This window comes from Ligilactobacillus araffinosus DSM 20653 (assembly GCF_001435375.1).
GTDB lineage: Bacteria > Bacillota > Bacilli > Lactobacillales > Lactobacillaceae > Ligilactobacillus > Ligilactobacillus araffinosus.
Genome location: NZ_AYYZ01000029.1, coordinates 331,574 through 389,244 on the forward strand (window position 1 = coordinate 331,574; position 57,671 = coordinate 389,244).

Genomic DNA, 57,671 nt, shown 5'->3' on the forward strand with positions numbered 1-57,671 from the left:
CTTACGAAGTTTCACGATCACTCGCTGCTTGTGAAGGAGCGGTGTTAGTTGTTGATGCTACGCAAGGGGTTGAAGCCCAAACGTTAGCGAACGTTTACTTAGCGCTTGATGACGACTTGGAAATTTTACCAGTCATTAATAAGATCGATTTGCCTTCAGCTCAACCTGATAAGGTCAAAGAACAAATTGAAAATGACATTGGTTTAGATGCTTCAGATGCTGATTTGATTTCTGCCAAAACAGGTCTTGGTGTTGATAAAGTTCTTGAAGATATTGTTAATAAAATTCCGGCACCAGACGGCGATCTTGAAAAGCCGCTGAAAGCGTTGATTTTTGATTCGGTTTACGATGATTATCGCGGAGTAGTTTTAAGTGTTCGGATTAAAGAAGGGACGGTTAAACCAGGCGACAAAATTTTATTGATGAATAGCGGTGCAAAATATGAGGTTACCGAAGTTGGGGTGAACTCACCGAAACCGTTAAAGCGTGATATGCTGATTGCCGGGGACGTTGGTTATATCACGGCTTCAATCAAGGATATTCAAGATACTCGAGTGGGGGACACTGTGACGAACGCGGATAATCCAACTGATGAACCGCTAGCTGGTTACCGTGAAATGAGCCCGATGGTTTATTCTGGACTTTATCCAACCGACAACGCTAAATATAATGATTTACGCGAAGCACTTGAAAAATTAAAACTCAATGATGCGGCCCTCGAATTTGAACCCGAAACATCGCAAGCTCTTGGGTTTGGTTTCCGATGCGGTTTCTTAGGATTGCTTCACATGGACGTCATTCAGGAACGGCTTGAGCGCGAGTTTAATCTGGAGCTGATCACAACGGCGCCATCAGTAACATATGATGTTGAATTGACTGATGGCAGTCACGTAGCGGTTACGAACCCAGCTGAAATGCCTGAAACAACGATGATCAAGCAGATTAACGAACCATATGTCCGGGCGGAAATTATGGTTCCAAATGACTATGTCGGGGCCGTAATGGAACTTTGTCAACGTAAACGGGGACAATTCGTCACCATGGAATACCTTGATGACAACCGGGTAAATGTTATTTATCAAATGCCGCTTGCCGAAATCATCTTTGATTTCTTTGATAAGTTGAAGTCAAGCACGCGTGGTTATGCTTCGCTTGATTATGAATTAGACGGGACCCAGCCAAGTGAATTAGCAAAAATCGATATTCTATTGAATGGGGACAGGGTTGATGCTTTAAGTTTCATTTCTCACAAGGAATTTGCTGAAAAACGGGCACGGTCGATCGTTGAAAAGTTGAAGAAGATTATCCCACGGCAAAACTTTGAAATTCCGATTCAAGCCGCAATTGGTGCCAAAATTATTGCGCGAACCAATATTAAGGCCTACCGGAAAGATGTTACTGCCCGAATTCATACTGGGGATCCCGATCGGCGGGCAAAATTACTTGATAAGCAGAAGCGAGGAAAGAAGCGAATGAAGGCTTTAGGAAAAGTTGAAGTACCACAACAAGCCTTTATGGCAGTTTTAAAGACGGATGATGAAAGCGATGCAAAATAATCAAATTCGAAATGCTCAAATGGGAATGATCGTTGCCGTTGTAATCCAAATCATTTTATGTATTTTAAATGTTAAATTATTTGGAATCGTTACAGGGCTGCTTGTGATCTATGTGATTTACGGATTAGTCAAAATTAAAAAGGATTCCGAATACTGGATTAAACTGCAACGGGTAACAACGGTTGTGATTATCCTTGAATTTCTTTTTGGATTTTCAGTGGAGTACTTATTTAAAAATGTGATTTAACAAAAACAGGTTGAAACATCAGTTTCAACCTGTTTTTGTTATTTTTGTTTCGGCAAACTTTCCACGATCAACGTAGCAGTTTCTTCAATCGATTTATGAGCAACGTTGATTACAAGACATCCTAATTTACGGTAAAGTTCGTTAGCGGCATTCAGTTCGCTTTCGATGTTTCCAAGATCTGAGTATTGGGTATTCGGATCAAGCCCATAAGCAATCATCCGTTGTTTACGAATATCATTTAAAATCTCAGGGTCATTTGTTAAACCAAAAATTTTATTCTTGTCGACTTTAAAAAGTTCATCTGGAATTTTGGTATGTGGAACTAATGGCAAGTTAGCAACCTTATATCCTAGGTTTGCAAGGTAAAGCGAAAGCGGCGTCTTAGAAGTCCGCGAAACGCCTAAAAGTACGATGTCAGCCTTCGTGAAACCAGATGGGTCTTTACCGTCATCGTAATTTACGGCAAATTCGATTGCTTCGATTTTCTTGAAGTAATCCTTATCTGTTTCATGGTTGATTCCGGGCTTGCGAAGTGGTTTTTCATTTGTTTGCTTTTCAAGTTCGGTTAATAGATTACCAACAGCATCATAGTGATTTAGACCGTTTTTGACGCAAAACTCATTTGTATGTTCCGTTAAGTCTTTCGTAATGAACGTATGAATAATGAATGCATGATCACGCTTAGCCGAATTTAAGATTCCTTGTAAGATCGAGACCGTTGTAATAAACGGAAACCGTTTGATTTCAAACTTAGTTTTGGGGAATTGGACGGTAACGGCTTGCGCAAGGCTGAGCGCTGTTGCCCCAATTGAATCTGATACGACGTAAATTTTAACATTTGACTCCATGAAAATCCTCCTTGCATAAAAGCGCTTTATTTACTTGTATTATAATGTTTATTAGGGTTGTTTGTCTAGATTCAAAGGAATTAATATGGGAATTTTTAAAAAGTGTTATGCTGGTTGAAATGATATAATCTAGATAAGATTTACATAGAAAGGGCTTATTTTATGGGAGTTCAATTTGTTTTGGGTAAGGCATCGATGGATCATGAAGCGGTAATGCACCAGCAACTTTCAGCGTGGCTGCAAACGGATCCGGGTGCGCAATTCTTTTATTTAGTTCCAGAACATATCAAATTCGAATCAGAAGTTAACGTCCTTAATTATTTGCGAAAGGAAAAGCAAACACAATTTTTTGCCAGTGCGAACGTGCAAGTTTTGTCATTCACCCGGTTTGCATGGTTCTTTTTGCGCAATTCATCGGTATTAAACCGCCAAAATTTAAGTCAAACAGGCTTGGCGATGTTGGTCACGCACCTATTGAATAAAATTCAAAAGCAAGATTTAACGATTTTTAGCAGTGAACAAAATCAGGCGGGTTTTGCTGCCAAATTAGCTGACCAGCTTGTTGAATTTCGGTTAAGCGGGTTTGAACCGGAAGATTTATTTGAAATGCAAAAGGCCGCTGTGAAGCAGCGTCAATCAAATTTGGCAGACAAGTTAGGTGATTTAGCGGTTATTTATCGGGAATTTTTGAACGCGAAGGTCAATGGGCAGCAGCTGCTTGACCAATTTCTTGATCCGGCCAAATTAATGGACCTCTTATTTGAAGAATTGCAGCGACTTGATTTGAGTCATCAATACTTTTTAATCAGTGGTTTTGACCAGTTTAATGCCCGTGAAATCAAAATTTTAAAGCATTTAATGCAAAATGCGCATGACGTGATGATCAGTTTGCCATTAGATGATCTGGCATCCAAAAAATTGCCACGCCCCAATGAACTTTTTTACCGTCCAGCCAAACTTTACCAGCGGTTACGGCATTTGGTTCCGGCAAAGAATATCAAAGTGCGGTGGGCGTTAACTCCTCGAGTAAATTCAAGTCTGCAAAAGCTTGAAGATTATTGGATCACCAACCATCGAATCGGTGCCCAATCAAACGTTGAGCTTTCTCAAGATGAAAAACAGCAAATTTCAATTACTCAAACAGTTGACCGAATTAGTGAAGTGAAGTGGGTTGCCGGTAAAATTCGGCGCATGGTTGCTGAAAGTCAGCAAACGGATCACCCATACGAATACCGCGACTTTTTGGTTTTAACACCTGATACGTCGAAATATCAGAACTTGATCGAACCGGTTTTTGAACAATTTCAAATTCCACTGTTTACGGACCTGACCCAAACGATGGCCTCGCACCCATTAGTTGAATTCATCCTTGCATTATTTGATGTTCAACAACATGGATTTAATTACCAGTCGATCATGCGGTTTTTGAAGACGGAATTGTTTATTCCAAAGCAAATTATTAAGGGCCGGACCTTGGAATTAATGCGGAAACGCGAGCAACAATGGTTGCAAGATCATTCGAATAGTAAGTCATTGATTCCAACTGATGCTGAAGAAGTTGAACTTCGAAGGGCGGCAACGTATCGGAATACGCTTGATGTGGTTGAAAATTATTTGTTAGCGCATGGAATTCAAACAAAGTCTGCTTGGCAAAAAGAATGGATCGTCCAAGAATTGCCATTGAATGAAAAGGAAACAACGGAAGAATTGCTTGAACGTGAACGGCAATTGACGATCAATCGGAATGCAAATTTGTTACGGAAACAAGTTCTAGAGTTATTTGAAAGTTATCAACAAGCTTTAAAACATGTTAAAACGGGGCGGGATTTTGCCATTGTATTGTATCGGACGCTTGATAAAGCTGAAGTATCAGAAACTTTACGGCAATGGCAGCAAGGTGCTCAACAGATTTTGAGCGAAAATCATCAGGCAACGGATGCAACGCTGCATGGCAATGCGGTTGATCCTACCCGGCCTGAACAGGTTTGGAACGTCTTTTGTCAGTTAATGGATGAATACGTTATGGCCCTTGGTGACGAACCCTTTGATCGTGAACTGTTTATTAATATCTTCCAAAGCGGATTTGAAACCGCATCATATAAACGAGTTCCATCAACGCTTGATCAGGTGATTTTTTCGCAAAGCGGGAATGCTCAGATGCAGAATCGCAAAATTGCGTTTGTGATTGGCGCAACCGATGATGTGATGCCGGCAAAAGTTGACGACCAAAAGTTGCTTTCAGAAGATGATCGGAACGTTTTAAATGACATTTGGAATTCTACGGCAAATGATGATAAGTTTTTGCCAGAAACATGCGAAATGCGCATGGCCGAAGAACCATTTACAAATTACATCGCATTCATGAGTCCAAGTGAGCAATTGTATTTTTCATATCCAATCAACGATTCTGATGGGGCAGAATTGAAATTATCGGGTTATGTTAAAAAAATTAAGGATGATCTCAATATTCCAGTTACTAAATTAGATTTGATTGCCCCTAATTATGGATCAGAAATCATTCAGTATATTGGGACGCCGATGACGACCATTAATGAGCTGTTGCGACTGAGTCGAGAATTACAGCGGCAAAAAGTCCAATTATCACCGGAATGGTCGACAATCTATAATTATGTCAAACAGCAAGATCCGCAACGCGTATTGCGAATCTTTAACAGTTTGAATTACTCAAATGATGTTTTGCCAGGAACGCCGGTTGATGAAAATGGACATAAAAAGCTTGATGAGTCCTTGGTTAAAGAACTTTACGGCAATGAGATCTTTGGTTCGATTTCCCGACTTGAAACCTACTTTAAGAATCCATATGAATATTTCTTAAAGTACGGGTTAGCATTGAAGCCACGGACAATTTTTGAACCAACAAGTGCCAATGTTGGTGATTTCTTCCATGATGTAATGGCAGTCTTGATCGATCATTTGCAACAGGATGGAGCAACCTTATCAACGTTGAAGTCTGATGATTTTGATCAATTGCTTGGTCAAGTATTGGGTGAAATCAGTGCGCTTGATGAATTCGATGTCTTTAAGCAAACTGCGCGGAATCGTTATTTACAACGGCGGTTAGTTCAATCAACCCGGAAGGTTTCGCAGGCAATTTACCGGCAACACCGGAAACGAAAAGTCTTTTCACTGAAGACGGAAGCAACGTTTGGTTTTGGTAATGATGCGGTCTTGACCGGCAAAAGATTTAAGGCGATTGATGTTCAACGAGCCCCAATTCCGCAAATGAGCTTGCAGGGACGGCTTGATCGCATCGATGTGATCGAAGACTTAAAGCATCATCTTTACTATAACGTTGCGGATTATAAGTCAGGCAGCATTAATGCAAAACTGGATAAATTCCTTGTTAAATCGTTCAGTGGAATTTCGTTGCAATTATTAACCTACCTTGCTGTTTTACGGGATAACCAGTCGCAGTTATTGCAAATGCTCCAGCAAAATAAAGCGATTCAATCACAGATCACGGATGCTGATCAGCACGAAATTTCACTTGGAAGTGCAGTTTACTTCCATTTAGGAACCCCGCAGGAAAAGCAAACAAATTATCAAAAGGTTATGTCAGCTAAGCAGGCTATCAGTCATGCAGATTCGAAGTTTGTTTATGACGGTATTTTCCGAAGGGGAAAGGAAGATCCAGAAGACTACGTGAAGGCTTTAGGAACGATTTATGATAATCAGGACGTTGAATTAAACCTTGATAACTATAAACTCAATCTTCTTAAGAGTGGCAAATTAAGCAAGGCAAGTTTAAAGAAAATGTATGATTTGGACCACTTCAATGCATTGCTTGATCTGGATTTATATAAGATCAGTCAGGCAACAAATGATATTTTCAGCGGAGTCATTGACCTTGCGCCATATAAGCTTGCTAATTCAACGGGACTAGATTTCTCTGATTACTTGCCAATCATGACATTTGACCCGATGATTGGAAATCAGTACCGTGATCTTAATGGCCTGACGAACATCTCGACGAATGAGTTGTGGCAGCGGATCGAAGCGGAAAGTGAATTGTGGCAATCAATTAAGAAACAGGTTGAGGAGGATTAAAATGGCAGAGTTTAAAGATTATGCAACCCCGAATCAAATTAAGGCAGTTGAACACCGCGGGCATGACATTTTAGTATCTGCCTCGGCTGGTTCAGGAAAAACAAAGGTTTTAGTTGAACGAATCAAAGATGAGATCCTAAACGAAAATGCAAATATTTCGCGGATGCTGATCATGACATTTACGAATGCGGCAGCTAAGGAAATGAAAGACCGGTTGACGAAAATCTTAAATGCGGAATTGCAAAAGCAGATTCAAAATCATGGAGCTCCGCAGTTGATCAGTCACTTGCAAAAGCAATTAACGGCGATTAACGTTGCTGATATTAGTACAATTGACTCATTTTGCTTACGGTTTTTGAAAGAATATTACTATGCAATTGATCTTGACCCGAATTTCCGGGTGCTTGCGGATGAATCGGAACGGAATGTGTTACGCGAGGACGTTTGGCAAGAAGTTCGCGAAAATTTTTATCAAGCATATGAAGATTTGAATCAGGCATCTTCATTACCGGATGATCAACAAGAATTGCTTGAAAAGTACAATGATTTTTTACAAGTCTTTGTTCAGGATCGCCGGGATGATGATTTAACGGATGTTGTGTACCGGTTAAATGATTTTGCGAGCGCAAATGAAAACCCGGATCAGTGGTTGGCAACTGCACCGCAGAATTATGAATTCACGGAAGAGACATTTACCAAAACACCGGTTTGGAAACAAATTTTGAAAGATGATGTGGTCAATAAGCTTCAAACGATTGCAGATAACCTGCAACGATACCGAAAAGCATTTCAAACGATTCAGATTCCGGCAATGCAGGAATTTTATAACATGAAAGAAAAATCATTGAAAAAATTGACGGTTAAAACGGATGAAGATTTAGCTTCAATTGATCAAATTTTGGAACAGATTCAAAGCATGCTTGAGCAAATCGAACATGAAACACTTTCATGGGATGATTTACGCAAGCAAGTCAAGCAATTGGAATTTAAGGCCAAAGTGTATGCCAAAAACCGTGATTTTGCAGCTGATGATGATTTATTGAACCAAATCGATGCAATTAAGCAATTTAAGAATGCTGCTAATCAAGGCGTTAAAGGACTATTGGATGCAGAGCTATTTTACTCAGATTCACAGTTAAAGGAAATTTTGAAGCGCGCCCAAGGAGTCGTTGAACTTATAGTTGGCCTTGTTCAAAAGTTTCGCCAACGTTATTTGCAGGTCAAGTTGCAGCGTCATGCTTTGGAATTCAGTGATTTGGAATACTTAACGCTTAAAATTTTGCACGGTAATGATGATGTTCAGCAAAAAATCCGTGAAGAATTACAGCAGCATTACACCGAAATAATGCTTGATGAATATCAGGATACAAATGGGGTTCAAGAAGCAATCGTTCAAGCCATTGCCAACCATAATTTGTTTATGGTAGGGGATGTTAAACAGTCAATTTATCGCTTCCGGCAAGCCGATCCGAGTTTATTTATGCATAAGTATCAAACTTTCCAAACCGAAGATATGTCAAATGACTTTTCAAATGGTGAATTGATCGTTTTGCAAGAAAACTTTCGGTCGATCAAAAACATTGCGGATTTGACGAATCTGATCTTTATGCAGATTATGGATCAAAATCTAGGCGAAATCGATTATGATCAGCAAGCCTTTTTGAAGGCGGAAAATCCGGCATACAAGAAAGAACAACTGGTTAACAATATTCCAGCGAAGGCATTGATTTATTTGCAAGATTCGAAGACTAACAGCGATTCGGAAAGCGCGCCTGCTTTTGAATTGGATAGTCAAACGCAAGCCCAATTCGTGATGATTGCAAATGAGATCAAGAAATTAATGGATGATCAAACACAGATTTTTGATCGTGATCAAGGGCAAATGCGTCCATTGCAGTATTCCGATATTGCGATTTTATCGTCATCACATCAGGATAGCTTACTGGTTAATGAAGAATTTAAGCGGCTAGGGATTCCAACGGATGTTGATGAAACTAATAATTACTTTAAGACGACCGAAATTCAAATTATGATTTCATATTTGAAGATCATCGATAATCCGCATCAGGATATTCCACTGGTTGCGGTTTTGCGTTCACCAATGTACCAGTTTGATGAAGATGAATTGGCATATTTACGGATCAATCATCTGCATGGCGATTTTTACAGCGCACTCACTGATTATTCAACCCAAATGATTGATCATCCGGAAAAACTGAAGGTATGGGATGAAACCCGCCGGCAAGCCTTAAATGTGAAGGTTCAGCAGTTTAACCAAGATTTGTCAACGTTCCGGGTACAAGCCAAACGAAGTGAAATTGCGGCGTTGATCTGGAACATTTACACAACAACTGGCTTTTTGGACTATGTTGGTGGCTTACCCGGCGGAGCACAAAGGCAAGCCAATCTGCACGCTTTGTATCAACGGGCAACGGCATATGAAAAGACGAGTTTTAAGGGATTATTCCAATTTATTCGGTTTGTTGAACGGATGGATCAGCAACAACGGGATCTTCCAGAAATGAAAATGCAGGTCAATGAAGATACTGTTAAATTCATGACGATTCATAAAAGTAAAGGGCTGGAATATCCGGTTGTCTTTGTGACGGATTTAAGTAAACGATTCAACATGCAAGATTTGAATCATAAATACGTTTTGGATGATCAATTTGGAATTGGATTAGATATCGTTGAATCTTCAAAGCAGACTTTAAAACGTGATCACGATGTTGAACTCAATGAAGATGATGCGATCGAGATTCAAGAAACCACACCAATCAGCATTGCAATCAAGGAACGAATCAAGCGCAAGGCCTTAGCTGAAGAAATGCGGAAACTTTACGTTGCTTTGACTCGAGCCGAACAACGAATTTATCTAGTCGGAACATATGCTGACATTGACAAATGGGCAACGACTTGGGGGCAAATTGAAAATGAAGATATTCTTCTGCCGGAAAATCAACGGTTCAATAAAATAAACTTTATGGACTGGATCGGAATGGCGCTTGGACGGATGCCAAACCTCGCTGATCATACAACCTGGATCACACTCGATGATCAGCAACAAGTTACGCCGCATCGCGCAGCGGATCAATTTACGGACTGGAAAAAGTACTTTAATGTCGAGCGGATACCACAAGCAATTCGTGAAAATGCACTGAACTTTGAAGTTGAACTGTGGAGCAAAGATGCAGTTGCCGCTTTACGCAATCAAACTTTTGAAAACGAGGCATCTAAGGACGACCAATCAATTTTACGCGATGCGATCAGTCAGCCGATGGACCCGACAATTCAGTCGATTTTAGATTTTCAATATCCGCATCTTGAATTGACCCGTGAATCGGCATATCAAGCCGTAACGGATATTAAGCGACTTTTCGATGATCCAGATAATAATTTAATGGACCAATTACAAGCGGAAAATTCCGAGAATTCAGCTCAAGTTGAATTGAACGTGGTTGATGAAACGCCAACGGTCACCCCTAAGATTCATGCGTTTCGGCAACCGAACTTTATGACAACGGAAGTCATTGCTTCATCCGCAAAAATTGGGACGGCAACTCACTTGATTTTCCAAAAGCTAGATCTGACCCAGTCGATTTCAACGGTAACGATTTACCAGTTGATTGATCAATTAGTTCTTGAAGGATCAATTACTAAAGAAGTGGCCGCTAAAATCGACATTGCTGGAATTTTAGCATTTTATCAAACCGAAGTAGGAAAAAAGGCTTGTGCAAATGCGCAGCAAGTTAAACGCGAAGTCCCGTTTGCAATGCTTTTACCAGCAGAAATGTTGCCATCGATTAGTGAAAAAACGAATAAACCGGTTTTAATTCATGGAATCATTGATGGATATTTTGAAGATCAGAAAACGGGTGAAGTCTATTTATTCGATTATAAGACTGATCACGCGTCCCTTAATCAGATCGAAAAGGAATACCAGGGGCAAATCAATTTGTATGCAATCGCTTTGCAGCAAATTACGGGGAAAGAGGTTCGTCATTGCATTTTATATTCTGTTAATAAGCGGAAGCAGATCAATCTATAATTCGATGAAAAAGTTTCATGTAATATATTTCAATAAAAAATTGCATTATCATCTTGATAGTCTTTAATAAATTATTGTATAATGAATGCGAACTGTTAACATGAAGTACTTAAGTACGGATTAAGACGGTTACTTTAAAGCTCGGAGGGAGGGAAACACTATGTCAAAAACAGTCGTTCGTAAAAACGAATCTCTTGATGACGCTCTTCGTCGCTTCAAACGTTCCGTTTCAAAAACAGGTACTTTGCAAGAATATCGCAAACGTGAATTCTATGAAAAGCCAAGTGTAAAGCGTAAAAAGAAGTCAGAAGCTGCACGTAAGCGTAAAAACAAGCGTCGTTTCTAATTTTAGGCTTGGTTAGCTTAAGGAGGCAATTGTGATGAGTTTAGCTGATTCATTACAAAAAGACATGATTGCTGCAATGAAGGCAAAAGATAAGGATAAGTTAAGTACTGTCCGGATGCTGAAGGCAGCGGTAGCTAACGAAAAAATCAATGCTGGTCATGACTTATCTCCAGAAGAAGAAATTGCTGTTTTGTCCCGTGAATTGAAACAACGGAAAGATTCCCTTGAGGAATTCAAGAATGCTGGTCGGGAAGACTCAGTTAAGCAACTTGAAAAGGAAATCGAAGTTGTTCAAAGTTACTTGCCAAAACAATTAAGCGAAGATGAAGTGAAGGACATTGTTCAAGAAACAATTAATGAAGTTGGCGCAACATCCAAAGCTGATTTTGGTAAAGTAATGGGCGCTGTAATGCCGAAGTTAAAAGGCAAAGCTGACGGTAAGTTAGTCAACGAAACAGTAAAGTCATTGCTCAGTTAAGAGGGAGGAACTGTGGTTTAACGCCACAGTTTTTTTATTTGGCTGATGATCTTTGTGATTTGATGGTAAACATTGAATGTAATTTGATGAATATGCTAAAATAGCGGTAGTTTAGATAGAAATGAGGCATTATTATGGAACAAATCGAACGTGCTTGTACATCAATGCTTGTAGGTAAAGATGCAAGTGCTGATGGTTCAGTAATGATCGCTCGAAATGACGATACATTCTTGCCATTGACACCGCAACGTTTTTACATGCATCCAGCATGGCATGGTGAAAAAGGTAAGAAGATCAAATCATGGTTAAACGGTTTTGAAATGGAATTGCCAGAAAATGGTTACCGTTACAATGCCGTTCCAAACGTGGATTACAAAAATCACGGTTACTATGAAGAAAGCGGAATTAACGAAAAGAACGTTGCAATGTCAGCAACTGAATCAACTTACGGTAATGAACGGGCCCTTGCATTTGATCCGCTTGTTAAGGATGGGTTAGATGAAGACTGTATCGTAAATGTTACGCTTCCATTCATTGAATCAGCACGTCAAGCGGTTCAATTCTTAGGCAAGATCATTAGCAAGTATGGTTCACCAGCTGGAAACTCAGTTTTATTTGCTGATAAGAACGAAGCATGGTACATGGAAATCGTTACAGGTCACTTATGGTTGGCCCAACGAATTCCAGATGATGCCTACGCCGTTGTTGCTAATGAAGTTGCAATCCAACAAGTTGACTTTGATGACACCGAAAACTTCCAATGGGCTGATGGAATTCAAGAATTCGTTGAAGAACACCATTTGAACCCTGATAAAGAAGGTTGGAACTTCCGTCATATCTTTGGTTCATTTGACGAAAAAGATCGCCACTACAACACCCCACGGGTTTGGTATGGCCATCACTTATTCAATCCTGAAATTGAAGAAGATCCTGAATCAGGTGAATTACCATTTATTATGCGGACAAACCACAAATTTACGCCGGATGACATTGAACAATACCTCGGTTCACACTACAATGAAACCCCATACGATCCATACAGCAAGGATTCAACGGAAGCTGATATGTATCGTTACCGTCCAATCGGTTTGAACCGGACGCAAAACTCACATGTTCTTCAATTACGGAATGATGTTCCCGAAGAACAACAAGCAGTAATGTGGTTATGTATTGGATTCCCAGAATTTGCACCATACATTCCATTCTATACAAATGCAAATGATACAGATCCAAGTTTCTCAGAAACACCAATGGAAATGGATGTTGATTCAGATTCTGCTTACTGGATGTACCGTCATATGTCAATGTTGGTTGAAAGCCATTACAGCAAGTTTGTTCAAGATAACCGTGACTACTTGAAAGAATGCCGACGGGTTCAACGGCGGATGTTATGGCAATTTGACCAAGAAGCAGCTAAGTTACACGGTGAAGAATTAACTGAATTCTTGACTCAAAAGAACTACGAAATGGTTGCGAAGATGAAGACAATGACAAAAGATCACATGAATAAGTTGATTATGAAAGGAATTGAACTTTCAAAGTTAACCTTTGATATGGATAAGAATTTGTAATTTAATTAACTGAATAGCAAGGCTCAATTATTGAGTCTTGCTTTTTTAATGCATATTATTTGAACTTAAATTCAAATCCTTTTATCATAAGAACAGGTGATAGATAATGCTTTTACTATAAGTAAAAATATAAAAACTTTGATAATTCTTCGTTTCTGTAATGAAGCGGATTTTTTTATCAATGGTTTTAAGCTTGGAGGATTAAGATGTCAGAATTAAGATGTTTGGTATTCAATAATAATGACCTTGAATTTTTAAAAAAACAATATCCGGGGATATATAGTGTTCTTAAATTAAAATTAGCGGAACATGATGGGAAACATCAAGTATGGCGGAGCGATTCAGAAGAGGAATATCAGGAATTGTGGAATCGATTTACGTATGAGACTGCAAATGCAACTGATTCATCGGGAAAGATAAATGAAGCAGGTTTACGGTTACGTCATATGTGGGATCAGGCATAAAATAAAGTTGATTGAAAATTTATTTTTCAATCAACTTTTTTATTAGCTAAATTTATTTGAATTGATATAAACGATTAATTTAAGAATTAAATGAGATCATAATGAAAAAACTAATGAAAAATAAATGCTGTTTTAATTTAAGTTATACGGTATACTATAATTATTAGTTTTTATAAGGTAAGGAGTAGCCAAATGGAGTTAAAGGATAAAAACATTAAGTTAAAACGTTCCATGTCTGCTGGCCAACTTGAAATGATTTCATTAGGCGGGGCCATTGGGGTTGGATTGTTTATGGGTTCAACTTCAACGATCAAGTGGACAGGACCGTCAGTTATTTTAGCCTATGCCTTGGTGGGGGTATTATTATACGTTATCATGCGTGCCTTAGGAGAAATGTTATACGTAAATCCGGGGACAGGATCATTTGCAAGTTTTGCAACGGAATATGTTCATCCGCTTGCTGGTTATTTGGCAGAGTGGTCAAATGTCATTGAGTATATCATTGTTGGAATGAGTGAAGTAGTTGCGGCGACGGAATACTTGAATTACTGGTGGCCGCATTTACCGGACTGGATTGCCGGATTAGTTGTAATTGCTTTCCTTACTTTAGCCAATTTGGTTTCAGCTAAAACATACGGAACATTGGAATTTTATTTCTCAATGATTAAGGTTGTAACCATTATTTTAATGATTATTCTTGGCCTTTTGATTATTGTCTTTGGAATTGGCCATCACGGAATTCCGATTGGGTTCCATAACTTATGGAGTAATGGCGGTTTCTTTACGGGTGGATTTAAAGGATTTATGTTTGCCCTTGCAATCGTTGTTGGTTCGTACCAAGGAATCGAATTGCTGGGAATTTCAGCTGGTGAAGCCAAAGAACCGCAAAAGGCAATTGTTAAGTCAGTTAAATCGGTTATTTGGCGGATTTTGATTTTCTATGTTGGCGCAATTTTTGTAATCGTTACGATTTATCCGTGGAATAAGCTGGGTTCAATTGGATCACCATTCGTTGAAACTTTTGCTAAGATTGGGATTACTAGTGCGGCTGGAATCATTAACTTCGTTGTATTAACAGCCGCAATGTCAGGGGCGAACTCCGGAATTTATAGTTCAAGCCGGATGTTATTTAAATTAGCCCATGAAGGTGATGCGCCAAAAGTATTAGGCAAATTATCAAAGCGGAAAGTGCCAAACCTTGCAATTTTAGCAATTTCAGGCGGAATTTTGCTCGGATTCGTGTTAAACACAATCATGGCAGCCTTGAACAAGTCAACTGCAAATCTTTTTGTAATTATCTTTAGTTCAAGTGTTCTTCCCGGAATGGTTCCGTGGTTAGTAATTTTACTTGCTGAATTGCGTTTTAGAAAGAATAGTCCAGATATTATGAAGGACCATCCGTTCAAGTTACCGTTATATCCACTTTCAAATTATCTTGCATTGATTTCAATGTTGATTATTGTAATCTTTATGTTTATTAATCCGGACACACGGATTTCAGTATCTGTGGGAGCAGTGCTGTTGATTGTTTTGACGGTTGTTTACATTTGCCGTCACGGATTAAAGAATCCAAATAAATAAAATTTAAGAAAAGACTGCTGAAGGGCGGTCTTTTTGTTTTGCCGTAAAAATTTTGAAAAAAGCTGTTGACAAACCGAATCGGATTTAATAAACTTAGTATTGTCGTTTGAAAGACATGGAGGATTACCCAAGTCTGGCTGAAGGGAACGGTCTTGAAAACCGTCAGGTCGGGGCAACTCGGCGCGGGAGTTCGAATCTCCCATCCTCCTTAGTAAAATGGAGACGTCTCAGAAATGAGACGTTTTTTTTTGTACTCAAATTTAGCCATTAAGATTTTAGGCCCGTGATATAATTGAATTAATTAAATATTTTAAGGGAGTTTATTATATTGGACGGACAAATTGAACAGCATCACATGAATATTCCATGGCATGATTTTGAAGATGAGGATCAGAATATTCTGCATGCTGATTTACAAACCAAAACCGCGATTATTGGACGGGTTGGCATTATGATGCTTGCTTGCGGAACCGGAGCATGGCGGGTACGCGAATCAATGAATTCAATGGCCCGGGTAATGGGTGTACGGTGTTCAGCTGATATCGGATTGGTTTCAATCGAGTTTACCTGTTATGAAAATGGCCATAGTACGACTCAAGCGTTATCTTTGCCGGCAGCTGGAATCAACATGATTCAGTTAAGTGAATTGGAAAACTTTGTAGCCGCTTTTCAGGCGGATGGTCATTTCTTAACAACTAAGCAAGTTAATCAAGTGTTAGATGAAATCAAGCAAAAATCAAATAACTACTCAAACATTGCGCTTGCTGCGGGATTTGCTTGCAGCGCCTTTGTATTTTTACTTGGCGGCGGATTAATTGAAATGTTTTGTTGCTTGATTGCGGCATCTCTTGGAAGCTATGTGCGGAAGATTATGGAGACCAAACACATTACAGCGTTAGCGGGCGTTGCGGCCAGTGTGGCTGTTTCATGTTTGTCATATGCGATGATCTTTGCTGTTTTAAAAATGATTTTTCAAGTTGCTTCTGGCCATGAAGCGGGATATATTGGAGCGATGCTTTTTGTAATTCCAGGATTCCCGTTTATTACAAGCGGATTGGACATTGCAAAAACTGATATGCGTTCAGGTCTTGAACGGCTGGCATATGCATTAACGATCATTGTCGTTGCGACGCTTGTTGGTTGGTTAGTTGCATTACTTGTTCATCTAAAACCGGAAAGTTTTATTGCATTGCATCTTACACCGCTTGAATTGATGCTTTTGCGGTTACCGGCCAGTTTGGTTGGGGTATATGGTTTTTCAATGATGTTCAACAGTACGCCGCGAATGGCGGTAATTGCCGGCATGGTCGGCGCCATTGCAAACACTTTAAGGCTTGAATTAGTTGATTTAACTGCCATTCCAGCTGGGGCAGCGGCTTTCTTTGGTGCTTTTACTGCAGGGATTTTGGCTTCATTAGTTCAAAAATGGAGTGGTTATCCGCGAATTGCAATTACGGTTCCATCGATTGTTATCATGGTTCCAGGGCTTTACTTCTATCGTGCAGTATATGAAATTGGAAACTTAACGTTGCAAGATGGCGCTAATTGGTTAGTTAAGGCATGCTTGATCGCGATGTTCTTGCCGCTAGGACTAATGCTTGCTCGATTACTGACGGACTCAAAGTGGCGGTATACCAATTAGACGCAATGAATATGGGAGTTGGTAATTTTTAAACTGAATTCAGCGGCTAAAATGGTAAAATAAATTTAGATTTAAAACAATTTCCAGGGGAGGAATTTAAATGGCAAAGGATAAAAAAATCAGTCCATTTTCAGCATTTTTACTTGGCGTTGATGGAATGGTCGGGTCAGCAATTTTTCTTTTACCCGGCAGTTTGTATTCCAAGGCGGGAAACAGTTTAATTGGAATTTTACTTGTTTCAGGAGTATCAGCATTATTGCTAGCGTTGTGCTATGCTGCATTATCAAGTGAAACGAAACAAAATGGGGCTGCATGGCTATACGCATATAAGGAATTCGGCCGGTTTGCCGGATTTGAAGTCGGCTTTTTTACATGGTTTCAGGGGGTAATTACGATCACAACTGAAATTGCCGCCTTTCTAACTTCATTAAAATTATTTATTCCGCAACTTTCAGATAAGTTGGTTTATGACATTTCAGGAATTGCAATTGTTCTCATAATTGCAATCATCGGTCTGATGGGTGATCGCGTTTCAAGCATTGCCGATAACATCGCAACGTTCCTGAAAATTGGCGTTTTGCTGATTTTTGTTTTAGCTGGAATCTGGTTTATTCACCGCATTAACTTTGTTTCAAATGCCCATTACAGTTTTCATTCTGTAAATAATGCTTTTAGTAATGCGTTTTACATGTTTACCGGGTTTGCTTTTTTGCCGGTTGCAGCTGCTCAAATGCGGAATCCGCGGAAGAATCTACCGCGGGAGTTACTGGCCGTAATTATTTCGGTAACGTTGCTGTATATCGCAACGGTTGTTGTTGCAATTGGGACGGTTGGACCTTCGATTGCGCACAGCAATTTGCCGCTTGCAATTGCATTTGCAAAACACTTTGGTAATCTTGGAAAAGTCATTATTACAGTTGGAACGGTTGGATCAGTTTTAGGGGTTGCGATTTCACTATCATATAGTACGCCATACGTTGCATCATCCCTTGCAAATGAACATCAATTATTACCACAATTTTTTGGTAAAAAATCGAAAAGTGGTGCCCCATACGTTGCAATCATCATTACTGCTGGATTGTGTGCGTTATTGATTTTAAGCGGGGGCTACCTTTTCTTAGTTCCATGTACAATTATCATCTCGCTTGTTCAGTACTTTTCAACTTCACTGGTAATGCTTGTTAAGCAGTGGCGGCGGCAACGGCATCATGAAAAATTGCCACAAGGCGCCTTTAATTTACGAGGGGGAATTTTAGTTCCAGTGCTTTCATTGATGGTATGTGTTTACATTTTAGTGAACCTCCAATTGAAGGTAATTCTTTTTGGAATGATCGCATTGATTTGCGGGGTTGCATTGTACTTCATGGATAAGTTGATTACTAAAAAGCTAAAATAAAGGATCAAGGTTTTGGAAAGTAAAGCAGAAATTCGAAAAAATGTGTTACATCAATTAACGGTCAAGCCGAAAAGTGAACGGGAAAGCGAAACGCAAAAATTAGTTATGCAGTTTTTGAAACTTGACGAGTATCAAAATGCAACGTCGATAGGAATTACAATTAGTAATTTCCCTGAATTGGATACGCATCAACTGATCAAGCGAATTTTGAAAGATCAAAAGAAAGTTTGTTGCCCAATCACTCTTCCGCATCACCAAATGGATTTTATTGAAATCAGTCCGGATACAAACTTTAAGAAGAGCGATTTTGGAATTTGGGAGCCTGAATGGAAAAAGGAAAAGGTTAACAATCAACCCGATATCTTAATTGTTCCCGGAATTAAATATGCTTTGGACACTCATCAGCGAGTGGGATTCGGCGGCGGTTTTTATGATCGCTTTTTGAAAAAATTTAACGGCCACACTATAACGTTGGCGTTGCCTGAACAAGTGACGTTAAGGGCTGATTGGCAAATTGAGCCAACAGATATGTCGATTGATCAAATTCTGCACTAAATCGTTTGAACTTCTGCGGATGATAAGGCATAATTAACGTATTAAACCTATGAGAAAGGACGAAAAAGAGTGGCAATTTGGTTTGCAATTGCATTATTAGCCGGGATAATTTTTATTCTCGGAATTTTCTATTTGATTAACTCAGTTCATCGTTATGGAAAGTGGCTTGCACCAACCATTTTATTGATTCTAAGTCTGATCGTATGTATCGGATGTGGTTTAAATGCCTATTATCTTCACCAAGAAGATCAAAAAGCAAAGACAAATTCAAATCCAATGCGGACAACGTTATCGGCGGAAGCATCATCCAAAGGTGGAATGGTTGAAAACGGCCTACAAGTGATTAATAACGGAATCCAAGAGGATAGGGATCAACAGCAAATTTTGAAAGATTTGCAGCAAAGCTTTGCGAAAGTTGGAACCGTAACGTTTGATCAGCAAAGCAAGACATTTACGGTCACGCCAACAACGGATCAGGATGTGAAAGCAATTGACTATGTTTTAGCTAATCCGCAAAAGGCGCAACAAAGCGGCTATAATAATTTAACGAGCGGAATTTTAAGCACCTCAAAGCAACTGACCAAACCGCTTGGAAAGGGCTACACGTTACAGTTAACGAAGCCAAATAGCAGTCAAGTAATTTATGCGGCAAAAGACGGTCAAGTTTTAACGGATGTTGTCAATAATAAAAACTAGGAGTTGATTGAATGCTTATTCATACAACAAAAAGGGCACTTCCACAGTTTAAGAATCCGACCCATGAAGTGGATTTAACTGAAACCGATGATCACACTGAAATTTTAAATTGGTCGATTTTGCCGTATGAAATCGACGACCATCAAGGGATGCTTGCCTTGAATGACTATACAAATTTTGCAGTGATTATTCCGCAAATAAGGCCATTTAAATCATTTGATGATTTTTTTGAAGCTTTTAGTTTAACTTTAATGTCAGTTTGTGAATCAATGGATATTAGTTTTATTAAAATTGAAGCTTATCTGAATGACATTAAGATCGATCATAAAACGATCATGCAAATGAGTAACCATAGTAAAGCGGCCGGGTTGCTGGAAATTTATAAAGAAAAGTTGGTTCAAAATGCGGACTTATTGGACCGACCAAATGATCCGCAAAATGTAATGGCTGCAGTCAGAATTGGCCGTGATTTTCCAAGCAAGTTAAATGATTACCGGAATCCGTTGGCAGCTTTTAAATTTGAAATTACGGCAAAATATTTATTTCCTGCGGATGTGGCTGAAAATTTTGATAATGTTAAAGTTAAACCAACTTGGGATTCATATTCTCAATGGGAAGAAATGGACGGTAAAATCAGCAATGATCCAGATGAGATGAATAGTTTTCGGCTTGCGGTTGAGAAAAACAACTCAATTATGCTTGCCCGATTTAAGCGTTACCTTCAAGGTGCTTCGTATAGTCAACGGAAAATTGCGTTAATGATGAGTTATGCGCGTGATTACCTTAATCAGTTTTTACTAACGATTTTACACCAAACGTTTATTCACGATTTATCGATTTTACCGGCATACTTTGCCGAGTTTATGCCAGCTCAACGACAAAATCCGCTAGATGAGCCGGTGGCGTTTGAAACCCTTAGCGAGTTGGCTGCTTTTTGGGAAGCAAGTGGACAAATTTCAGCTGACGATCATCAAATCATTGACCACGAGTTAGCCGAAACTAAGAGGATCGTGCAAACGACCTTTTACTCGATGTAAAAGAGTAAACAATATTGTTAAAAGTCAGAAAGTTGTATAATGTTTCTGTAAAGACGGTTAAATTTTAATTTAACGATTATATTACTAGGAGGTCAATTGATTGACAGCAGAGCAAAAGGTTGAAGAAGAATATCATATTTCTGAACCTAATTTAGAACCAGCATTATTTGGGATTAATGATGGCTATCTTCATTTAATTGAAGAAAGTAAAAATGTCGAGATTCGTCCGTTTGGCGATAACATTAAAATTGATGGTCAAGCCGATGATGTAAAGGCGACAATTCAAATTATTGAAAAATTAATTGAACTTTTGAAAAGCGGAATTAGTATCAGCGAAGCCGATATTGTTTCAGCAGTTAAAATGCAGGAACGTGGGACTTTAAGTTATCTTTCTGATTTATATACAACAACATTATTACGTGATCGGACAGGACGACCGATTCGGGCCAAAAACTTTAGTCAGCGGCAATATATCCAAACAATTAAAAACAATGATTTGACCTTTGGAATTGGACCTGCTGGGACGGGGAAAACGTTCCTGGCAGTTGTGATGGCGGTTGCGGCGTTAAAGAAAAAAGAAGTTGAACGCTTGATCTTAACGCGGCCAGCCGTTGAAGCGGGTGAATCATTAGGATTCTTGCCGGGTGATTTAAAAGAAAAGGTTGACCCTTACCTACGGCCAATCTACGATGCATTGTACGCAATTTTGGGAGCTGAACATACTGAACGGTTGATCGAACGTGGGGTAATTGAAATTGCGCCGTTAGCATACATGCGGGGGCGGACCCTTGAAAAGGCCTTCGTTATTTTGGATGAAGCCCAAAATGCAACCCGGGCTCAGATGAAAATGTTCTTAACTCGTTTAGGCTTTGGTTCAAAGATGATTGTTAATGGTGATAAATCACAAATCGATTTACCACGGGGACACCAACAAAGCGGATTAGTTGATGCCGAACGGTTATTACAAAACTTACCGCATATTGGATTTGTTCACTTTGATGCAGCAGATGTTGTGCGTCATCCAGTTGTATCTGAAATTATCAAAGCTTACGAAGATGGTGGCGATTTAGCCGCAGATAAAATTTTAGATGAAAACGAAAATGATAAGGATGAAGACTAATGGATCTACAGCTTATTGATGAAACCAAGCACGTGACAGATCATCAATTAGACCTTGTCCGTGGAGTGCTTGAATATGCTGCAAACTATTTGAGTTTACCTGAAAATACCGAAATGTCAGTGACATTAATGGATAACCAGCATATTCATGAAATCAATAAAAAATATCGCGGAATTGATAAGCCGACAGATGTTATCAGTTTTGCAATGGAAGAAGATGGCGATGAAGATGATATTATTTTGCCATCTGATATGGAATTTGAAATGCCGAAAAATTTAGGCGATTTGATGATCTCAATGGAAAAGGTTACTGAACAAGCCGAATATCTTGGACATTCACAAGATCGTGAACTTGGCTTCTTAACGGTTCATGGTTTCCTTCACCTGAATGGATACGACCACATGAAGGCTGAAGACGAAAAAGAAATGTTCAGTTTACAAGACGAGATTTTGGACGGTTATGGACTTCAAAGATAAATTCGCGACAAGTTGGAAAAATCGAAAATTTTCGCACTCATTAAAACATGCATGTGATGGGTTAATAACGCTTTTTAAAGAGGAGCGAAATTTTCGATTTGAATTGATCTGCTTATCATTGGTCGTTATTGCAGGATTGATCTTTCACTTGCCAATTAATGAGTGGTTGTGGTTGATTTCGGCTTCAGCAATCGTTTTAATTGCCGAGGCGGCCAACACTGCCATTGAAAATTTAACAGATTTAGCAAGTCATCTTCATTCGAACGACTTTGCAAAAAAAGCAAAGGATATTGCTGCTGGAATGGTTTTACTTGCAGCGGCCTTTGCGGTGATTGTTGCGGGATTGATTTTTATTCCCCGCATCATTGCTTTATTTTAATTAAAGATGAGGGATAAAATGGAAAATCAAGAATTTCACTCAGGATTTGTTGCGATTATTGGAAGGCCAAATGTTGGAAAATCAACATTTTTAAACCGCGTAATCGGTGAAAAAATTGCAATTATGAGTGACAAGGCTCAAACAACACGAAATAAAATTCAAGGAATTTACACCCGGAAGGATGCTCAAATTGTTTTTATTGATACCCCTGGGATCCATAAACCCCATAGTCAACTCGGTGATTTTATGGTTCAATCAGCTCTTTCAACGTTAAATGAAGTTGATGCGGTGCTTTTTATGGTTAATGCAACGCAAAAACGGGGTAAGGGTGATGATTTTATTATTGAACGGCTTAAAAAGGTTCATAAGCCGATCTATTTAGTGATCAATAAAATTGATAAGATTCACCCCGATAAGCTGCTGGATATTATTGCTGAATATAAGGATACCCTTGACTATAAGGAAGTTTATCCAATTTCAGCGCTCCAAGGAAATAATGTACCGGAATTGATCGATAATTTAGTGACTGATCTGCCTGAAGGTCCGCAATATTACCCAGATGACCAAATTACAGATCACCCTGAACGGTTTATTGCTGGCGAATTGATTCGGGAAAAGGTCTTACAACTAACTCGGGAAGAAGTGCCACATTCAGTTGCGGTGGTGGTTGATCGCGTTAAACGCGAAACCGATGAAAAGGTTCTTGTTCAAGCTACCATCATTGTTGAGCGTCCAAGCCAAAAAGGAATTATTATTGGTAAAGGCGGTAAAATGCTGAAAGAAATTGGAATCCGAGCACGAAAAGATATTGAATTGATGCTTGGTGATAAGGTTTATCTTGAATTATGGGTCAAGGTGCAACCAAACTGGAAGGATCGGAAAGCGGATCTTGCGGCGTTTGGTTATAAGCAAGACGATTATGACTTATAGAAAAATCGTGCGGTTGCACGATTTTTTGTTTACACTTGATTTTACTTTTAATAATGTGTAGTATCTATCATTAAAGACAGAAAGGGCTGAAAAGAATGGAAATTGGAGAAATGCAGAAATTTGTCGCAGCAATTGTCAATGATAAGTTAGCAACCATGAATAGTGTTCACCGTCAATCAACGATCACAACGATCAAGGCGGAAAATATTGCGCAACATAGTTTTTTCGTTGCATATTATGCACTTAAGATTGCGAAAAAGTTAAAATTGAATGATGAATTAAAAGGGGAAATCACAATTCAAGCATTGATCCACGACATTGCAGAATCATCTTCATCAGATGTTCCAAGCAATGTTAAATATCAGGTTCCGGGATTAAAGCAGATGCTGGATAAAGCTGAAGATTTTGCAATCAACAAATATTTCCCCGAAATCAAAGATGAATTTACAAGCTTACGCAAGCATGAAGCAGACGGCGATATTGTTGGAACCGTTATTAAACTTGCTGATATTGTTGCGCTTATTCAATTTTTAAAGACTGAACGTGCACTTGGAAATCAAGATGCAACGTTACTGAAAGTCATCCGGGAAACATATGATAACCTTGGGCGGTACCTGGATCATCTTGAAGAAATCGTAACGAATGAACAAGCTAAAAGTGTTAAGGCTAAAGATAAATAAAAGGAAGGTGTGTCAGTCATGCCTTCCTTTTTAATGCCGGGCAGCATGAAAATTGTGCTGTCCTTTAATTTTATGCGAATGTTTTTTAAATTTCGGCCGGTTGCTTGAAACTAATTTAAAATTCTTCATTTTAGCATTAAACGGTCGGTTAGATGTTCGAATCTGCGTCCATGTTTTCATGGCTTCAATCATTCCATTTAACTGCTTTAATTGTTGCGGATCATTTTCTTTGACAGCAGTCACATAAATATCAGTTTGCAAACGTTGGGTCAATCCTAAATGATAATTTAAAAGTTGTTGGGTCATGGGTTCATGCCGGTATTGATTAAATAGGTCTTGAATTACTTCCATTGCTTCGTGGACATTTTGCGGTTGAACATAACGTTGATTTTTAGGTAATGCCATGTGAAATTCCTTCTTTGTAATTGATTCTGAATTTATTTTAACGCAATCAAGGATGAAGGAAAATATCGAGTTTGTGATATGATTAATTAAGATAATAATTTAGGAAAGAGGATCATCATGCGTCACAAGATAGCAATTTTTTCAGATGTTCATGGAAATTATACGGCTTTGAAAGCAGTATATGAGGATATGCAGGAACAAGGAGTGACTGAATCATGGTTTTTAGGTGACTTATTTGCTCCGGGATCCGGTGCACAAGACTTATGGGATTTAATGCAAAAGATCAATCCTGATGTATATATCCGCGGAAATTGGGATGATTTGATGATTCGGGGCGCTGCTGGGAAAATTGCGCTTGAAAAACCAAGCAAAGTTTACATGGAACGGCTTGCAATGGATGTGGCTGCAAAGGTTGATCTTCAGGTTTTAGCAACCATGAAACGCTGGCCAATGCGAGTTGTAAAGCAGATCAATAATGTTCGGATTGCAATTACACACGATCTTCCGGAAATTAATTTTGGTCAACAATTGTACCCAACATTACCAACAGAAAACTTTAATAAATTATTTGTTGAAGATGATCTCGATCTTGCAGTCTATGCTCACGTTCACCATCCAATTATGCGGTATAGCAGTGAAGAACAGATCATCCTTAATCCAGGATCCGTTGGTCAACCATTTAACCGCCACGTTAAATTTCAACAAGACTTGCGCGCCCAATATTTAATCGTGACGATCGATGATGACGGAGTAAGCGGAATTGACTTTCGGAAGGTTGCATACAGTCATCCTGATGAATTGATGCGGGCTGCAAATGCGAATATTCCATACATTGAGCTTTATCAAATGCAAATGGAAACGGGGGAAGTTCATACGCATGATTATCCGTTATTAGCGCGGTTGAATGACAAATATGGCTATCTTCGTGAAGCCAAGGAATATGAAGCTCAACATGCAATTCACGAAAAAGCGGATTTTTAAGGTTGACAATTTGAGAAAGTAGTTTTAAAATTTAAAATAAATCAGATAATAGAGGTTGCAGATGACATTAGTAAGTTAATGGAGTGCCTGTTAGACGTTGAAGTTAACTGAAAGGGGAGTTTGCCGAAATTCATTGTTGGATAACAGTTAACAATGGGTTGGGACGTAATTTAAGAGGTTACGGACTGTCGCAAATGTTTGCGGAGCGCTATTATTCAACACGGGATTAAATAAAATTAAGTCTTATTGTTGGAAGTGAGCTCAGCCAATGGTAAGGCTTTTTATTTATCTCAATTTTGTTGATAGTGTGACGCCTTTATTATTAATTTAATATAAGGAGTCTTTTTATTATGGAAAACCAAAAGAAGATGTCAGTTATGGCCCTTGTATTGATGATTTTTGCATCAATTTTTGGCCTTGGAAATGTTACAACCGCATATTATCAAATGGGATACGGAGCAATTATTTGGTATATTGCCGGAGCGGTTTTGTTTTTTATTCCAACCTCATTAATGTTTGCTGAATATGGCTCTGCTTTGAAAGAGAGTCAAGGAGGAATTTATTCATGGCTTGAAACTTCAATTGGTGAGAAACCAGCATTTATTGGTGCTTTTGTTTGGTATGCAGCTTGGGTAATTACTTTAGTGAGTCAATTTTCAACGATTTGTGTTCCAATTTCAGGATTGATTTTTGGAAAAGATACAACTCAAAGTTGGCATCTTTTGGGACTGAGTTCAACTGAAACACTTGGGTTGATTGGAATCATGTTATTAGTTTTGATTACATGGTTAGCAACGCGCGGATTTGATAAGATTGAAAAAGTTGCTTCTGCAAGTGGGGCAGTTATTATTGCAGTTTCAGGGTTGTTTATTGCTGCAAGTGTATGGATGTTAATTCTAAACCATGGACATTTAGCACAGCCAATGTCAGTTCATGCGATGGTTTCATCACCTAATCCGCAGTTCAAATCACCAATTGCAATTCTTTCATTCTTTGTATATGCAGTTTTTGCTTATGCGGGAATGGAAACAATGGGTGGAACAATTGATCGTGTTGATAAGCCAGAAAGAAATTTTCCAAAGGGAATTATCCTTGCTGGAATTGGGATGATTTTAATCTATGCTTTAGGAATTTTTCTTTGGGGTGTAACCGCTAATTGGCATAAGTTATTAGGAACCGATTCAACAGATCTTGGTAATATTACGCTGGTTCTAATGCAGAATCTTGGTTACACGATTGGACGCGAAGTTCTTCACTTACCAATTCATCAAGCAATAATTATGGGGCAATGGACAGATCGATTAATTGGATTTGAAGAGGTAATGTCATTATTTGGTTCAATGGCAGTTTTAATTTATTCACCATTAAAGACAATTCTACTTGGTTCTCCTAAGCGGTTATGGCCGGAAAAATTGAGAAAGTTAAATAATCGTAAAATGCCATCATTTGCAATGTGGATGCAAGCTGTTATTATGGGAGTTATCATTTTTGGGGTTTCATTTGGTGGTAAAAGTGCCCAACAATTTTATACCGTTTTAACGGATATGAATAACATTACATCATCAGTTCCATATTTGTTCTTAATCCTGGCGTTTCCATTTTTCAAGCGGGTCAAAAATTTAGATCGGTCGTTTGAAGTTTATAAGAACCAGAAGTTAACTAACACAATTTGTATTATTAGTTGGATCACAATTTTCTTTGGCATCATCTTTACGATTATTCAACCGGTATTGCAACACGATGCCTATACTGCCTTTTGGACAGCATTTGGACCAGCCTTTTTTGCGCTTGTTGGTTGGATCTTCTACCGTCATGCAAGTCGCAACGTTGAACCGGTTGTTGAAGAAGAATTAGATTAAAATAAATTGAAAATTGATTGAAGGTCGTGCTTTTTACGCGATCTTCTTTTTTAGCTTAAAAAAATTTAGTTTCATGTAATAAAAGGTAACATAGAATCTGTATTTTATTTCTTTTTATGATATAATACACTCGTTATTAATTTATTTGGAGGGAAAGTTGATGGCAAAAAATTCCAGTAAAGTTGTTCGCGGAATCGTCATTGCGGCTTCAGCTTCAATGATGTGGGGAATTTCAGGAACATGTTTGCAATTCATTTCGCAAAATCAAAATATTCCTGAAAACTGGTTCTTATCAGCACGGACACTTGGCGCAGGACTTATTTTATTAGTGGTTAGTTTGATTATGTATCGCGGAAAAGTCTTTCACGTTTTCAAGTCATGGAAGAATATTGCTTGGCTTTTTGCATATGCAATTCTTGGATTGATGGCAAATCTCTTTACATTCTATAAATCAATTCAATTTGGTGGAAATGCCGAAGCGGCAACCATTCTACAATATTTGAGTCCATTATTTATTGTTTTAGGAACGGTGATCTTTAGACGACAAATGCCTTATAAATCAGACGTGTTTGCATTTATCATTGCATTGGTCGGGGTTTTCCTTGCGTTAACTAAGGGGGACTTCTCACAGCTTTCAATTTCAACAAGTTCATTGATGTGGGGCTTAGGTTCAGGGTTAACAGCCGCATTCTATGTTGTTTTACCGCGGAACATTGTTAAAGATCCTGATAATCCACCATTGGTGGTTCTTGGTTGGGGAACTTTAATTGCTGGCTTCTTTTTTAACTTGCATCAACCAGTTTGGGTCGGAACACCGAAGATTACTGGAACTTTGATTGCTTCAATGTTAACGGTTATCTTCCTTGGAACGATCATCCCGTTCGGGTTATTACTATATGCAACTCACTATGCTCCATCAGACGTTATCAGTATTATGGATGCAGTTCAACCGATTACAACTTCAATCTTAAGTATCATCTTCTTTAAGATGGGAATGAACTGGATTGAAGTTGTTGGAATTGTATTGGTTATTATTGGGGTATATATTTTGCAACATGGTCGGCGAAATATTGAAAATTCAGAAGAGAATTTTCACGTTGATGTATAAATTTGAATAAATATTGAAAACTTTATAAATCCGGCGCTTCTTGCTGATTTTAAGAATTCGAATGTGATACAATTTAGATAGAATAAATTTAGTAAGAGGTGGGCGATCAATATGGAATTAAGTCAAATTTTACAAAAATCAATTTCACAAATCGCTCTTTCAGGACAAGGAGTAAAAACGTATCTCGTTCCGCAGATTCCACGTCAATTATTAACACGTGCCTGGCGAACTTTTTGCCCGCAAGAGAAGCGGACCTCAATTCTTGCATTGATTGATACGTCTTTTTTCCAAAATGGGAAAGAAGGATTTGTCTTTACACAAAATGCCCTGTACATTCGGGAAGCAATGCATCGTGTAAAAGTCTTTCCATATGACCGGATTAATGCAATTATCTACTTTCAAGCTCTTTCAACGTATTCTGGAAAGAATAGTGTTTCGATGGAAATCGACAGTAAAGATTATGATTATGAAGTCAGTAATGTATTATTGAAAGGAATCAATACTGATCGATTTAACCGAATGTTGCAACAAATCGTTTCATTATATCGACCAGATGAGCGTCACGAAATCGAAGAAGAGTTGGAAGATAGTGAAACTCAGATCGCGCATCCCGAAAAATTTAAACCGCATAAATTTAAAGATGGCGATCCGCAGATTTATCAGAAATAAAAAGACTGAGATTTCAAGATCTCAGTCTTTTTAATTACTCATTTTTCGTTTTTAGTTGATTAACTTTTTCTTCAGTCGGAGTAACATACAATGTTTTTTGACCTTCATAGATTACAAATCCAGGTTTGGTTCCGTTCGGTTTACGAATTCGCCGAACTTGAACGTAATCGACGGGAACATTTGCAGAATTCCGTGATTTTGAAAAGTATGCTGCTAATTCAGCTGCTTCAACTAACGTTTCATCACTTGGATTATTGCTTTCAACGATTACGTGTGACCCCGGAATATTCTTTACATGAAGCCAATAGTCATTTTTAGAAGCAGTATGTAAGGTCAGCTTCTCGTTTTGAAGATTGTTTTTACCGACCTTGATCTTTGTTCCATCACTTGCCCAGAATGTTTCCGGTTGATTGATCTTAACGCGCCGTTTATTTTTCTTATGGTGGTTATTTTTCCGTAAGTACCCGCCGCTTTCAAGTTCAACTTGAATGTCAGTCAGATCTTGCGGTTCAGCAAGTTCAATTTGGGTTTGAATCTCTTCAAAGTAATTAATTTCATCTTCGGTTAGCTTAATTTGTTCTTTTAAATATGAAATTGCATTTTTAAGTTTTTGGTACTTTTTAAAGTATTTTTGCGCGTTTTGTGATGGCCCAATTTGATTGGATAACGCAATTTTCAATGGCCTTTCATTGTCATAGAAATTTGGCAATGTGATTTCAGTCATTCCACGTTTAACTTGATATAAATATGTTGTTAACAATTCACCCTTTATCCGGTATTCATTGGCGTGCTGCGTATTGGCGAATTCTTTTTGCAACTTTTTTAACTTGTTGCGGTTCTTTTTTAATTCTTGGTTTACAACGTGAATTAGCAGGGCACCTTGTTGCCGGACCCGATCGCGGGTTGCTTTTTCACGGTAAAAATGATCAAGCAATGTGCTTAGAGAACTAAACTGAGTACCCATATCTTGAATGTCATTTCCTAAGTTTGTAAATGTAAAATCAAGTTGCTTTCCCGTAGTTAAACTTGGAATTGGATCAGCTGTTGCTTTAAGAAAAGTCGTTAAATGTTCTGCATCACTTTGACCGTCATTTTGATGAAAAACATCGGCAAGTTGAAGGGAACTGACTTTACCAAATCCTTGAAATTTTTTTTGAATATTTTGTGCAAGGACTTCGCGATTAGGAAACTGTTGACCAAGGGCAATTAACCGTTGAGAATTTTTAGCAGCAAATGGATCAAGCTTTTCCTGCTTTGGCGGTTGCCGATAGGTTGCACCTGGGAGCAATGTGCGGTAACGGTTTTGATCCATCCCAACGTGTTTAATAGTATCAATGATCGTTTGGTTTTGCTGATTGATCAAAATGACATTACTATACCGATTCATGATTTCAATTGAAAGCAAGAGCGGTAACCGGTCACCAATTTCATTGCGAGTTTCAAAACTAAAGTAAACAACGCGGTCATTTTCCAATTGTTGAATATCAGTTAACTTAGCGTTTTCAAGATATTTACGTAACATCATTGTAAATTTAGTTGGAACTGCCGGATTTTTATATGGAATTTGTGTAATTTGCATCCGGGCATAATTGGGGTGAGCTGATAAAAGTAACGGGTAGTTTTTTCGGTTCGACCGAATCGTTAAAATCACTTCATTCGGGTATGGTTGCGAGATTTTCATTATCCGTCCGTTAAGGATTTTTGTGCGCAGTTCGCTAACCATTGCGTGGGTAAACATTCCGTCAAATGCCATGATTCTCATCCTTTCTAAAAATAATAATGCTACCTATTATTGTAAAGTTCTGATGAAAAAAAGCAAAGAAAAATCTACAAATTGCCTTAAGAGTCTTGAAAAATGTTTACAAAGATTGTATTATGCAATAAGGTACGAAAGAAGGGGTGATTTTCTTTTTGAAAGAACCATTAGACAATTTGCTTGATTTACAACGTGAATATCAACGGTTTGTTCAAAAAATGGCAAAGAATAATCAATTGACCATTGCCGAATGGCAGCTTCTTCAACGGATCGCTGATGGGAAAAATTCGCAAGAATTACTTGCGGAAGATTTGCGACTTGATACCTCAACGTTGAGTCGTCAATTAAGTAAATTAACGACAAAAGCGTTTGTTAAGATTAGCAAGGTTGCAAATCAAAACAACGTTAAAACCCGGAAAAGCTATCAATACCATCTCAGTGAAATTGGTCAACGTGTTCTTTCACAGATGAATACGGATTTTAAAGAGTTTGGACAAAAAGTATTTGCGCAGTGGACTGGCGAAGAGAAGAATTTTTTAAAGATTTTAATCAATCGTCTGACTCAAAGTATGCGTCAAGTAACATTAGATTAATTGATAAAGTAGGTGTAATTTTATGAAAACTGCTGTTGTAACCGACAGTACAGCAAATTTAGATCAAGAAACGATTGATAAGTACGGAATTAAAGTTGTTCCAATTCCTTACATTATTGATGGAACCGAATATCAAGACGGAGTTGATCTTACCCGTCCTGAATTCTACGAAAAAATGCGGAATGCAAAGGATTTTCCGACAACCTCTCAACCCCCAGTTGGCGAAATGATCAATTTGTATAATCAATTAGCTGATGAAGGCTATGATGCCGTTATCAGCATTCACATTGCAGGAACAATTTCAGGCTTAATGACGACTTTAAATAACTTAAAGGACCAATTTGATAACATCAAGCTTTACCCGATCGATTCATCAATTACTGAAGTCCCAATGGGTTGGATGGTAAAGCTCGCTGCACGTATGGCAGCTCAAAACGAAGACGCTGAAAAAATCGTCGCTGCCGTTGAACAGCTTAAAAAACAATATGATGCGGTTTTCGTTGTTGATGATTTGAAAAACTTGGCGCATGGCGGCCGGTTATCAAATGCGTCAGCATTCATTGGAACCGTTTTGAAAATCAAACCATTACTTCACTTTGATAAGGAAAGCGATAAGATCGTTGCTTTTGAAAAAGTGCGGTCGTTGAAAAAGGCAATGAAGCGCGCCCAAGAGATCATTAAAGAAGAAACAGATAAGGCAGACTATCCTTTCCGTTTATTAGTGATTCATGCGAATAATGAAAAACGGGGGCAAGAGTGGGCTAAGGAAGTCCAAGAAGCTTTCCCAGGAATTCCCGTTTCACTTGATGAATTTGATCCAGTAATTGCGGTTCATCTTGGTGAAGGTGCATTGGCATTAGGATTTATTCGGGATATTGAAAAAGACTAAATTTTAAGCCAAATTCATCACTTTCTTTTCAATTTTATGAGAGAATATAAATGATAGATTATATATTAGTTGAAAGATGATGGTTAAATGCGAGTTCAATTAGGATTAAAAGGGAGCACTGATGACAGTCAATATCGTGATCGGCTGCAATATCATCCAGATGTTTTCGAGTTTTTTACCCAAGAAGACGACTTTACGACCGATGGATTGCAAAAGTTACGGTATGCGATTCAGGTAGTTCAAAATGAAGCAACAAGTAAAATCGTATTGCACCAACCAATGCGGTATCAAAAGACGATTTTTACAGAATTGATTGCACCGGAAAGTTGTTGTCCGGGACTTTATAAGTTTGTCGAGCAAAGCACGATTGATTTGTTACAGGTTGCGTATGATTTCGATGTTCAAGTGTTGATTCACGGGGCATATTTGCGCCAAACACCCAAATACATTGCGATGTATCCATCATTTGATGCTGCTCAAGATGCAGCTTTCAAGCGGATGGATCGGTTCAATGAAATGGGTGGGAATCATATCATGTTTGAAAACAGCATTTCACCGATTTTTTATTACGGTGATCCGCAGTTTGAAGATCGAATTTTAGCTCATGGATACCGGTTAGCATTTGACACTTCGCACTGTTTTATTGCTGAGCACGGGAATAATGATAAGTTGGTTGCTTCAATCAAACATTTAATGGATGCGACGGTTCATTACCACCTCGTTGATTCAATGGGTGAGCATCATGACAGTTTAGTTCTTGGAACCGGGAAGATCGACTGGCGGCGTGTTTTACCGCTCCTTAATGAAAATTCAAAAGCAACGAGCATTTATGAAATCAATTTGGCAGATCCAACTGATGCTAAGGAACAGATGGAAAGCCATCGTTATTTGGTTGAATTAGCCAAAACACTAACTGACTAAATAAAGAAGAGGTAAGATTTTGGCAAAGATATTAAACGTTCTGATTGGAACGATTGGTATTTTATATATTTGCGGACAGGTTACTTATTATGGATTTGTCCGGTTGCTAAGTACGCTCGGCTATGATCACGCCGCTACGGTTGTTGATGGCCATAAAATTATCTTTGATTGGGTGATTTTTATGGCATTTTTATTAGTAATTTTCGGATGTGTGGCGTTAGTTGCAAATTTTATCAAATTTCAAACCCCGCATTTAGGATTACGTTTGATCTTTAATATTGTTTGCATTTTTATGCCATTCTTACACATTAAAAATCATCTAACAATTCTTCTCGAGGGTGTATTTTTAATTTTGTTTGGGTTATACTTAGCTACAATAAGAAAATCTAAATTAATTAATGATAAAATTAATCTAAAACGATAGGGGCTAGTAGTTGTGTCATCATTTTTAAAAAACGTTGTCGCTCCAATTTTAACGGGATTGGCAATTGCAGCGTTCATCGTAACTTTTGTATTTCGAATCGTAAAGGTTGATGGGACTTCAATGTATCCTAATCTTCAAAATAACGAACATGTAATTGTATGGAAGTTAGGCAAGGTGCGGGAAGATTCCGTAGTTGTTTTTGACGCATATGGCGTTGATAAAAACAATCCTAATGTTCAAAAGAATACGAAGTACGTTAAGCGGGTAATTGGAATGCCTGGTGACAAAATTGAATACAAAAACAATGGTGATTTGTATGTTAACGGCAAGTACCAACCACAAAATTACATTACGAAGCAACAACGGACAAGCGGAACATTAACGTTGCTTTTACCAGAGGCAAAAGGCATTACTCTTGGAACAGGAAAAACATTTACCGTTCCGAAGAACTGTTACTTCGTTCTTGGTGATAACCGGGCAGATTCAAATGATAGCCGGTATTATGGATTTGTTCCAAAAGATAAGATCGTCGGAATTGCGAAAGCACCATTCTGGAACAGTAAACATAAACTGATTAATGATTATTATCCAGCAACAAATTAAAGATTAAGGTGATGATGAGAGTGTCATCACCTTATTTAATTACTATTATTGAATACGATGCTATTGTGCTAATGGCGGCGTTTGCGGGAGTTTATTTTCGGAAATTTTCCTGATATAATTTAGCCATACTTAAAGTGATTGGATGTGAGGATAATGACACCTGAAAAAATTATTCTTGATTGTGATCCCGGACATGATGATGCTTTAGCGTTAATGATGGCAGTTGCAAGCACGCAGATCAAATTATTGGGTGTAACAACGTCTGCTGGTAATCAAACGCCAGATAAAACATTAAATAATGCATTACGGATGTTAACTTTGCTTGGTACAACGGATGTTCCAGTTGCTGGTGGGAATCACCGTCCGCTGATGCGGAATTTGAAGATTGCTGATTACGTTCATGGCGAAACTGGATTAGATGGAGCTGATTTACCGGAACCGACCTTTGAACCAGTTGACCAACCAGCAGTTGAATTAATTGCTGATATTTTACATTCTCAAATTGAGCCAATTACGCTGGTTGTTACAGGACCAATGACTAATATTGCATTGTTTTTAAGAATTCATCCAGAATTAAAAAATAAAATCAAACAAATTGTTTTCATGGGTGGCGCAGCCGGCCAAGGAAATGTTCACCCGACAACGGAATTCAATATGGCAGTTGATCCAGAAGCCGCTAAAATAGTTGTTAATGAAGGTATTCCGTTAGTGATGGCGGGCTTGAACGTTACGTTAAAAGCGCAAATTTGTTCTGATGATCTTGAAAGAATGCGCAAAATCAATAATCAGGTTGCTCAAGCAATTACAGGACAAATGGAGTTTTATGGAAAATGGTACGGTCAGGACGAATTTGGTTTAGCTGGAACACCAGTCCATGATCCATGCACCATTGCTTATTTATTGAAACCTGCAATTTTTGAAACTCATACAGCCTACCTTGATGTTGAAACTCAGGGACAATTGACTGCAGGTGAGACAATAGTTGATTTCGCTGGATTAATGAATCGGAAACCGAATGCGAAAGTCTTAATGAATCTTGATCGCCAACGGTTTGTCGATTTAATTATTGATTTACTTCATCAATTTGACTAAAAGAAAAGGATCGCTTCAATGCGATCCTTTTTACATTATGCATTCTTTTTATTATTTCCCATTTTAAAACTAATTAAGACAATCAGCAGGTTGATTGCAGCTAGAATTGCAGTCATTACGAATACATCTGGATATGAAAAATGACCAGCAATAATTGAACCAAGCATTGGCCCAATAATACTTCCAATTGCCTGGAAAGATTGCATATAGCTGAAGACGCGACTAACAACGGCATCAGGGGCATTATTCATTAGGACCGTTTGGGCAAGTGGCAGTAACGCTGCATCCGAAATTCCAATCAGGAACCGGCAAATTCCTAGTGTATATACATTGCCGACCCAACTTGTTGCGAAAAAGACGCATCCGGAGAAAATCAATCCGGCAACTAAAACTTTGCGGGCACCAATTTGATCGCCAAGATCACCGAATCGATGAGCAGCCATAATGGTTGCAATTCCAGGAAGGGCGGTGATAATTCCGCTGACAACGGATACGCTGCCATGGCCATGCAACAGTTGCCGAACAAATAGACTGATAACTGGGTTGATTGACTTAGTAACAGCGTTTACCAGCATTGCGGTGATGAACATCGCAATGACGATTGGTAAACTGTTAACTTGAGCCAGTGCCGATTTTTCCTTTTGTGAAGCATTTTTGGCAACTTCATGTGGGGTAAATTCTTCTTTAACAAACACAAGGGCTAAAATTCCAGCAATGAACATAATGATTCCAAAAAGGTAGAAGGTCATCCGATAACCCCAAACTTCGGCAATCATTCCACCAATAATTGGGCCAATCAACTGTCCTCCGACTCGACCAGTTGTTAAAATTCCCATTGCTTTTCCACCCTGATTATCAGGGACTTCACTTGCAACTAAGGCCTGCGAATTGCTATTGTATCCTGAAAAACACCCATATACAAACCGCCAGAAAATCAAAATCCAAATATTATGTGCAAGTCCGCATAAAAATCCTGTAATACACATTCCAAACGCTGATCGTAAAATCATTGGTTTTCGTCCGGTCTGATCAGCTAATTTGCCCCATAAAGGCGAAACAATTGCTTGGCTAATAAAAGCGACAGCGTAAGCTAATCCGGAATAGAAAGTTAATTGAACATTTGTAAAATGAGCCATTTGACTAATAAAAAGGGGTAAAAACGGCAAACACATACTGAATCCAGTCCCGGAAACAAAATCCCCAAATGCTAAAACATATAAGTTTTTCCGCCATTGAGGCATTTCCTTAATATTCAAATTGATCATCTTCTCAATCTCTAAATTAGTATACTTACTATTTAAAACTAAAATTCCAAAGATGTAAATATTAAAACGACTAACCATTTATCGTTAAAAAATGTCCGGTTAGCGAAAAAGGATTCGCTTGGAGGATAAAATTCGGTATAGTAAGAATGAAATTATTTTAGGAGGGATCAGTTTAGAAATGATAACATTAATTTTAATTGCATTGATTAGTCGTAAAATGATTGAAATTACAATGGCGGAGCAAAGTTAAATGAAGTATCAATTTAAAGCAGATTCAGGGGTTAATGAAACCAACGTTTTAATTACAGCTCAAACAAAAAATCATGAAGTTGATGAAATTGAACGAGCACTTGAAAAAATTCAAGAAGGAAGTCAGATAATTACGATTAATGTACATCAGGCAGTTTATCGGATTCATTTTAATGAAATTATCTTTGTGGATGTTTGGGGGGATTATACCACTATTCATTTATTAGAACGGAATTTTAAAATTCACCAGCCACTTCATAAAATTGAAGAGCAACTTCAAGATGATCGGTTCGTTCGCGGTTCACGCAGTTTGATTTTAAACTTGGACTTTGTTGAAAAATTTCGCAGCAGTTTTTCAGGGACTTACTTAGTTGAAATGGCTAATCATCAGAAAGTTGCAATTTCACGACGATATTGGAAAAAGGTTAAGGAAAGGGTGTTTCAAAAATGAGATGGTTAATTGAACTGCTTCAACGAATGATTATTGGAATTGAAATTGGAATTACCTGTTATGTTTGGATTGGCGTTACATGTTATTCATCGGTGAAGTTGACATTGCCAATTGCCACGGACATTTCTTTAATGGGCGCAGTAATTGGCATTGCAACTATCGTTTTCCGAATTCCGCAGCTTAATTATTATTTTGCATTCTTAATTCATTATCTCATTGTTTTAGCTGCAAGTTGGATTTTCTTGAAACCAATTTATAAAGTATATTATGGAATTAACTATCAATTTAATTTTCAAAGCATCTTATTTATTGCGGTTGTTTACCTTATTATCCAGTTAGTAATTCGTTTCATGCAAATTAATGAGGTTCAGCGCGTTAACCGTCGTTTAAAGCAAAAACAAAAGAATAACCACTGATATTTAATTCATTTCATCCGCGTTAATTTTTAGGCTCAGTAACCATAAAAACAAATCAGCCGAAGTCTTAATTTTAAAATTTAAGACTTCAGCTGATTTGTTTAATATTCAAAATTGAAAGGGGACCAGGAGAAGAAGAGAAAGCGACTTATTTTAACTTCCGAAGGGCGTCCTTTTGGGCTTCCTGATTGACGTGGGTATACAAATCAGTTGCGGATGTCCCTTTTTGCCCTAATTGTTGCGATACTAAGACACGGTCTTTGGTAATTTCATATAGCTCTGATGCCAGCGTATGCCGTAATTTGTGAGGTGTTAATGGATGTCCAAATGCGGTAGAATATTTTTTGATTAACTTTTCGATGGCATTATATGTAATGCGACGAACTTCACCATGATATTCAGTGACAAAGAAGGCCTTTTGATCCTTCGGTGGATTATACCGATCTTGGCGAATTTTAGCATAGCGTTCAACATATTGAACAACCCATGGCGCAATTGGAACAGAGTCCCGCATGCCGCCTTTTCGCGTAACATCAAGCATTGCATCCTCAAGATGGAGGTCCTCAACATTGACGTTGGCTGCTTCTGAAACCCGAATTCCAGTCCCAAGAATCATCGCAGCAATGCAAATATCGCGTTCTTTATTTTTCTTGAACGCAGTTAGAGCCCGCGGATCACAATTTTTTTCATACTCATTTTCGATAAAATCAATGAATTCATATTTCCGTTCACCAGTGTACATGTGCGTTTCAAGGTTGTGAGCACGGTAATTCAACGTTTCCGTGGTATTTAATGAATCAATTTTAAGCATCACGTTATTGGTAAAATATGGCTTTCCATCTTCGGTATCCGCTGTAACGGTCAAAAACTTAAACAATGATCGTAAAGCATTGATTGACCGGTTAATGGATGTTGGCGAATTAACGTGTCCTTGCTTATTTTTAGAATGTTTAAGGAAATCAATGTATAACATAATGTCTGACCGGCGTAATTGAGCAAGTGTTTCAACTTTGATTTCTTTATTTTGATTGGCATTTGAAATTCCTGATTCACGTAGCCAATCAAAGAATCGACGAAATTCCGTTAAATATTGATAAATGGTTGTAATGGAATGATTAGTTTGCAAATAAAAGTCTCGGATATAAATTGGTAGTTTTTTTAATTCAGTTTGGATTAGCGGCAAGTAACGATCGTGATCCATATCATAAATCCTTTCTAAAGCTCAACAAGGGGATAACTAATGTTTATATTTAACCCGTTATTAAAATTATAGTTTTAATGACCAACATATGCAACTCCAAAATAGGAAAACTTAATGATTTAAATTATGATGTTTTAATCGTTTAAAGCAAATCCGGTCACAGATTCCAATCATTGGTTCTTGAAATAATAATCCAAAAACCGTTCCAATATTAATAGCAACAATTTGATGACTAATTAAAAATGTAATTGTAACGATAATGATTGCTGGTAAATAAACGGCAATCATTGCTTTGGTTGAATTTCCATTAAAAAGTCTGAATCGAATGATTTGTATCAAATCATCTGCAGGATGCAGCATTCAATTTACGCGTTGATATCGATACTGAATAAATCAACAAAAATGGTATTAATGATAAATAATGCATCCCAAATTACCATATATTGATGATAATCGACAAACAGCAAGTTCAATTTTAGATTGTTATTTGTATTCATTAGTAAGCATCATTCTTTTCTGATGTCGGTTATTAAAACTATTATACTATAAATTAATAAGTTTGATTCGATTATATTAGTAAATGTAATTAATCGCTAAATTTTTCTAATTTATTTTTAATTTAATTAATGATTGACAAATTATTGATTAAAAAATACAATGTAAACAAGGTTTAAATAGTTAGGAGGAATTCAAATGGCTAATCGCAATAATAACGGTAATAATTTAAATAATAATATTTATCGCCATATTATTGCAGAAAGCCAGTAAATTTTAATTCATCATGCTATTAAAGCTTTATATTAAAAAAGTATGAGAATCGGCTATCTGTATAATTAGATAGTCGATTTTTTTTAGGAGGAATTTGCAATGACAAGTAAATATCAAACACTAAAGGATATTCAGGCAGTCAAACAAACTTTTAGCACCGAGTTAGCTAACAATCTAAGTTTGATTCCGGTCCCTGCCCCACTTTTTGTTACAAAAGATTCAGGGCTAAATGATAATTTAAACGGCGTTGAGCGACCAGTAAAATTTCTTACTAAACAAGGCGACGATTTGGAAGTGGTTCATTCATTAGCTAAATGGAAACGTTATGCACTTGGTGAATTTGAAATTGATCCTGGGCATGGAATTGTAACTGATATGCGTGCGATTCGACGAGACGAAGATTTAGATGCAATCCATTCTTACTATGTTGACCAATGGGATTGGGAAAAATGTATTTTGAAAGAACAACGATCATTAGACTTTTTGAAAGAAAATGTTATTAAAATTTTCAACGCTTTAAAGACAACAGAAGATGCAATGTTAAAAAAGAATCCTCAACTTACGCAAAAATTACCTGAAGATATAACCTTTGTTAGTTCTCAAGAATTAGAGGATGCTTATCCCGCATTATCTCCAGCTGAACGTGAAGATGTGGTTGCTAAAAAGTACGGAGCCATTTTTATTACTGGAATTGGTAAAAAGTTAAATTCAGGGAAACGTCATGATTTGCGAGCACCTGACTATGATGATTGGGATCTTAATGGAGATTTAATTGTTTATAATCCAGTTTCAGGTCATAGTTTAGAACTTTCATCAATGGGAATTCGGGTTGATAAAAAATCGTTGATAAAACAGTTAGCGGAATGCGATTGTTCTGAACGCCTTGAATTGCCGTTTCATAAAAAAATTATTAATGAAGAACTTCCCTATTCGATTGGTGGCGGAATTGGGCAATCAAGAGTATGTATGTTTATGCTTGAAAAAGAACATATTGCAGAAGTTCACCCTTCAGTTTGGGACTCGGTTGAAGAAACAGTGTCATCGTTGATTTAGGAATAAAAGTGAGGTTTAAAAATGATTAAAAAACATTGGCGTTTTTCGTTGGGGTGGCAAATAATTACGGGTTTGATAGTGGGACTTTTTCTAGGATGGATATTCAATAATAATGAACATTTTATTAAGTTTGCCAATGGACTAGGAGCAACCTTTATTAATCTTATTTCAATGATTGTTTTACCGATTGTTATTTCAAGTTTAACGGTTGGGATTGCTAATTTAGGTGATATTAAAAAATTAGGAACGATTGGCTTAAAAACGCTGATATATTTTGAAATTTTATCAACAATTGCGTTTATCTTAGGAATATTGGTTGCAAATATTACTCGTATTGGGTATATGATTGATTTAAGTCATTTGAAAAGTGTTGACATTTCGCAATATATCCATGCTGCTAAAGCAAATAAAGATCAAGGAATTGGTTCGCTTTTATTATCAATTGTGCCAACGAATATCTTCTCGGCTCTTTCTAAAGGAGCAATGTTACCAATAATTTTTTTCTGCGTCCTTTTTGGTTTAGGAACGGCAGCGATTGGTGAAAAAGGAAAAATTGTACTTGATTTCCTTAATGCTATTGCGGCAATAATGTTTAAAATAACAAATTGGGTCATGCGTTTTGCACCGTTTGGAGTGGCCGGACTGATTGGCGCAACGGTTGCTGAATTAGGAATTACAACACTTAAACCGCTGTTTATCTTTATTTTGTTAGCGTATTTAGTAATGTTGATTTTTATTTTTGGAGTTTTAGGAATTACCTCTAGAATATTTGGATTGCGAATTACTGACCAAATTAAAGCCGTTAAAGAAGAATTAATTCTTGCATTTTCGACGGCAAGTTCAGAAGTTACGTTACCCGGTCTAATTGAAAAAACACAAAAGTTAGGTGTTACCAAAACAATTTCAGCATTTGTAATTCCTACCGGATATACGTTTAATCTTGATGGATCAGCAATCTATCAGGGATTGGCAGCAATTTTTATGGCACAAGCATATCATTTACATTTAACCTTTTTACAACAGCTGACCTTAATTATTACTTTGATGATCACTTCTAAAGGAATGGCTGGAATCCCAGGTGCTTCGTTTATTGTTTTGATGACTTCGGCTTCCGCAATTGGTATTCCGGTCTCCGGATTAGCACTAATTGCAGGTATTGACCGACTTGTAGACATGGGAAGAACGGTTGTTAATGTAATTGGAAATGTAACGGCTACTTTAGTAATTGGAAAATTAGAAAATGGATTTAGTCAAAAGAAACATGATGCTTATATTGCTGGTATAGAAAATGCATAAAAAATAAGAGGTTGCGATGAAAAGCAACCTCTTATTTTTTAGTTTAAGTTGTTAATGTTATTCTCTAATTGCATGCTTAATACCATAAATAAAATAGACAACGATTCCTAAAATAAACCAAATAAGAGTATATAATTTTGCTGCATGATCTAATCCTATAAAAACTAATAAACTAAATATAAATGATAGTATTGGTAAAAGTGGATATGCAGGAACTTTAAATGCCGGTTCAGGAATATCTTTTCCTTCGCGTTTTCTTAAGAAAAAAAGTCCAACTGAAACAAAAATAAAGGCAATGATCGTTCCAGCAGAAACTAATTGTGATAGGAAGCTAAATGGAAGGACCGAACTGATAATCACTACAATAGTCGTAATTAAAATAACTGAATTTTTGGGTTGCTTATTGCAATCTAATTTGCTGAACATTTTCGGTAACATCCCATCGCGACTAAATGAGTAAATCAGTCGTGAACCAGACAGCATGAAACCAATCGCGGCAGTGAACATTCCAAAGACGGCGATTAATTGGACGATGGTTGCAATTAACGGATGATGGATCGCCCGTAATGCAATTCCGATTGGTTCTGCACTTGCAGCGTATTTTTGATATGGAAGAACCCCAATTAAAACGCTGCTGACAGCAATGAAAAAGATCGATGCGATTGCAAGGGAACCAATTATTCCTCGCGGCATTGTTTTTTGCGGCTCAATCGCTTCAGCCGAGTTAGCGGCAATGGCATCAAATCCGAGATATGAAACAAAAATCATTGAAACTCCAGCATAAATTCCTTGCCATCCTCCAAAAGCACCATTCGTTGTTGCGTGATATGCAGGAATAAACGGATGGAAATTACTTAAATGAATGGCAGTTGCACCAACTGTCACGAATAAAATAATTGCAAAAATTTTCAAAACAACTAGGATATTTTCAACGAGAGTGACCTTTGATAGATTCTTCGATACTAATGATCCAACAATTAAAACAATGATAATGGCTAAAATATCCAAAATTCCGCCTTTTTGACCAAGCGGATTTGCTAAGAAAGTCGGAATTTTAATTCCAATTGATGCTAAGATTGGTTTTAAATTTGATGATATTCCAGAAATTACAAATGAAAGACCGATAATATATTCAGCTAAAAGCGCCCAACCGACAACCCAACCAGGCAATTCGCCAAAAATAACATTGATCCATGTATAAGCTGAACCAGCAAATGGCATCGCGGCTGACATTTCAGCGTAAACCAAAGCGACCATCCCAGCAACGATCGCTGCAAGAATAAACGAAATGATAACTGCAGGGCCAGTGTGCATTGCAGCCACTTCACCTGGTAAGGTAAAAATTGAAGTTGAGACGATCATCCCAATTCCTAGTGAAAGTAAATCTTTAACGCGAAGTGACCGTTTAAGATGACCGTCTTTTAATTCGTATTTTTCGGGAGGTTGTCGAAAAAACATTCTTTTTGATAAATTCATTCTCTCTTCTCCTTATGCAAAATAATAAATTCAATCTTTCGATGTTATGTATTGTAGCATACGATTAAATTAAAATAAAATATTTTTAATCGTTCTAATCTAAATTTAATCTATATTGATGATGCATTAGACTTGCTGTTATGAAAAAGAGAAAGGATAAAATGTTAAAAACGAGCGTAGGGAAGCAGAAAAGTGAATGAATCGCGTCAGTATAGATTCGGAGGTTTTCGAACTTCCACTTAACTCGTTTGTTTTGGAACTCGATTATAATAAAGAAGTTGCGACTTATGTCACAACCTCCTCTCTTTTACAAATTAAATCGGTTTTCAATTTTACCCTGCTGCTTCTTTGAAACAACGGTTGCTAAAAATAGCAATGCAAGAACAAATAAAATAAATGTTCCTAATGGATTTCCGTGGTTATTCAGCATGGTAGTTGAATGCGATGTTGATATTCCGATTGAACATGCATCCAGTAGTCCATGAAGTAAAATCGGCATAATTAAGTTTCCAGACTTTAAATAGATGACGGCTAAGATAATTCCTAATAAAAACGTTCCAATCATCTGTAACAAGGTTTGATATGCAGATTGATGAAGAATATTCATTGAATGGGTAACTCCGAAAAGGAAACTGCTAAGGAAGATTCCCTTCCAAATTGTATGCTTCGATTGTACGTGATGCATGATGCTTGGTAATAACATTCCTCGCATAATGAATTCTTCAGCACACGCAATTAGAAGTGCAGTTACTAAACAAAATAGCGGCGCATGGATTCGGCTAAGGTTCTTTTCGAAAACGATCACGTACAAGACAATCAAAAAGTCACCTAAAAATGAAAGGTAAAATGTCTTTTTAAAAAGCAGCTTTTCATGAGTGTAGAAATGATTGAACCCCCAGCAGAAAATCAGCATGATAATTTCAAGAATTCCCATTCGGAAAAGAATCCGCTTTTGCAGATCAAAGCCGTCCCCGATATGGAATTTGAGAAAGACCCATTCCCAGCAGAATTGGATCAATAAAAAGCAAATCAACCAAATAACATAAGTAATTAATGGTTTAAGTTTTGAATTCTCTTTCATTTTTCTTTCCCTTTTACCTTTAATAATTGAAAATTAAAATAATTCAAAAATATTATATCATAACAAATATTTTGAACTTTCAAAATATTTAACTATTAATTTTTGGATAAGTTCGAAAAAAAGGCATGGTTTTGGTTGACAACCTTTACATAATTAATTATTCTACACTTATAGGGATTTATCTCTGTAATTTAAAATTACTAATAAACACTCCAGCTACTTTTAAGATACACCCATTCTTTGCTGAAGTGTTTATTTTTTTATAAGGTGATCAATTGACGAGTCCTTTATTAATATGCAAGGACGTTGCAATTTTTGCTTGTGAAGTTTGGCCCTGGCGTGCGATGCATGCCACAATAATGGTTGGCTTGATTTGTTACGTTGGGTTTTTATTCCCCTTTCTAGATGAATTTTAGATAAATAAGGTCCGGTCAAATCAATGATTATCAGATTTACGATTAATGTTATCTTCTTTATTGCATTAGTAATGGTCGTTTCAAACTTAACTCCTGTCTGAGTCATGTTTGTTTATTTTTTCTATAGTCTTACAATGCCCTTTGGATGGAAATGCCATTTTCAACGCGTTTTGACAATATTCAGAAATGCTTCGGTATTCTTAAATGAATTTAGGAAAAGGCGTTTCTTTTTTAGTTTCTTAATGATTACAACAATTATTGGTTTTATTGCCGTGTTAACAGCATTTAAGTATAAGCGCAACCGTTTAAAATATAATAAAACCGCATGAACATTGATTTCATGCGGTTCTTTGTTTCTTTATTATAAGTTTGGATCCATTTTAAATGTTAAGCCGGATAATTCCGTTCCACGAGTAATCAATTCTGCGATAAATTCCTTTGTCCGTTGGTTACAATGTGCAACAATTTCATGATTTTTATCTGTGAGAAATTTAGTTAATTCTTCCCCTTTTAAATTATGAGTAGTAACATATGTGTTAACTTCATCGACTTTTATATGACTCCATTGGGAGAGTTCTTTTTGGAAGTCTAAATCAGCTTGAATAAAATCAGCATAATGACTTTCAACAATCATAGCTAAGGTTTCATATAGCCAGTAGGCACTATCAGTTTGGATATCCATTTTTACTGGAGTATTGCTATATGATGGGTCGGTGTCATCGGCATTCGTGAAGAATGGGATATGGGGACAAAATGCCGGAACACCGAATGAAAGCCATTGAACGCCCTCACCATTGGATTGCATTTCAAGGATATGCGAGTTGGCGGTTCGAGAAAGCGAAATTGCCCGATATTTTTTCCGATCGTGTGAATCTCCGTTACCAAGCGGATCATATTTGGTTTCGTTATAATGTGATTTCAAAATATATTGAATATCTTCAAGCGAGATTTTCCGACTAGGTTTGCAGATAAATGGCATATTTGGTGATTCGGGTTCCTGTTTAACTTCAGGATTCAAGTATCGTTGTGCAAACCAAACGCGTGGTGTGTTGTAGTGGTGATCTTTTTCAGTATTTGTTCCGAAGATATGACGGAAATTGAACTTTCCTTCATCGGGATTTAAATGATTTTGGGTAACAAATTTTTGAATACCATTGGACCACATAAAATTCACAGAATCATTGAAATTGATTTCTTCAATTGCAATTTGGTTGGCAGCAACTGCATAACAGTCATCCGGAATACGAACGGCCACCCAGTGATGTCCGGTTGCAATTTCCATATACCAAATTTCATTACGGTCACTAAATTGAACTCCATTCCCTTCAGCTGCGCCATATTTTTCAATCAATTTTCCTAGATATTGAACCCCTTCACGTGCAGAATTTATGAACGGGAGCACGAGAGTGGTCATTGAATCTTCAGCTAGACCGTCTTTATTATAGGGATCACAAGCTAATACGCGTTCATTAGCATAAACACTTTCAGTTGCTGATTCGCCGACCCCTTTTTCATTAAAGCCGTCTTCTTCATTAATTCCATCTTCCATGGTAACGTTAGGTGTTGAAGAATAACGATATCCGGATTTAGGTAATGGAACTTCAAGTTTATTATAAGTTGATTTGTAGGTTTCTGTACGATCTGTAATTGCCGGCTGAATTAAAAATCGTTTGGGATAAATTGCAACCAAGCGGTCTTCATTGCGAGCAATGTAAGTTGAGCCATTTAATGAAGCCTTTTTTCCTACCATTACAGATGTACAAGCTGATTTTTCAATGCGATCAATCATTAAAATTCCTCCTTTATTTTTAATGTTGATTACACTTACGATTGTAACATAGGCGAATTATTTTACGATGTTATTTACACATTTGAGAATTAATTTTCAATTATCAGTTTATTGATTTTGAGTATAAAAATTCCTCAAGTCTTGAATTTTTTCAAAACTTGAGGTTTATTAACGACAGCTTTTTACTTTACTTAGTTTTACGTTTGATCTTTTTCTTAGTAATTTTACTTAACTTCTTTTGATCAACAAGGTTAATCTTTCCCAACGAGTTAATCAAGATTACTTTGTCTTTTTCTCCAAATTTTGCATCCATAATGACATGCCTCCCTTTTCAAAACAGAAAACCGTCACTTAAAAAGTAACGGTTCCCATAGACGATAACTAAAAAACTAAAAAATTCTAAAAACTAATTCCTAACACACCTGTATTCTAACTTAGATTTTATTGGTTGTCATGATTTCTGCTTATATTTTTATCATCATTTTGAATGGCTTCAAATTGATTTAATTTAGTAATTGAAGGAATATTTAGGATACAAAATTAATTGATTAACTTCTTGCTTGTCGGTATTATGAAATTAGGACTTTTAAGTGTAAGGAGGGATTTAATGGAGGCTCCCAATGTAAGTACAGTTCGCTTTTTCTGGGTAACAGTTTTAAATGTTTTAATTACCGTTGTTGAGATTTTAGGTGGACTGTTTTCTGGAAGTTTAGCTTTGCTTTCTGATGCATTTCATAATCTAAGCGATTCAGCTTCAATTGTGATTAGTTATATTGCTCAGCGAATTGCTAATAAACCTGAAACACCTCAGCGTACTTTTGGTTATCGCCGAGCAGAAATTTTATCCGCCCTTTTGAATGCGGGATTGTTGATTGTAATTGCGTTATTTATTGTAATTGAGGCCGCTAAACGATTTATGCACCCTGACCATGTTAACGGTGATATTATGACGGTTGTTGCGGTGATTGGTTTATTGGCCAATTTTGTTTCAGCAGCGCTTTTACATAATGGAAGTCGTCATAGTTTAAATATTAAGGCGACCTACCTTCATATTTTAGCCGATGGTCTTTCATCGATTGGGGTTGTAATTACAGGAATCGTATTGATTTTCTGGCATATTACATGGCTTGATCCGATTGTTTCTGTATTAGTTGCCTTTTACATTGCGTATGAGGCCCTTCCAATTATTCAAAAAACAATTAATATTTTAATGCAAGCTGCACCAGATATTGATTATGATGCGATCAAGGAAGATATTACAAGCATTTCGCAGGTCAATTCGGTCCACCATGTTCATGCTTGGTTGATCGATGAGCATCATACGATGTTTTCAGCTCACATTAATTGTGAAGATATTAAATTAAGTGAAGTTGAACCGATTTATCGTCAGATTAGTAAATTACTAAAAGATAAATATCATATTTCGCATGTTACGATTCAAGCTGAGTGTCAGCGAGGAATTAATGAAAAAATGTTTGATATTGATCGCGATTAAAAAAATACGACATGATGTCGTATTTTTTTAATCTTTTAAATTCCATTCAGCTAAAAATTCATTGACGAAGTTACGCATAAATTTAGTTCGTTGATGGGCCAGTTTCTTTCCACTTGAGGTATTCATTAAATCCTCTAACGTAAATAGTTTTTCATAAAAATGATTGATTGTGGTTTCCCGTTTTGTCCGATATTGATCATGTGAAGTCAATTCCATAACCGGAATACGCGGATCGTAAATTGGATTATCATGCTTACCACCATACGCAAATGCGCGGGCAATGCCAATTGCACCGAGGGCTTCGATACGATCAGCATCTTGAACATATTGCCCTTCTACTGATAAATGGTGTTGATGCTTAATGTTTTTTGAAAAGGACATGTTTTGAATCGTATCAAAAATATTTTCGCAATCATGACTAGATAGTGCTTGAATTGTTTTGAGATTGTGAATTTGAGTTAGTCGTTGGCTAATATTATCAGTAACTTTTTCATCGATCGTATCATGTAAGTATGCTGCAATTTGAATAATAAAAATTGCGTGTTTATTTGGGATAGCGTGATCGGCAACATATAATCGCGTAGCAAGTTGCGCAACGCGGTTAACATGGAAGTAATCATGGCCTGTAATATCGCCATCTAAACATTTTTTAGCAAAGGTTTTAATTTCGGTTAAATCGTCATTCATAAAATCCCCTCCTTGGATATAGTTTATCATTTCTGTTAGGCTCAAAGTGAACTTTAAAAATATCAAAAAACGCTTATCATGAATTATGATAAGCGTTTAAAGCTTCCGTTTAAATCCGAATTTTTTTACCTTCCTGATTAAGTTTATATAATGTTAATTCTTTAGCTGGAATTTCTTGAACTTGTTCCATTAAAGTATCCATTTTCTTTTGATCTGATTGTTTTTCTTCATCAGAATAATTCTTCTGAATATTAACTAATTCGTCATAATAATTAGAGTCTTTAGCATAATCCCAGAAAACATTACCATATAATACATCCTCATAATGCCATGGCTTGAGATAAAGATTATAGTGAATGATCTGAGGGTTCTCTTCTTTTTTAGCCGGCATTGCATTCCAATTTTGTGAAATCTTTAATACATGATTATTGGCAATCGCATTCAGGTAATCCTGGTCAGGTGCGACGGTTTTAGGATGGTATGTATTTAAGATATTTAAGAAATGTTTGGTAAATTTCAAATCACGGAATTTCTTCAAGTTCATCAGTAAGACACCCGAATTGATATATGTTTCAACCGGAACACCAGAACATTTTTCAGCATAATTAATCAGGACTGGATCACTTTCAACGAATGTATCTGAACAGCCAGCAACTAAATTATCCTTTAAGTCAATCTGATAAAGTTTTGAAATATCACCAGGGACAACGGTATCGGCATCCAAATAAATTCCCTTATCATATTGCGGAAACATGTCAGCAATAAATAAGCGATAGTAAATGGTTAACGTGAAGTAGTCGCACCGAAGTGAATTATTATCATTGCCAAAACGTTCTTTGAAGTTCTGATCAATTGCTTCAAAGGAAATTGAAAAATTATCATTCTCTAAGGCTTTAATTTTTTTCTGATTTTCGTTAGATAGTTTTTGATATAAAATAACAATTTGATAATGATAATCTTTGCTTGCATTTTTAATCATTGATCCTAAGCTAACTGATAATAATGGAGCATAATAATCATCAATTCCATAAAAAATCGGAATAACTTTTTGCATAATTCAATCTCTCCTTACAATAAACATAAACAAATAGTATGGTATAACAAAATAAAGCTTACTGCAAAATGATTCATATAATTAAAAAGATGCCTATTAGATAATAAAAAAGTGCAAAAAAAGTCTTTATAATTATGGTTATACCAAAACTATAAAGACTAAAAGTTAATTTTTAAAGTTTACCAACTAAGTCCATTCCAGGTTTTAATGTCTTATCCCCTGGTTTCCAATTTACTGGGCATACTTGATCGCCATGCTTACGAACAAACTGAGCAGCTTCAAGCGTCCGTAATATTTCATCAGCACTCCGTCCAATTGACATGTTATTAATTGTATATGACTGAATCACGCCATCTGGATCAATAATGAAAACTCCACGGTATGCTTGACCTGATTCTTCATCGAGAACATCAAATGCCCGTGCAAGTTTACCAGCTGGATCAGCTAACATTGGGTATTGAATCTTTGCGATTTCAGGGGATGCGTCAGTCCATGCTTTATGTACAAATTCTGTATCTTCTGAACATGAATAAATTTCAGCGCCTGCTTCTTTAAATTGATCGTATAGCCCCTGTAAAGCCTCTAATTCAGTTGGGCAGATAAATGAAAAATCTGCCGGATAGAATAATAATACACTCCAATGACCTAACATATCTTTTTTAGAAACGTCAATTATTTTACCATTTTGAAATGCTTTAACTTTGAAATCATCAATTTCTTTACCAATATAATTCATTAAAATCACCTCTAATGTCATTATATATAAATTGGTCTAAAAGAAACAAATGTTTTGCACAATTAATTTGTGGCCAATTTAAAAAGCACCAGAATAAATCCTGATGCTAGCTTCTGTTTTTAACTGGTGCTATTATGAAAATCTGAGAAGTAAAAAATTCTGCTTTTTATTTCTTGATAAATGTTAAGATATAGATTGTATGTTTTATTAAAAGAGAATTGACGAAAAAAATAATAGTATTTTAGTAAGTTATAAAACAGAAGCGGAATAAATAATTATTCCTTTTTTATTATCGCATATGTCTCATTTAATGTTAATCTTTTTTTAATTTACCTAACATTGTTATTTATTATTAGTTTCGAAGTTTAATGAATACTACAACTAATTGATTTTTTAACTAATTGACGGTTAGTTTTTGATTTAAAAATTTTAAAATAATAAATAAAAATATTCAGATAATTGCAAAACTTATCCAGCCTATTCCAATTCCAAATTTATCTGACACCATTCCGTTCTTACAATAATGCTTAAAGTTAATGATTCTAAATAATTAGAAAACGATGTAGTCAATGTATAATTTTTATTCGAAGTAATTTTGTTTTAGTTTGCAATAAACTAACTTGGATAAATTAGTTTAATAGCATTATCAATTTATGTATTAAAAAATTGGATTAATTTTGATTTATAATGTGGTATCACCTCAAGTAATGTTTATTGTTGCCATTGTTCTTATGATATTCGTGATTATCCTTTTGAATTTAAATATTAAAAAATAGTTTTTCAAAGCATTGTTATCTAAGACAAAGTTTTTTATTAGAAAAAACTTTATTGACAGATAAATATTCCCTTCTTATATTTAGTGTTTGGATTCAATCATCTGAAATGTAGGATTATAGGAGGAAGTTTATGAAAAAGAATTATCTTTCAATTCATGACAAATTGTTTTTAATATATAGCCTAACTATGAAACTTGAAAAAGAAAAGCTTTCGAAAAGTCAGTTCAATGATCTTTCTGTTAATGACCTGCACATTATTCATATAATTTCGCTTGAAAAGAATATCACGATTTCACAAATTGCTAAATTGATGGCAGTGTCTAAAGCTGCGTTAACTGGAAGTATTGATAAATTAGAAAGGCTTGGATATATTGAACGTGTTCCGAGTAAAACAGATCGTCGAGTTACTAATATTCGGTTTACTAAAAAAGGAAGATTACTCTCGCGATTACATAATCGAGAACATGTTGCTTTTACAAATTCTTTACTTAAAAATTGTAATGAGTCAGATAAAGCAAAATTAAATAAAATTCTTGATCAATTAATTCTAGACTTAGAAAGTAAAACAGGAGACAAATAAAAAATGTCTCCTGTTTTTTTACATTATAGCTTATTGACTTAAACTTCCCCCTACGTAATAAGTTCAAAACAATTTTACTAAATGTTAATATTATTAATAGTTAAGTTTCTTAACCATTTTTAATATATCATAAATCAAAGAAAAGAGGAATATATTTTGTTATCTTTGCAAAACGTTTCTAAAACTTTTGATGATCAAGTAGCTGTTATTGCGGTCGTTTATTTTAATTACATACGTTAAGAAGAACATATGTATATTCAGTCTTATTTTCCCCTTTAAACCTTGCTAATACTGTAAAGCAGATATTATAGAGTACCGCTGCTTCATTCATTTCTGATCAGCAAATTAAATATACGTATATTAAAACGCATAATTGATTTATTATGCCAATTTTGATAATATTTAATTAATTTATAAGGAGATATGGAGTATGGATAACGTTGAATTCAGGAACATTTATAAAAACTATAAGGTGAAAAAACGATCAAATAATCTTTTAACAGATTTTTTTCATCCGCAATATATAACTAAACATGCATTGAGCAATGTAAGTTTTAAAATCCCTAAAGGACAAATTGTCGGATATATTGGCCCTAATGGAGCGGGAAAATCGACGACAATTAAAATCATGACAGGAATTTTAAAACCGTCTCATGGAATTTGTCGTGTTTTGGGTTGTGACCCAACTAAAAATCATAATGAATTTGTGCGGCAAATTGGTGTTGTATTTGGAAATCGTTCGAATTTAGTGTGGGATTTGCCGGCAATTGATTCGTTTAAGATGATGAAAGAGATTTACGAAATTCCCAATGATAAATTTGAAAAGCAGTTACATATCCTAGCTGAAAGTATTGGAATTCAGCATATTTTAGAAGTTCCAATTCGGCAAATGAGTTTAGGCCAACGAATGCGTTGCGAACTTGTAGTGGCGTTACTCCATTCTCCTAAGATTTTATTTTTAGATGAACCAACGCTAGGACTTGATGCGGTTTCGAAAATTGCAATGCATCGTTTTATTAAAAAAATTAACGTCGAACAAAACATAACCGTTATTTTAACAACTCATGATATGAGTGATATCAAAGAATTAGCCCAACGAATTATTGTTATTGGGAACGGATCAAAATTATATGATGGTTCACCAGATAAAATTATTAATAAATTTAACGACATTCGTAAAGTCGTCATTTCCCTTAATCCAGCTAACTGTATCAATTCAAGGATTAATGATCATCTTAAAAAATATCGAATTATTCAAGAATTAGAAAATGAAATCACTCTTGAAGTTAAGGAAGGACAACAGCTAAACGAATTGATCAACTTTATTTCACAACAGCTAAACATTGAAAATTATACAATTCAATCTCTTAATACTGAGGAAGTGATTGCTCATTTTTATGAACAACATACGGAGAAAAATCATGAAAAGATATTTTAGTGTTTTAATGGTTGAATTTAAAAAAAGTTGGTTATATCGTAATGCAGCCTTTGCAAGTATTCCCCTTTTCTTTATGCGCGGGTTACTATCAATTGCAATGCTTTTAGCTTTTAGCCAAATTAATCATAGTCATCCGCAACAATTAATTAATTACTTTTGGCTTATTAATCTTTTTTACCCTATCGTTTCTGCATGGGTCGTTGATTACGATTTAAATACGATTATTAAGTCAGGCAATGTTGCATATGAATATATCAAGCCGCTTAATATTTATGGATCATGGTTTATGCGAGTAATTGGTCAGCGCTTATCTCAATTATGTTTATCGAGTTTTCCAATTTTACTGGTTATTTGTTTCCTTCCAACTGGATTTAAAATGCAGTTAACGATCAGCCTTTCAAAAGGATTGCTTTTTTTATTAACAATAATATTAGCTCTTATTTTAAACGTTGTTTTGTCATTGTTAGTTTATGTTTCAGTTTTTTATACCTATTCCGTTATTGGATCGCTTTTAGTATTTGGATCGATTATGGAATTTACAGGAGGTACAGTTATCCCCTTTAGCTTATTTCCAATTGGTTTACAGCATATATTTAAGCTTTTTCCTTTTTGGTATGGGTCAGCATTCCCGTTTCAATCTTTAACTGGTCAACTTACTTTTTATCAGATAATTCACGGGCTGCTTCTTCAAATTATCTGGATTGTCGTTGCTGCAGCTTTAGGTAATTTGTGGCTCAATCATCAATTACATCGTATTGAGATTCAGGGGGGATAGTTTTGAAAAAATATTTATTTTTATTGGCTAAAACCATTAAATCTCAACTTGAATATAATCGGTCAGTATACTTACTTATTCTTGGCGAATTTATTGCTCAATTTACGTTCATCTTTAGTTTTTTGATTCTTTTTAAGTCATTAGGAAATATTAAAGGTTATACCATTAGTCAAGCGATCTTGATCTATGCAACTATCAATATTTGTTATACCTTAGCTGAAATGTTTGGCAAAGGAATTAATGATCTTGCAAAGCTGATTCGCAATGGAAACCTTGATGTTTACTTAATTCGTCCAATGTCTGTTTTATTACAAGTTATGGGAAATGCTTTTGAGTTTTCAAGAGTCGGAAGATTGATACAATCGTTGTTGATTTTTTTAATTACGGTATGGACTAGTCATATTAAATGGAATTTCTTAAAAGGAAGTGAAATGCTACTAATAATTATTGCGGGAATAATGCTGTTTCTTTCAATTTATTTATTTTTTGGAACGTTGTCATTTTTCACGACCCGTCAAGTAAGTATTTCGGTGCTCTTAATGGGCAGCGGATCAGACATTCTTCATTATCCGGCAAATGCCCTGCCTCGTGGGATTCGATTTATCTTAATGTATCTTCTTCCTTTTGGGTGTATAAATTATCTTCCCTTTAAATATATTCTTGGATTTTCTAATAATTATTTATTTTGTTTAACACCATGGATATGTTTCTTATTTTTTATTATGGTATTTGCTTTTTGGAAAACAGCACTATCAAAATATTCATCAACTGGTTCTTAATAATCAAGGAGGAAAATGATGTATCAAATTGAATTAAAAAAAATGAAATTTCATTCTCATATTGGAGTTCACCCTGAAGAAAAAATGGTTGGTCAAGATTTAGAAATCGATTTAAGGGTCCAATTAAATATAGCCCCTAATCTTCAGGATAAACTTTCAGATTATATTAGCTATGCCAAATTCTATTCAATTATACGTGATATCGTAGCAACAAGCCGGGATGATTTGATTGAAACCGTTGCTAAAAAAATCACAACTTCAATTAAAAATAAATATCCCAAGCAAATCGCTTGGGTTGAAGTATGTGTAAAGAAAAAAACACTTCCAATTGATGGAATTATGGAAAGCGCAAATGTCATTTTAAAGGAGTAACTATGAAAGAAATAAATATTGTTTATTTATCATTAGGGACAAATTTAGGAAATAAGGTTTTGAATTTAAAAAAGATAATCAAAGCATTTGAAGATGACCCGCAAATTGAAATTTTAAAAAAATCCAGTGTATTTGAAACTTCACCTGTTGGCGGGATTGAGCAAGATAATTTTTATAATATGGTCATCAAGATATGTACGACTTATTCCCCAAATGAATTACTTAAAGTTATTCACTTAATTGAAAAGCAATTAAAGCGAATAAGGAACATTCGTTGGGGGCCGCGAACGGCGGATATCGACATGCTTACCTTCAACAACCAAGAAATATCAACTTCTTGTTTAAAAATTCCACATCCAGAAATGTTAAACCGTTTGTTTGTTTTAAAACCTTTGTTAGAAATCACGCACTCGGCTTTTTATAGCTATGAAAAATTAAAACAAGCAGAAAAAAAGATTTTACAAAACGATGATCAAAAAATTATTAATAAAGGAGCTTTGAAATGAAGGATAATATTGAAAAGATTATTACACAACTTTTAGAGAGCATTGGTGAGGATCCTTCTCGTCCGGGAATTGTTGAGACTCCTAAACGAATTGAAAAAATGTATCAAGAAATTTTCAGCTCAATTAACCAGGAAAATTTTACGGACTTTAAGCTCTTTGATAATGATGCAGTTAATGAAAATCAAGACATTATTGTAACGGACATTCCATTTTATTCGATGTGCGAGCATCATATGTTGCCGTTTTTCGGAGTTGCGCATGTAGCATATATTCCGAATGATAAGATTATTGGGTTAAGTAAAATTCCACGCCTTGTCGATTTTGTGACTAAAAAGCTGACTTTACAAGAAAAAGTCACCCGCGATATCGCCCTTCAACTTAATAAAATCCTTCATCCTAAAGGGGTTGCTGTTCAAACGGAAGCAAGGCATATGTGTATTGAAATGCGTGGAATTAAAAAAACTAATTCAACTACGAAGGTCAAATATTATGATGGAATTTACCAAGAAAACAATCATATGCTAGATAATTTTATCTCAACAATCAACGGTTAGGTAATCAGATGGCAGTAAAATTAAGTGACTTTCAGTATACCCTATATGACCAACAGGACCGAATTCCATTTTTAAAACAGCTGATTGCTAAATTAGGAAATCCGGATAAAAACTTTAAGATTATTCATGTTGCCGGTACAAATGGTAAGGGGTCAACGGCAACCATGATCTCCAAAATTTTATCGGCTCATGGATATAAAGTCGGCCTCTTTACAAGTCCTCATATAATTAGTGAATGCGAATGCATTTCAATTAACGGACAACAAATAACGCCTTCAGATATTACTACAAACATTCTGAAAATTAAAAAAGTTATTACCAATGATTTAGGATTGGATATGGTTAAAAATATCTCGCAATTTGAAATTTTATTGGTGGTATCATTACTGTTTTTTGATAAGGAAAACGTTGATTATGCAATTTTAGAATGTGGTTTAGGCGGAGCAACCGATGCAACTAATGCTATTACAGCAAGTCAATATGAAATTTTTACGCACATTGCCCTTGATCACATTAAGGAGTTGGGCAATACCCTTGAAAAGATAATCCTAAATAAGGCAGGGATTATCCGCGAAAATTCCAATGTGATCGTCGCACCCCATCAAAAAGATGTTGTAAAAAAAATCCTTACTAAACAAACGCAAAAACATAATTCAAAAATTTTCTTTGCAACTAATCCCCCTTCTCATAAAAAAATTTATTTTTCGGCGGATTATCAATATGATAATTTTGCAACGGTGCTTAAGTTTTTTGAAATTTTTGATGATGGAGCGATTTCACCTCAAGAATGCATTCGAATCATTAATAACTTTCAACTAAATGGGAGGTTTGAAACACTCAGCCAATCGCCGCAAGTTATTTTAGATTGCGCACATAATCCAGATGGAATAACGCGGTTTGTAGAAACGGTAACTCAAAGGTTTAAAAACAAAAACAAAATTATTATTACGGGGTTTTTAAAAGATAAAAATCCGCATAAATGTATTGATGTTTTGGCCTCTTTGGATGCTCATTTTATTGTTACCACCCCTGAAAATGGA

At 36.4% G+C, this 57,671-nt stretch carries 55 protein-coding genes, 1 tRNA gene, 1 pseudogene and 1 riboswitch (2 of these 58 running past the window's edge); of the genes and pseudogenes, 43 read left to right on the forward strand and 14 right to left on the reverse strand.

Annotated elements, in window-relative coordinates:
• Together lepA and FC64_RS06110 are read left to right on the forward strand one after the other, a co-directional pair.
• On the forward strand, window positions 1–1,556 hold the 3' portion of the coding sequence (gene lepA, locus FC64_RS06105; RefSeq protein ID WP_057907019.1) for a translation elongation factor 4. It extends 280 nt beyond the left edge of the window; the window shows 1,556 of its 1,836 coding nt (coding positions 281–1,836); its start codon lies off the left edge, out of view; its stop codon occupies window positions 1,554–1,556.
• On the forward strand, window positions 1,546–1,803 hold the full coding sequence (locus FC64_RS06110; protein ID WP_202987277.1) for a hypothetical protein: 258 nt from the start codon (window positions 1,546–1,548) through the stop codon (window positions 1,801–1,803). The genes lepA and FC64_RS06110 overlap by 11 nt, the downstream gene beginning before the upstream one ends.
• A 38-nt stretch (window positions 1,804–1,841) precedes the next feature.
• On the opposite strand, the gene FC64_RS06115 is transcribed toward FC64_RS06110, so the two are convergent.
• Complete coding sequence (locus FC64_RS06115) at window positions 1,842–2,651, reverse strand: pyruvate, water dikinase regulatory protein (RefSeq protein WP_057907021.1); 810 nt, start codon at window positions 2,649–2,651, stop codon at window positions 1,842–1,844.
• 162 nt (window positions 2,652–2,813) lie between these two features.
• Here FC64_RS06115 and FC64_RS06120 point away from each other — a divergent pair, with 162 nt between their 5' ends.
• From FC64_RS06120 to FC64_RS06205, 18 genes are all read left to right on the forward strand, one after another.
• Window positions 2,814–6,719, forward strand: a complete 3,906-nt coding sequence (locus FC64_RS06120; RefSeq protein ID WP_057907022.1) for a PD-(D/E)XK nuclease family protein — start codon at window positions 2,814–2,816, stop codon at window positions 6,717–6,719.
• A 1-nt stretch (window position 6,720) separates the two neighbouring features.
• Window positions 6,721–10,767 (forward strand): helicase-exonuclease AddAB subunit AddA, encoded by a 4,047-nt coding sequence (gene addA / locus FC64_RS06125; protein ID WP_057907023.1) that lies wholly within the window; start codon window positions 6,721–6,723, stop codon window positions 10,765–10,767.
• 160 nt (window positions 10,768–10,927) lie between these two features.
• Complete coding sequence (rpsU, locus tag FC64_RS06130) at window positions 10,928–11,113, forward strand: 30S ribosomal protein S21 (RefSeq protein WP_003694124.1); 186 nt, start codon at window positions 10,928–10,930, stop codon at window positions 11,111–11,113.
• A 34-nt stretch (window positions 11,114–11,147) separates the two neighbouring features.
• Window positions 11,148–11,591 (forward strand): GatB/YqeY domain-containing protein, encoded by a 444-nt coding sequence (locus tag FC64_RS06135; protein ID WP_057907024.1) that lies wholly within the window; start codon window positions 11,148–11,150, stop codon window positions 11,589–11,591.
• A gap of 134 nt (window positions 11,592–11,725) precedes the next feature.
• On the forward strand, window positions 11,726–13,162 hold the full coding sequence (locus FC64_RS06140; RefSeq protein ID WP_057907025.1) for a C69 family dipeptidase: 1,437 nt from the start codon (window positions 11,726–11,728) through the stop codon (window positions 13,160–13,162).
• A 206-nt stretch (window positions 13,163–13,368) separates the two neighbouring features.
• On the forward strand, window positions 13,369–13,626 hold the full coding sequence (locus FC64_RS06145) for a hypothetical protein (RefSeq protein WP_057907026.1): 258 nt from the start codon (window positions 13,369–13,371) through the stop codon (window positions 13,624–13,626).
• A gap of 192 nt (window positions 13,627–13,818) precedes the next feature.
• On the forward strand, window positions 13,819–15,207 hold the full coding sequence (locus tag FC64_RS06150) for an amino acid permease (protein WP_057907027.1): 1,389 nt from the start codon (window positions 13,819–13,821) through the stop codon (window positions 15,205–15,207).
• Between the two features lie 117 nt (window positions 15,208–15,324).
• Window positions 15,325–15,416, forward strand: a tRNA-Ser gene (locus FC64_RS06155).
• 146 nt (window positions 15,417–15,562) lie between these two features.
• Window positions 15,563–16,849 carry a threonine/serine exporter family protein gene (locus FC64_RS06160; protein WP_081035660.1) on the forward strand — a complete coding sequence of 429 codons (1,287 nt, stop codon included), beginning with the start codon at window positions 15,563–15,565 and terminating at the stop codon, window positions 16,847–16,849.
• A 100-nt stretch (window positions 16,850–16,949) separates the two neighbouring features.
• Window positions 16,950–18,245 (forward strand): APC family permease, encoded by a 1,296-nt coding sequence (locus FC64_RS06165; RefSeq protein ID WP_057907029.1) that lies wholly within the window; start codon window positions 16,950–16,952, stop codon window positions 18,243–18,245.
• A 12-nt stretch (window positions 18,246–18,257) separates the two neighbouring features.
• Window positions 18,258–18,800, forward strand: coding sequence for a 5-formyltetrahydrofolate cyclo-ligase (locus tag FC64_RS06170; protein WP_057907030.1), 543 nt, complete (start codon window positions 18,258–18,260; stop codon window positions 18,798–18,800).
• Window positions 18,801–18,869: 69 nt separating this feature from the next.
• Window positions 18,870–19,496: a DUF308 domain-containing protein gene (locus FC64_RS06175; protein ID WP_057907031.1), complete on the forward strand. Its 627-nt coding sequence runs from the start codon at window positions 18,870–18,872 to the stop codon at window positions 19,494–19,496.
• 11 nt (window positions 19,497–19,507) lie between these two features.
• Window positions 19,508–20,533 (forward strand): DUF6933 domain-containing protein, encoded by a 1,026-nt coding sequence (locus FC64_RS06180; RefSeq protein WP_057907032.1) that lies wholly within the window; start codon window positions 19,508–19,510, stop codon window positions 20,531–20,533.
• Window positions 20,534–20,633: 100 nt separating this feature from the next.
• Window positions 20,634–21,653 (forward strand): PhoH family protein, encoded by a 1,020-nt coding sequence (locus tag FC64_RS06185; RefSeq protein WP_057828056.1) that lies wholly within the window; start codon window positions 20,634–20,636, stop codon window positions 21,651–21,653.
• Window positions 21,653–22,129: an rRNA maturation RNase YbeY gene (ybeY, locus tag FC64_RS06190; protein ID WP_057907033.1), complete on the forward strand. Its 477-nt coding sequence runs from the start codon at window positions 21,653–21,655 to the stop codon at window positions 22,127–22,129. Before FC64_RS06185 ends, ybeY begins: the two co-directional genes overlap by 1 nt.
• Window positions 22,113–22,508, forward strand: a complete 396-nt coding sequence (locus tag FC64_RS06195; RefSeq protein ID WP_057907034.1) for a diacylglycerol kinase family protein — start codon at window positions 22,113–22,115, stop codon at window positions 22,506–22,508. Before ybeY ends, FC64_RS06195 begins: the two co-directional genes overlap by 17 nt.
• Window positions 22,509–22,526: 18 nt before the next feature.
• Window positions 22,527–23,438: a GTPase Era gene (gene era, locus FC64_RS06200; protein WP_057907035.1), complete on the forward strand. Its 912-nt coding sequence runs from the start codon at window positions 22,527–22,529 to the stop codon at window positions 23,436–23,438.
• A gap of 95 nt (window positions 23,439–23,533) precedes the next feature.
• Window positions 23,534–24,118 carry a YfbR-like 5'-deoxynucleotidase gene (locus FC64_RS06205; protein ID WP_057907036.1) on the forward strand — a complete coding sequence of 195 codons (585 nt, stop codon included), beginning with the start codon at window positions 23,534–23,536 and terminating at the stop codon, window positions 24,116–24,118.
• 30 nt (window positions 24,119–24,148) lie between these two features.
• Here FC64_RS06205 and FC64_RS06210 read toward each other — a convergent pair whose 3' ends face one another.
• Window positions 24,149–24,523: a hypothetical protein gene (locus tag FC64_RS06210; RefSeq protein ID WP_057907037.1), complete on the reverse strand. Its 375-nt coding sequence runs from the start codon at window positions 24,521–24,523 to the stop codon at window positions 24,149–24,151.
• A 117-nt stretch (window positions 24,524–24,640) separates the two neighbouring features.
• Here FC64_RS06210 and FC64_RS06215 point away from each other — a divergent pair, with 117 nt between their 5' ends.
• From FC64_RS06215 to FC64_RS06230, 4 genes are all read left to right on the forward strand, one after another.
• Window positions 24,641–25,504 (forward strand): metallophosphoesterase family protein, encoded by an 864-nt coding sequence (locus FC64_RS06215; RefSeq protein ID WP_057907038.1) that lies wholly within the window; start codon window positions 24,641–24,643, stop codon window positions 25,502–25,504.
• A gap of 41 nt (window positions 25,505–25,545) precedes the next feature.
• Window positions 25,546–25,723: riboswitch (Lysine riboswitch) on the forward strand.
• A gap of 131 nt (window positions 25,724–25,854) precedes the next feature.
• A complete protein-coding gene (gene yjeM / locus FC64_RS06220; protein WP_057907039.1) occupies window positions 25,855–27,363 on the forward strand; it encodes a glutamate/gamma-aminobutyrate family transporter YjeM in 1,509 nt (502 codons plus the stop codon).
• Between the two features lie 160 nt (window positions 27,364–27,523).
• Window positions 27,524–28,471 carry a DMT family transporter gene (locus FC64_RS06225; protein ID WP_057907040.1) on the forward strand — a complete coding sequence of 316 codons (948 nt, stop codon included), beginning with the start codon at window positions 27,524–27,526 and terminating at the stop codon, window positions 28,469–28,471.
• 111 nt (window positions 28,472–28,582) lie between these two features.
• Entirely contained in the window at window positions 28,583–29,140 is a 558-nt protein-coding gene (locus FC64_RS06230; RefSeq protein WP_057907041.1) for a hypothetical protein, read from the forward strand.
• Between the two features lie 34 nt (window positions 29,141–29,174).
• Here FC64_RS06230 and FC64_RS06235 read toward each other — a convergent pair whose 3' ends face one another.
• Complete coding sequence (locus FC64_RS06235; RefSeq protein ID WP_057907042.1) at window positions 29,175–30,893, reverse strand: NFACT RNA binding domain-containing protein; 1,719 nt, start codon at window positions 30,891–30,893, stop codon at window positions 29,175–29,177.
• 158 nt (window positions 30,894–31,051) lie between these two features.
• Here FC64_RS06235 and FC64_RS06240 point away from each other — a divergent pair, with 158 nt between their 5' ends.
• The 6 genes from FC64_RS06240 to rihA all read left to right on the forward strand — a co-directional run bounded on the left by FC64_RS06240 (window position 31,052) and on the right by rihA (window position 35,418).
• Complete coding sequence (locus tag FC64_RS06240) at window positions 31,052–31,489, forward strand: MarR family winged helix-turn-helix transcriptional regulator (protein WP_057907043.1); 438 nt, start codon at window positions 31,052–31,054, stop codon at window positions 31,487–31,489.
• A 22-nt stretch (window positions 31,490–31,511) separates the two neighbouring features.
• A complete protein-coding gene (locus FC64_RS06245; protein WP_057907044.1) occupies window positions 31,512–32,378 on the forward strand; it encodes a DegV family protein in 867 nt (288 codons plus the stop codon).
• Between the two features lie 87 nt (window positions 32,379–32,465).
• On the forward strand, window positions 32,466–33,299 hold the full coding sequence (locus tag FC64_RS06250) for a TIM barrel protein (RefSeq protein WP_057907045.1): 834 nt from the start codon (window positions 32,466–32,468) through the stop codon (window positions 33,297–33,299).
• Window positions 33,300–33,318: 19 nt separating this feature from the next.
• Window positions 33,319–33,723, forward strand: coding sequence for a hypothetical protein (locus tag FC64_RS06255; RefSeq protein ID WP_057907046.1), 405 nt, complete (start codon window positions 33,319–33,321; stop codon window positions 33,721–33,723).
• A 12-nt stretch (window positions 33,724–33,735) separates the two neighbouring features.
• Entirely contained in the window at window positions 33,736–34,326 is a 591-nt protein-coding gene (lepB, locus tag FC64_RS06260; RefSeq protein ID WP_057907047.1) for a signal peptidase I, read from the forward strand.
• 153 nt (window positions 34,327–34,479) lie between these two features.
• Window positions 34,480–35,418: a pyrimidine-specific ribonucleoside hydrolase RihA gene (gene rihA / locus FC64_RS06265; RefSeq protein WP_057907048.1), complete on the forward strand. Its 939-nt coding sequence runs from the start codon at window positions 34,480–34,482 to the stop codon at window positions 35,416–35,418.
• A gap of 35 nt (window positions 35,419–35,453) precedes the next feature.
• On the opposite strand, the gene FC64_RS06270 is transcribed toward rihA, so the two are convergent.
• Window positions 35,454–36,674, reverse strand: coding sequence for an MFS transporter (locus tag FC64_RS06270; protein WP_202987278.1), 1,221 nt, complete (start codon window positions 36,672–36,674; stop codon window positions 35,454–35,456).
• A 127-nt stretch (window positions 36,675–36,801) separates the two neighbouring features.
• Between FC64_RS06270 and FC64_RS07515 the strand changes: the two genes are divergently transcribed.
• The 3 genes from FC64_RS07515 to FC64_RS06280 are packed head-to-tail and all read left to right on the forward strand — an operon-like array spanning window position 36,802 to window position 37,799.
• Window positions 36,802–36,933 carry a hypothetical protein gene (locus tag FC64_RS07515; RefSeq protein WP_268888288.1) on the forward strand — a complete coding sequence of 44 codons (132 nt, stop codon included), beginning with the start codon at window positions 36,802–36,804 and terminating at the stop codon, window positions 36,931–36,933.
• Complete coding sequence (locus FC64_RS06275) at window positions 36,934–37,383, forward strand: LytR/AlgR family response regulator transcription factor (RefSeq protein ID WP_057907050.1); 450 nt, start codon at window positions 36,934–36,936, stop codon at window positions 37,381–37,383.
• Window positions 37,380–37,799, forward strand: a complete 420-nt coding sequence (locus FC64_RS06280) for a DUF3021 family protein (protein ID WP_057907051.1) — start codon at window positions 37,380–37,382, stop codon at window positions 37,797–37,799. The genes FC64_RS06275 and FC64_RS06280 overlap by 4 nt, the downstream gene beginning before the upstream one ends.
• Window positions 37,800–37,947: 148 nt before the next feature.
• Here FC64_RS06280 and xerS read toward each other — a convergent pair whose 3' ends face one another.
• From xerS to FC64_RS07520, 3 genes are all read right to left on the reverse strand, one after another.
• Window positions 37,948–39,000, reverse strand: a complete 1,053-nt coding sequence (gene xerS, locus FC64_RS06285) for a tyrosine recombinase XerS (protein ID WP_057907052.1) — start codon at window positions 38,998–39,000, stop codon at window positions 37,948–37,950.
• 111 nt (window positions 39,001–39,111) lie between these two features.
• Window positions 39,112–39,360, reverse strand: a complete 249-nt coding sequence (locus tag FC64_RS06290; RefSeq protein ID WP_057907053.1) for a hypothetical protein — start codon at window positions 39,358–39,360, stop codon at window positions 39,112–39,114.
• A 5-nt stretch (window positions 39,361–39,365) separates the two neighbouring features.
• Window positions 39,366–39,497 carry a hypothetical protein gene (locus tag FC64_RS07520; RefSeq protein ID WP_268888289.1) on the reverse strand — a complete coding sequence of 44 codons (132 nt, stop codon included), beginning with the start codon at window positions 39,495–39,497 and terminating at the stop codon, window positions 39,366–39,368.
• Between the two features lie 370 nt (window positions 39,498–39,867).
• Between FC64_RS07520 and asnA the strand changes: the two genes are divergently transcribed.
• Window positions 39,868–40,821 (forward strand): aspartate--ammonia ligase, encoded by a 954-nt coding sequence (asnA, locus tag FC64_RS06295; protein WP_057907054.1) that lies wholly within the window; start codon window positions 39,868–39,870, stop codon window positions 40,819–40,821.
• A gap of 21 nt (window positions 40,822–40,842) precedes the next feature.
• Window positions 40,843–42,117 (forward strand): dicarboxylate/amino acid:cation symporter, encoded by a 1,275-nt coding sequence (locus FC64_RS06300; RefSeq protein WP_202987279.1) that lies wholly within the window; start codon window positions 40,843–40,845, stop codon window positions 42,115–42,117.
• Window positions 42,118–42,174: 57 nt separating this feature from the next.
• Here the strand turns inward: FC64_RS06300 and FC64_RS06305 are convergent, their stop codons facing one another.
• The 4 genes from FC64_RS06305 to FC64_RS07525 form a co-directional block, all read right to left on the reverse strand.
• Complete coding sequence (locus tag FC64_RS06305; protein ID WP_057907055.1) at window positions 42,175–43,593, reverse strand: APC family permease; 1,419 nt, start codon at window positions 43,591–43,593, stop codon at window positions 42,175–42,177.
• 307 nt (window positions 43,594–43,900) lie between these two features.
• Window positions 43,901–44,674 carry a CPBP family intramembrane glutamic endopeptidase gene (locus tag FC64_RS06310; RefSeq protein ID WP_057907056.1) on the reverse strand — a complete coding sequence of 258 codons (774 nt, stop codon included), beginning with the start codon at window positions 44,672–44,674 and terminating at the stop codon, window positions 43,901–43,903.
• A 777-nt stretch (window positions 44,675–45,451) separates the two neighbouring features.
• Complete coding sequence (locus tag FC64_RS06320) at window positions 45,452–46,879, reverse strand: C69 family dipeptidase (protein ID WP_057907058.1); 1,428 nt, start codon at window positions 46,877–46,879, stop codon at window positions 45,452–45,454.
• Between the two features lie 187 nt (window positions 46,880–47,066).
• Window positions 47,067–47,192 carry a hypothetical protein gene (locus FC64_RS07525; protein ID WP_268888290.1) on the reverse strand — a complete coding sequence of 42 codons (126 nt, stop codon included), beginning with the start codon at window positions 47,190–47,192 and terminating at the stop codon, window positions 47,067–47,069.
• A gap of 294 nt (window positions 47,193–47,486) precedes the next feature.
• On the opposite strand from FC64_RS07525, the gene FC64_RS06325 reads away from it, so the two are divergent.
• Window positions 47,487–48,374, forward strand: a complete 888-nt coding sequence (locus FC64_RS06325) for a cation diffusion facilitator family transporter (protein WP_057907059.1) — start codon at window positions 47,487–47,489, stop codon at window positions 48,372–48,374.
• Between the two features lie 27 nt (window positions 48,375–48,401).
• Here FC64_RS06325 and FC64_RS06330 read toward each other — a convergent pair whose 3' ends face one another.
• From FC64_RS06330 to FC64_RS06340, 3 genes are all read right to left on the reverse strand, one after another.
• Complete coding sequence (locus FC64_RS06330; RefSeq protein ID WP_057907060.1) at window positions 48,402–49,061, reverse strand: HD domain-containing protein; 660 nt, start codon at window positions 49,059–49,061, stop codon at window positions 48,402–48,404.
• Window positions 49,062–49,170: 109 nt separating this feature from the next.
• Window positions 49,171–50,115, reverse strand: coding sequence for a glycosyltransferase family 8 protein (locus tag FC64_RS06335; protein WP_057907061.1), 945 nt, complete (start codon window positions 50,113–50,115; stop codon window positions 49,171–49,173).
• A 172-nt stretch (window positions 50,116–50,287) separates the two neighbouring features.
• Window positions 50,288–50,851, reverse strand: coding sequence for a peroxiredoxin (locus FC64_RS06340; RefSeq protein ID WP_057907062.1), 564 nt, complete (start codon window positions 50,849–50,851; stop codon window positions 50,288–50,290).
• A 906-nt stretch (window positions 50,852–51,757) separates the two neighbouring features.
• On the opposite strand from FC64_RS06340, the gene FC64_RS06345 reads away from it, so the two are divergent.
• From FC64_RS06345 to FC64_RS06375, 7 genes and pseudogenes are all read left to right on the forward strand, one after another.
• Window positions 51,758–52,207: a MarR family winged helix-turn-helix transcriptional regulator gene (locus FC64_RS06345; RefSeq protein WP_057907063.1), complete on the forward strand. Its 450-nt coding sequence runs from the start codon at window positions 51,758–51,760 to the stop codon at window positions 52,205–52,207.
• 430 nt (window positions 52,208–52,637) lie between these two features.
• A complete protein-coding gene (locus tag FC64_RS06350) occupies window positions 52,638–53,645 on the forward strand; it encodes an ABC transporter ATP-binding protein (RefSeq protein ID WP_057907064.1) in 1,008 nt (335 codons plus the stop codon).
• Complete coding sequence (locus FC64_RS06355) at window positions 53,629–54,420, forward strand: ABC transporter permease (protein ID WP_057907065.1); 792 nt, start codon at window positions 53,629–53,631, stop codon at window positions 54,418–54,420. Before FC64_RS06350 ends, FC64_RS06355 begins: the two co-directional genes overlap by 17 nt.
• Before the next feature lie 2 nt (window positions 54,421–54,422).
• Complete coding sequence (locus FC64_RS06360) at window positions 54,423–55,199, forward strand: ABC transporter permease (protein WP_057907066.1); 777 nt, start codon at window positions 54,423–54,425, stop codon at window positions 55,197–55,199.
• 18 nt (window positions 55,200–55,217) lie between these two features.
• Window positions 55,218–55,571 (forward strand): dihydroneopterin aldolase, encoded by a 354-nt coding sequence (gene folB, locus FC64_RS06365; protein WP_057907067.1) that lies wholly within the window; start codon window positions 55,218–55,220, stop codon window positions 55,569–55,571.
• An 11-nt stretch (window positions 55,572–55,582) separates the two neighbouring features.
• Window positions 55,583–56,631 (forward strand): annotated as a pseudogene (folE, locus tag FC64_RS06370) (GTP cyclohydrolase I FolE).
• Between the two features lie 8 nt (window positions 56,632–56,639).
• A protein-coding gene (locus FC64_RS06375) for a bifunctional folylpolyglutamate synthase/dihydrofolate synthase (protein ID WP_057907068.1) crosses the window boundary here: on the forward strand, window positions 56,640–57,671 show its 5' portion. 195 nt of this gene lie beyond the right edge of the window; 1,032 of the gene's 1,227 nt are visible here — the first part of the coding sequence; its start codon is at window positions 56,640–56,642; its stop codon lies off the right edge, out of view.

What these genes read in the sequence shown, in the direction of transcription:
- addA (WP_057907023.1), top strand. Translation starts at nt 6,721, where the DNA reads ATGGCAGAGTTTAAAGATTATGCAACCCCGAATCAAATTAAGGCAGTT.
- FC64_RS06275 (WP_057907050.1), top strand. Translation starts at nt 36,934, where the DNA reads ATGAAGTATCAATTTAAAGCAGATTCAGGGGTTAATGAAACCAACGTT.
- FC64_RS06225 (WP_057907040.1), top strand. Translation starts at nt 27,524, where the DNA reads ATGGCAAAAAATTCCAGTAAAGTTGTTCGCGGAATCGTCATTGCGGCT.
- FC64_RS06215 (WP_057907038.1), top strand. Translation starts at nt 24,641, where the DNA reads ATGCGTCACAAGATAGCAATTTTTTCAGATGTTCATGGAAATTATACG.
- era (WP_057907035.1), top strand. Translation starts at nt 22,527, where the DNA reads ATGGAAAATCAAGAATTTCACTCAGGATTTGTTGCGATTATTGGAAGG.
- FC64_RS06335 (WP_057907061.1), bottom strand. Translation starts at nt 50,115, where the DNA reads ATGCAAAAAGTTATTCCGATTTTTTATGGAATTGATGATTATTATGCT.
- FC64_RS06180 (WP_057907032.1), top strand. Translation starts at nt 19,508, where the DNA reads ATGCTTATTCATACAACAAAAAGGGCACTTCCACAGTTTAAGAATCCG.
- FC64_RS06120 (WP_057907022.1), top strand. Translation starts at nt 2,814, where the DNA reads ATGGGAGTTCAATTTGTTTTGGGTAAGGCATCGATGGATCATGAAGCG.
- FC64_RS06160 (WP_081035660.1), top strand. Translation starts at nt 15,563, where the DNA reads ATGAATATTCCATGGCATGATTTTGAAGATGAGGATCAGAATATTCTG.
- rihA (WP_057907048.1), top strand. Translation starts at nt 34,480, where the DNA reads ATGACACCTGAAAAAATTATTCTTGATTGTGATCCCGGACATGATGAT.
- folB (WP_057907067.1), top strand. Translation starts at nt 55,218, where the DNA reads ATGTATCAAATTGAATTAAAAAAAATGAAATTTCATTCTCATATTGGA.
- FC64_RS06280 (WP_057907051.1), top strand. Translation starts at nt 37,380, where the DNA reads ATGAGATGGTTAATTGAACTGCTTCAACGAATGATTATTGGAATTGAA.
- FC64_RS06330 (WP_057907060.1), bottom strand. Translation starts at nt 49,061, where the DNA reads ATGAATGACGATTTAACCGAAATTAAAACCTTTGCTAAAAAATGTTTA.
- FC64_RS07520 (WP_268888289.1), bottom strand. Translation starts at nt 39,497, where the DNA reads ATGAATACAAATAACAATCTAAAATTGAACTTGCTGTTTGTCGATTAT.
- FC64_RS06290 (WP_057907053.1), bottom strand. Translation starts at nt 39,360, where the DNA reads ATGCTGCATCCTGCAGATGATTTGATACAAATCATTCGATTCAGACTT.
- FC64_RS06345 (WP_057907063.1), top strand. Translation starts at nt 51,758, where the DNA reads ATGAAAAAGAATTATCTTTCAATTCATGACAAATTGTTTTTAATATAT.
- FC64_RS06355 (WP_057907065.1), top strand. Translation starts at nt 53,629, where the DNA reads ATGAAAAGATATTTTAGTGTTTTAATGGTTGAATTTAAAAAAAGTTGG.
- FC64_RS06340 (WP_057907062.1), bottom strand. Translation starts at nt 50,851, where the DNA reads ATGAATTATATTGGTAAAGAAATTGATGATTTCAAAGTTAAAGCATTT.
- FC64_RS06165 (WP_057907029.1), top strand. Translation starts at nt 16,950, where the DNA reads ATGGCAAAGGATAAAAAAATCAGTCCATTTTCAGCATTTTTACTTGGC.
- FC64_RS06250 (WP_057907045.1), top strand. Translation starts at nt 32,466, where the DNA reads ATGCGAGTTCAATTAGGATTAAAAGGGAGCACTGATGACAGTCAATAT.
- FC64_RS06350 (WP_057907064.1), top strand. Translation starts at nt 52,638, where the DNA reads ATGGATAACGTTGAATTCAGGAACATTTATAAAAACTATAAGGTGAAA.
- xerS (WP_057907052.1), bottom strand. Translation starts at nt 39,000, where the DNA reads ATGGATCACGATCGTTACTTGCCGCTAATCCAAACTGAATTAAAAAAA.
- rpsU (WP_003694124.1), top strand. Translation starts at nt 10,928, where the DNA reads ATGTCAAAAACAGTCGTTCGTAAAAACGAATCTCTTGATGACGCTCTT.
- FC64_RS06305 (WP_057907055.1), bottom strand. Translation starts at nt 43,593, where the DNA reads ATGAATTTATCAAAAAGAATGTTTTTTCGACAACCTCCCGAAAAATAC.
- FC64_RS06115 (WP_057907021.1), bottom strand. Translation starts at nt 2,651, where the DNA reads ATGGAGTCAAATGTTAAAATTTACGTCGTATCAGATTCAATTGGGGCA.
- FC64_RS06300 (WP_202987279.1), top strand. Translation starts at nt 40,843, where the DNA reads ATGATTAAAAAACATTGGCGTTTTTCGTTGGGGTGGCAAATAATTACG.
- FC64_RS06140 (WP_057907025.1), top strand. Translation starts at nt 11,726, where the DNA reads ATGGAACAAATCGAACGTGCTTGTACATCAATGCTTGTAGGTAAAGAT.
- FC64_RS06135 (WP_057907024.1), top strand. Translation starts at nt 11,148, where the DNA reads ATGAGTTTAGCTGATTCATTACAAAAAGACATGATTGCTGCAATGAAG.
- FC64_RS06325 (WP_057907059.1), top strand. Translation starts at nt 47,487, where the DNA reads ATGGAGGCTCCCAATGTAAGTACAGTTCGCTTTTTCTGGGTAACAGTT.
- FC64_RS06245 (WP_057907044.1), top strand. Translation starts at nt 31,512, where the DNA reads ATGAAAACTGCTGTTGTAACCGACAGTACAGCAAATTTAGATCAAGAA.
- FC64_RS06210 (WP_057907037.1), bottom strand. Translation starts at nt 24,523, where the DNA reads ATGGCATTACCTAAAAATCAACGTTATGTTCAACCGCAAAATGTCCAC.
- FC64_RS07525 (WP_268888290.1), bottom strand. Translation starts at nt 47,192, where the DNA reads ATGGATGCAAAATTTGGAGAAAAAGACAAAGTAATCTTGATTAACTCG.
- asnA (WP_057907054.1), top strand. Translation starts at nt 39,868, where the DNA reads ATGACAAGTAAATATCAAACACTAAAGGATATTCAGGCAGTCAAACAA.
- FC64_RS06235 (WP_057907042.1), bottom strand. Translation starts at nt 30,893, where the DNA reads ATGGCATTTGACGGAATGTTTACCCACGCAATGGTTAGCGAACTGCGC.
- FC64_RS06195 (WP_057907034.1), top strand. Translation starts at nt 22,113, where the DNA reads ATGGACTTCAAAGATAAATTCGCGACAAGTTGGAAAAATCGAAAATTT.
- FC64_RS06145 (WP_057907026.1), top strand. Translation starts at nt 13,369, where the DNA reads ATGTCAGAATTAAGATGTTTGGTATTCAATAATAATGACCTTGAATTT.
- FC64_RS06110 (WP_202987277.1), top strand. Translation starts at nt 1,546, where the DNA reads ATGCAAAATAATCAAATTCGAAATGCTCAAATGGGAATGATCGTTGCC.
- FC64_RS06230 (WP_057907041.1), top strand. Translation starts at nt 28,583, where the DNA reads ATGGAATTAAGTCAAATTTTACAAAAATCAATTTCACAAATCGCTCTT.
- FC64_RS06310 (WP_057907056.1), bottom strand. Translation starts at nt 44,674, where the DNA reads ATGAAAGAGAATTCAAAACTTAAACCATTAATTACTTATGTTATTTGG.
- FC64_RS06320 (WP_057907058.1), bottom strand. Translation starts at nt 46,879, where the DNA reads ATGATTGATCGCATTGAAAAATCAGCTTGTACATCTGTAATGGTAGGA.
- FC64_RS06150 (WP_057907027.1), top strand. Translation starts at nt 13,819, where the DNA reads ATGGAGTTAAAGGATAAAAACATTAAGTTAAAACGTTCCATGTCTGCT.
- yjeM (WP_057907039.1), top strand. Translation starts at nt 25,855, where the DNA reads ATGGAAAACCAAAAGAAGATGTCAGTTATGGCCCTTGTATTGATGATT.
- ybeY (WP_057907033.1), top strand. Translation starts at nt 21,653, where the DNA reads ATGGATCTACAGCTTATTGATGAAACCAAGCACGTGACAGATCATCAA.
- FC64_RS06205 (WP_057907036.1), top strand. Translation starts at nt 23,534, where the DNA reads ATGGAAATTGGAGAAATGCAGAAATTTGTCGCAGCAATTGTCAATGAT.